At 40.6% G+C, this 57,671-nt stretch carries 40 protein-coding genes (1 of these 40 running past the window's edge); 16 read left to right on the plus strand and 24 right to left on the minus strand.

All coding sequences use genetic code 11. The annotated features are described in order from the left end of the window. Window positions 1–352: 352 nt before the first annotated feature. The 12 genes from J5X91_RS08475 to J5X91_RS08530 form a co-directional block, all read right to left on the minus strand. On the minus strand, window positions 353–1,441 hold the full coding sequence (locus J5X91_RS08475) for a cell division protein FtsZ (protein WP_208834398.1): 1,089 nt from the start codon (window positions 1,439–1,441) through the stop codon (window positions 353–355). Between the two features lie 74 nt (window positions 1,442–1,515). After that, window positions 1,516–2,490, minus strand: coding sequence for a WYL domain-containing protein (locus tag J5X91_RS08480; protein ID WP_244363794.1), 975 nt, complete (start codon window positions 2,488–2,490; stop codon window positions 1,516–1,518). 247 nt (window positions 2,491–2,737) lie between these two features. Next, window positions 2,738–4,807: a DUF262 domain-containing protein gene (locus tag J5X91_RS08485; RefSeq protein WP_244363796.1), complete on the minus strand. Its 2,070-nt coding sequence runs from the start codon at window positions 4,805–4,807 to the stop codon at window positions 2,738–2,740. After that, window positions 4,800–6,350 (minus strand): DUF262 domain-containing protein, encoded by a 1,551-nt coding sequence (locus J5X91_RS08490; RefSeq protein ID WP_208834399.1) that lies wholly within the window; start codon window positions 6,348–6,350, stop codon window positions 4,800–4,802. The genes J5X91_RS08485 and J5X91_RS08490 overlap by 8 nt, the downstream gene beginning before the upstream one ends. 149 nt (window positions 6,351–6,499) lie before the next feature. Beyond that, window positions 6,500–9,805: an HsdR family type I site-specific deoxyribonuclease gene (locus tag J5X91_RS08495; protein WP_208834400.1), complete on the minus strand. Its 3,306-nt coding sequence runs from the start codon at window positions 9,803–9,805 to the stop codon at window positions 6,500–6,502. Between the two features lie 59 nt (window positions 9,806–9,864). Further along, on the minus strand, window positions 9,865–11,604 hold the full coding sequence (locus tag J5X91_RS08500) for an SWIM zinc finger family protein (protein WP_208834401.1): 1,740 nt from the start codon (window positions 11,602–11,604) through the stop codon (window positions 9,865–9,867). 24 nt (window positions 11,605–11,628) lie between these two features. Then, on the minus strand, window positions 11,629–11,787 hold the full coding sequence (locus J5X91_RS08505) for a hypothetical protein (RefSeq protein WP_208834402.1): 159 nt from the start codon (window positions 11,785–11,787) through the stop codon (window positions 11,629–11,631). Window positions 11,788–11,838: 51 nt separating this feature from the next. After that, window positions 11,839–13,413: a restriction endonuclease subunit S gene (locus J5X91_RS08510; RefSeq protein WP_208834403.1), complete on the minus strand. Its 1,575-nt coding sequence runs from the start codon at window positions 13,411–13,413 to the stop codon at window positions 11,839–11,841. Window positions 13,414–13,499: 86 nt separating this feature from the next. Continuing rightward, window positions 13,500–14,555, minus strand: a complete 1,056-nt coding sequence (locus J5X91_RS08515) for a PDDEXK nuclease domain-containing protein (protein ID WP_208834404.1) — start codon at window positions 14,553–14,555, stop codon at window positions 13,500–13,502. Next, the gene (locus J5X91_RS08520; protein ID WP_208834405.1) at window positions 14,545–16,188 is read right to left on the minus strand and encodes a class I SAM-dependent DNA methyltransferase; all 1,644 of its coding nucleotides are present in this window, start codon (window positions 16,186–16,188) and stop codon (window positions 14,545–14,547) included. The genes J5X91_RS08515 and J5X91_RS08520 overlap by 11 nt, the downstream gene beginning before the upstream one ends. Window positions 16,189–16,415: 227 nt before the next feature. Then, entirely contained in the window at window positions 16,416–17,930 is a 1,515-nt protein-coding gene (locus tag J5X91_RS08525; protein ID WP_208834406.1) for a hypothetical protein, read from the minus strand. Between the two features lie 578 nt (window positions 17,931–18,508). Continuing rightward, window positions 18,509–18,718, minus strand: coding sequence for a hypothetical protein (locus tag J5X91_RS08530; protein ID WP_208834407.1), 210 nt, complete (start codon window positions 18,716–18,718; stop codon window positions 18,509–18,511). A gap of 849 nt (window positions 18,719–19,567) precedes the next feature. On the opposite strand from J5X91_RS08530, the gene J5X91_RS08535 reads away from it, so the two are divergent. Together J5X91_RS08535 and J5X91_RS08540 are read left to right on the plus strand one after the other, a co-directional pair. Beyond that, window positions 19,568–19,948, plus strand: coding sequence for an AAA family ATPase (locus J5X91_RS08535; protein WP_208834408.1), 381 nt, complete (start codon window positions 19,568–19,570; stop codon window positions 19,946–19,948). Window positions 19,949–20,049: 101 nt separating this feature from the next. Next, on the plus strand, window positions 20,050–20,934 hold the full coding sequence (locus J5X91_RS08540; protein WP_244363798.1) for a LysR family transcriptional regulator: 885 nt from the start codon (window positions 20,050–20,052) through the stop codon (window positions 20,932–20,934). Window positions 20,935–21,013: 79 nt separating this feature from the next. Here the strand turns inward: J5X91_RS08540 and yegQ are convergent, their stop codons facing one another. After that, on the minus strand, window positions 21,014–22,420 hold the full coding sequence (yegQ, locus tag J5X91_RS08545) for a tRNA 5-hydroxyuridine modification protein YegQ (RefSeq protein WP_089369096.1): 1,407 nt from the start codon (window positions 22,418–22,420) through the stop codon (window positions 21,014–21,016). A gap of 229 nt (window positions 22,421–22,649) precedes the next feature. Between yegQ and ndk the strand changes: the two genes are divergently transcribed. The 9 genes from ndk (at window position 22,650) to der (ending at window position 33,128) form a co-directional block, all read left to right on the plus strand. Next, entirely contained in the window at window positions 22,650–23,081 is a 432-nt protein-coding gene (gene ndk / locus J5X91_RS08550) for a nucleoside-diphosphate kinase (RefSeq protein ID WP_011329780.1), read from the plus strand. A gap of 169 nt (window positions 23,082–23,250) precedes the next feature. Beyond that, window positions 23,251–24,381, plus strand: coding sequence for a bifunctional tRNA (adenosine(37)-C2)-methyltransferase TrmG/ribosomal RNA large subunit methyltransferase RlmN (locus J5X91_RS08555; protein WP_086998182.1), 1,131 nt, complete (start codon window positions 23,251–23,253; stop codon window positions 24,379–24,381). Between the two features lie 146 nt (window positions 24,382–24,527). Next, window positions 24,528–26,270: a type IV pilus biogenesis/stability protein PilW gene (gene pilW, locus J5X91_RS08560; protein WP_208834409.1), complete on the plus strand. Its 1,743-nt coding sequence runs from the start codon at window positions 24,528–24,530 to the stop codon at window positions 26,268–26,270. Further along, window positions 26,267–27,130, plus strand: a complete 864-nt coding sequence (locus J5X91_RS08565) for a RodZ domain-containing protein (protein ID WP_011329777.1) — start codon at window positions 26,267–26,269, stop codon at window positions 27,128–27,130. Before pilW ends, J5X91_RS08565 begins: the two co-directional genes overlap by 4 nt. Before the next feature lie 5 nt (window positions 27,131–27,135). Further along, a complete protein-coding gene (gene ispG, locus J5X91_RS08570) occupies window positions 27,136–28,254 on the plus strand; it encodes a flavodoxin-dependent (E)-4-hydroxy-3-methylbut-2-enyl-diphosphate synthase (RefSeq protein WP_086998188.1) in 1,119 nt (372 codons plus the stop codon). Window positions 28,255–28,433: 179 nt separating this feature from the next. Beyond that, on the plus strand, window positions 28,434–29,714 hold the full coding sequence (gene hisS / locus J5X91_RS08575; protein WP_011329775.1) for a histidine--tRNA ligase: 1,281 nt from the start codon (window positions 28,434–28,436) through the stop codon (window positions 29,712–29,714). 47 nt (window positions 29,715–29,761) lie between these two features. After that, a complete protein-coding gene (locus J5X91_RS08580; protein WP_208834410.1) occupies window positions 29,762–30,382 on the plus strand; it encodes a tetratricopeptide repeat protein in 621 nt (206 codons plus the stop codon). Window positions 30,383–30,392: 10 nt separating this feature from the next. Further along, the gene (gene bamB / locus J5X91_RS08585) at window positions 30,393–31,571 is read left to right on the plus strand and encodes an outer membrane protein assembly factor BamB (RefSeq protein ID WP_011329773.1); all 1,179 of its coding nucleotides are present in this window, start codon (window positions 30,393–30,395) and stop codon (window positions 31,569–31,571) included. A gap of 93 nt (window positions 31,572–31,664) precedes the next feature. Next, window positions 31,665–33,128 carry a ribosome biogenesis GTPase Der gene (der, locus tag J5X91_RS08590; RefSeq protein WP_011329772.1) on the plus strand — a complete coding sequence of 488 codons (1,464 nt, stop codon included), beginning with the start codon at window positions 31,665–31,667 and terminating at the stop codon, window positions 33,126–33,128. A 68-nt stretch (window positions 33,129–33,196) separates the two neighbouring features. Here the strand turns inward: der and J5X91_RS08595 are convergent, their stop codons facing one another. After that, a complete protein-coding gene (locus J5X91_RS08595) occupies window positions 33,197–33,784 on the minus strand; it encodes a DUF4202 domain-containing protein (protein WP_208834438.1) in 588 nt (195 codons plus the stop codon). Between the two features lie 184 nt (window positions 33,785–33,968). On the opposite strand from J5X91_RS08595, the gene J5X91_RS08600 reads away from it, so the two are divergent. Continuing rightward, window positions 33,969–35,696, plus strand: coding sequence for a DUF885 domain-containing protein (locus J5X91_RS08600; RefSeq protein WP_208834411.1), 1,728 nt, complete (start codon window positions 33,969–33,971; stop codon window positions 35,694–35,696). 55 nt (window positions 35,697–35,751) lie between these two features. On the opposite strand, the gene J5X91_RS08605 is transcribed toward J5X91_RS08600, so the two are convergent. From J5X91_RS08605 to J5X91_RS08630, 6 genes are all read right to left on the minus strand, one after another. Next, on the minus strand, window positions 35,752–36,213 hold the full coding sequence (locus J5X91_RS08605; RefSeq protein ID WP_182683760.1) for a thioredoxin family protein: 462 nt from the start codon (window positions 36,211–36,213) through the stop codon (window positions 35,752–35,754). Window positions 36,214–36,336: 123 nt separating this feature from the next. Continuing rightward, window positions 36,337–38,307 carry a hypothetical protein gene (locus J5X91_RS08610; protein WP_208834412.1) on the minus strand — a complete coding sequence of 657 codons (1,971 nt, stop codon included), beginning with the start codon at window positions 38,305–38,307 and terminating at the stop codon, window positions 36,337–36,339. 190 nt (window positions 38,308–38,497) lie between these two features. Continuing rightward, window positions 38,498–40,177 (minus strand): dihydroxy-acid dehydratase, encoded by a 1,680-nt coding sequence (ilvD, locus tag J5X91_RS08615; protein ID WP_086998204.1) that lies wholly within the window; start codon window positions 40,175–40,177, stop codon window positions 38,498–38,500. Between the two features lie 147 nt (window positions 40,178–40,324). Then, entirely contained in the window at window positions 40,325–41,815 is a 1,491-nt protein-coding gene (locus tag J5X91_RS08620; RefSeq protein ID WP_208834413.1) for a glutamate synthase subunit beta, read from the minus strand. A gap of 20 nt (window positions 41,816–41,835) precedes the next feature. After that, window positions 41,836–46,443, minus strand: coding sequence for a glutamate synthase large subunit (gltB, locus tag J5X91_RS08625; protein WP_208834414.1), 4,608 nt, complete (start codon window positions 46,441–46,443; stop codon window positions 41,836–41,838). A gap of 624 nt (window positions 46,444–47,067) precedes the next feature. Then, on the minus strand, window positions 47,068–48,273 hold the full coding sequence (locus J5X91_RS08630; RefSeq protein ID WP_208834415.1) for an anhydro-N-acetylmuramic acid kinase: 1,206 nt from the start codon (window positions 48,271–48,273) through the stop codon (window positions 47,068–47,070). Window positions 48,274–48,754: 481 nt separating this feature from the next. On the opposite strand from J5X91_RS08630, the gene J5X91_RS08635 reads away from it, so the two are divergent. Together J5X91_RS08635 and J5X91_RS08640 are read left to right on the plus strand one after the other, a co-directional pair. Next, entirely contained in the window at window positions 48,755–49,783 is a 1,029-nt protein-coding gene (locus tag J5X91_RS08635) for an NADP-dependent oxidoreductase (RefSeq protein WP_208834416.1), read from the plus strand. Window positions 49,784–49,832: 49 nt separating this feature from the next. Beyond that, window positions 49,833–50,450 (plus strand): glutathione S-transferase, encoded by a 618-nt coding sequence (locus J5X91_RS08640; RefSeq protein ID WP_208834417.1) that lies wholly within the window; start codon window positions 49,833–49,835, stop codon window positions 50,448–50,450. A 97-nt stretch (window positions 50,451–50,547) separates the two neighbouring features. Here the strand turns inward: J5X91_RS08640 and J5X91_RS08645 are convergent, their stop codons facing one another. Together J5X91_RS08645 and J5X91_RS08650 are read right to left on the minus strand one after the other, a co-directional pair. Continuing rightward, the gene (locus J5X91_RS08645) at window positions 50,548–50,856 is read right to left on the minus strand and encodes a YkgJ family cysteine cluster protein (protein ID WP_176359701.1); all 309 of its coding nucleotides are present in this window, start codon (window positions 50,854–50,856) and stop codon (window positions 50,548–50,550) included. A 116-nt stretch (window positions 50,857–50,972) separates the two neighbouring features. Next, entirely contained in the window at window positions 50,973–52,919 is a 1,947-nt protein-coding gene (locus J5X91_RS08650) for a RecQ family ATP-dependent DNA helicase (RefSeq protein ID WP_208834418.1), read from the minus strand. A 273-nt stretch (window positions 52,920–53,192) separates the two neighbouring features. Here J5X91_RS08650 and J5X91_RS08655 point away from each other — a divergent pair, with 273 nt between their 5' ends. Both J5X91_RS08655 and J5X91_RS08660 read left to right on the plus strand, forming a co-directional pair. Then, window positions 53,193–54,497, plus strand: coding sequence for an NAD(P)/FAD-dependent oxidoreductase (locus J5X91_RS08655; RefSeq protein WP_179807749.1), 1,305 nt, complete (start codon window positions 53,193–53,195; stop codon window positions 54,495–54,497). Between the two features lie 161 nt (window positions 54,498–54,658). After that, window positions 54,659–56,158 carry a DUF2235 domain-containing protein gene (locus tag J5X91_RS08660; protein ID WP_208834419.1) on the plus strand — a complete coding sequence of 500 codons (1,500 nt, stop codon included), beginning with the start codon at window positions 54,659–54,661 and terminating at the stop codon, window positions 56,156–56,158. A gap of 142 nt (window positions 56,159–56,300) precedes the next feature. Here the strand turns inward: J5X91_RS08660 and J5X91_RS08665 are convergent, their stop codons facing one another. Together J5X91_RS08665 and nagA are read right to left on the minus strand one after the other, a co-directional pair. After that, window positions 56,301–57,608 carry a sugar MFS transporter gene (locus tag J5X91_RS08665; RefSeq protein ID WP_208834420.1) on the minus strand — a complete coding sequence of 436 codons (1,308 nt, stop codon included), beginning with the start codon at window positions 57,606–57,608 and terminating at the stop codon, window positions 56,301–56,303. 29 nt (window positions 57,609–57,637) lie between these two features. Then, window positions 57,638–57,671, minus strand: partial view of an N-acetylglucosamine-6-phosphate deacetylase gene (gene nagA / locus J5X91_RS08670; protein WP_208834421.1) — the 3' portion only. Its footprint extends 1,094 nt past the window's final position; only the last 34 of its 1,128 coding nucleotides appear in the window; its start codon lies beyond the right edge, outside the window — the gene reads right to left on this strand; the stop codon is at window positions 57,638–57,640.

Consider the following 57,671-nt stretch of genomic DNA (forward strand, 5'->3'; position numbering starts at 1 on the left):
CTACTGGCTAGACAAAAACGTGTACAAATTGAACGATACCATTCAAGCCGATCACTCAATACCATTTTGACCGAAAAATGATCGGCATCGATGGTATTGAGTGATCTCGATGGATGGTATTAGGTGATCGGCTTAGATAGTATTAGGTGATCGCGATGCATGAGAATATGCATGTAAATTACAGCCGCGGATTATGCCTATTTTTCTCTGTTGCTTTGTTGATCTTAATCAATAAAAATCGCCGCAAGGCCTTTACTTGTAAAGGTTATAGCAAAGCTAATAAATTTTTATCTAAATCGTCCTGTGGTAGCGCTTACACATAGCTATATACCGCTGTCTTTGCTTACAAAACCTATAAAGAGCTTTTACTAGGTGGTGCAGATTGATTTCTTATAAAAGCAGGGATATCAAAAATATCAGATGCTTTTGGCTTAGTGGTAACTACTTTAGAGCTTGACTCACTTTTAGTGTCATCAAGTATCATTTTTGAACTCGCGCCCGTAGCAATAACCAGTAGCTCATAATTGGTTGCTAAGCTTTCTATTTTTGACACACCACAAATAACTAACGCGTTTGGGCTAACCTGCTGACGCACGGTATCGGTAATGAGGTTATAACTACCCAGTGAAATTTCATCTTTGCAGTTTACTTGCACAATAACGCCAGTACTTGATGACATATCAACTTGGTTAACCAGCGGGTTGTTAAGTGCCCCATCAAGCGCAGTAGTTAGCTCGCTTTCTTCATCGCATTTACCGACACCTAATACCGCATCGCCCTGGCAATCCATAATTTTAGCAAAGTCATTTAAATCAACGTTTATTAGGCCTTGAAAGCAAAGCATATCGATTAGTGACTTGATCAGTGAGTGAAGTATTTGATTTGAATGTTTAAACGCATCGAATAATCCTATATCGTTACCAAGCACCTCAATCAGTTGATCGTTAGGGAGCGTAATAACCGCATTAGCATGCTCTTTGAGCTCATTTAGACCAGCTTGCGCTATATTATTTCTAAACTGCCCCTCACTACTAAATGGCAATGTAGCAACAAATATAATGGGCTTACCTTGTTCATTAGCAAGTTGAGCAATATACGGGCTGGCGCCAGTCCCAGTACCGCCACCCAACCCTGTTCCACACAGAATTATATCGCAGCCATTAATAAGCGTTAAAAGCTGCTCTTTACTCTCTTCTGCCGCTTGCAGCCCAACTTTAGGGTCTGCTCCAGCACCGTAACCATGAGTGAGCTCTTCACCTATAAGTACCGCTTCATCACTTTGCGTATGCTCAAGTACAACTTTATCGGTATTTACGCTGTACAAGAATGCCTGATCAGACTCGCGTTGTTCAAAAATACTGTTAAGCGTATTACAGCCACACCCACCAATACCAAATACACCGATTGATAAACCATCATTTTGCTGAATTAATTGAAACATAACTACTCCTTAACTTTTAAAGGAGCATAACAAATAGGTGCGTCAACTTTTGACGCACCTAAGTTTGAAATTAATCAAAGATAGTTTGTAGTAGCAGCTTTAAGCTTGCTAACAATTCTTTGCCGCAGCTTTTCAGGTTTAATAACTTCCAGCCAATGTGCACATTTAAATAGCTCATCAGTGAGCTGCTCGGTATTAATAGTTTGGTAGGTAAGTAATACGTTTTTATCGTCAATCTTTTGCTTATCAGTCAGCTCCCCAAGCTCAATAAAGCCTTGATTAACCGCCGAATGAATAGGTACTTTTACAATTAACTCAATCGCTTCTTGCTTCATACCTTTATTAATCGCACTGCGTAACGATTTTAATTGCTCAGTGCTTGGCTCACGTCGTGTCTTTTGCAAAATGTGTACATTACGAATGCGGTAAACCGGCATTTGATAACACTTATCGTGAAGCGTCCCCACCATAAACTGCGCCATTAACACACCGCCTTGCTCAACTATGTTATAAAAACTCAACTCAGCAAACTTTAACCAATGTGCCTCATCGTAAAGTACTCTATAAAGCTCAGCGCTCACTGCACGCTTATACTTAATCGCATGCTCAATTTGCTCAACTAACTGAGTATCAATATTCACTTTTAACGACGGTTTTGGAAAGGTTGCAAGCCAATCAGGTACATGGCCATTCAAACGTTTAAGCGCCTGCTCTGCTTTAATATGCACAGAGCGTTTCACGTCACTCGGGACTGATTGCGGTAGTAACTGCTCTAGCAGCAAATAATGCTCTGCAACTTCAGTACTCATTACTTTTGAGTTGCTACCTCGCCACTGCGCATTGATAGACCAACCATACGGTATACTGCGTGTATCTTTTTCAAGCCCAAAGTAACCTTGATCGTATAAAGATTGCAGGTCGCGTTGAAGCATGCGGGTTGAAAGGTCAAAACCACGTTCAATTAATTGCTGTTGTAATTGTTGTGTCGAGATAGAGCTTGGTGCTATTGGCACAAGCTCTAAAATTGATAAATGGCGGCGTGAATTCATTTTGCATTACCCATTACATAAAGGTGATATAAAACATCATGGCTTTTTATCTTCCACAAAAAATTAAGATGCTGATTCAACCTAACAAATTACACCCATTAAAATTCCACGCAGTTAGCCTAAAATAGCTGCTTAAGAAAGATTTATTACCCAGATCGGGGCTTCTATTTGCTTTGGCAAAGCACTTAACGCTTAACTCTCATGGCAGTGGTCAAATTCACTTGCTCTACAAGCTTTAATCGCATAATTATTCCGTGTAACCATAATGCTCTGCTAACGCTGTTAACATTTCTTTCTGGTGTTGTTTTATTTGCTCCTTTTGCCAATCATTTTGCTCTTTCAACAGTTTAAACATGGCTTTTAACTTTAAAGAGTCATATTGCGGTTTGGCTTCAAAATCAACCCATTTTTTCTTAACCGCCTGGTTGCTGTATGACGAATTTTCACCAGGGCTTAATAAAACTAAATTACCAAATGCATCTAAAAAGTCTCGCTCCAACACATTTTGATGCTCTTCACGCTGTGGATATACGTGCTCGACAGAGTTTTTAGCCGTTATGCGATATTTTTTAAACTGCTCTAGCTGCCTATCCGTCTCTTGTTTCCACAAAACATATTCTAATTTTTGAAACCAATAATGTTCAAAACTAGTACCTCTCGCTTGGGCAAAATAACCAACTTTTGCTTGCCAAGAATCTACTTCTGGTTGCTGTTGTTTAGCTTGTTTGAAACTGGCTATTTTTTGAGTTTCAGACTCACTAGCCATTGATAAATCGTTATCAATTTTTTCAAGCAGCGCTATAGCTTGCGCATCTTCAGTAATATTATCTTTTATCAAGCTAGCAATAAATGGCGTGAGCCAATACTGAGCACTGCGTTCACCGGTAAAGTTTCGTACGCTTTGCAGCATTACTAGTTCGTTTAACTCTTTTTGGGTACGATTAATGTACCACTTGCCACTTGATTCACTTCGTGTCACATAGGTTAAACGTAATTGTTCATCATCACTATCATCACGCTCAACCCATTTAACCACCCAACGGTCAAACTGATAACGCACTTGCCACAACGTTTTTATAAATTCTTTAACTTCTTCTTCATTTGCTTTAGTAAGTGGCTCGAATGTTTCTAGCAACTTGTCTGCATGAACACGAGGAATAACATCATCAGTGCCATCACCTAACTCAACAGCACGGTTAGCTAAGTAAATGCGATAGGCGTGAATAAGTAACAATGGAAAACTAATAATTGGTCGGCAATAAACTGTTTCTTTTTCTAAGTCGTAGGTGCCAGAGTCCTGCTCGTTGTCATTATCCGAGCTTGCACTAGCATCATTTTTTTTATCTGTATCCGCTGCACTTGCATTTAATTGCTCAGCTAGTTGCATAATGGTTAAGCCTACTTTTTGCGCAGTGCTACCAGCGTTTTTCACAAATAACGCTTCATTAAAACAAGCTAAATTTTCTGATTTAATGTCATTCCACGTTGCGTGAGGAAAAACTTTGCGTACATTACGTTCGAAGTAGTTTTCCATGTGTTCGCACGCCAACCACATAGCATCGAATAAAGGCTTATCGGTAGTAACCTGCTTGAGCAGTTTTGATTTTAAAATATCAGCCTGTTCAAGCTGTATACCAGCGGTATTCATGGTGGCGAATAAGCGGTTTAAATCCATTTGCTTAGGTACAATATTATTCACCCATTGCACTTTCTCATAAATGTAATCGCCTAATAAAATGCGATCTTCGTGCTTAAGGGCTTTTACTTGTTGCTCTAATACTTGCAACGCAGCATATATGCGCTTTAAATATGGGTTATCACCAATGGCTTCTAGCCCAGGAAATACATAATCATCTAACCCTGCCAAACTACCTAACAAGTGTTGAACTTGATCACGAATAGTAAATTGCAGTCGCGGCTGTTTGTTAAAAGCGGCTATATCGGCAATGGCTGAATCAACTTTTGCCATTTTAAACGCAAGCGCAATAAGCATTAACGTGGTGGTGCGTTGCTGCCCATCAATTAGCTCATAAAAGCCATTACCATCTTCATCTTGCTCAATTGAGGTAAGCACTGTACCAATAAAATAATTAGCTTCTTTAGCCACTCGTGCATCATTAATATCTTTAAAGAGTTTTAATACAGCCTCATCAGGCCAAACATAAGGGCGTTGATAACTCGGTATACTAAATTGATATTCATTCGTTTGAATGTAATTTAGTGTCAGCACCTGCGTTTCAACGCGATCTTGTGTCATTTGGCATACCTTGTCTTTAGTGTATTCCTTATTAACAGCATTAATAAATGAGTTATCCATGTAGCACTCCATCCATTTTACGCTTGCTTACCCAATTCATAGCCACAATTTCTTGGTTAAGCGTGTCATCGCTTAATGCTAAAATATAATCATCTATCTTTGCGGTATAAGTATCAGCAAGCTCTTGTGCAGCAAGGCTAGTAATAACTTTTATTCCAAAATATTCACATACCTTAAATATAAAGCGTTTTTTAACGCTGTTTTTATCAACCGCTAAATTGGCAGGATCAGTTTTAAAACTAAAACGATCTAAATAATCAAAACACATGTTTGGTGTGTAACTGGCGGTAATCCAGTCAAGAACTGGATTATCGCGAACAAACGCTGATATGGATTTTTCTCTCACTGCTTTTTGGTTGCTTACTCTTGGTGAGTAGATAACTCGAAACAGTTTTTTCGCGGCTATATCCAGTTGCTGTTCACCAAATTGGCTAATGTAAATAAGCAATGCGGTGTCGTATAATCCTTTAACGTAACTACAACCGTCGAGTTGGCAGATCAGGTTTTGATAAAAATGGAAAAAGCGTGCAAGGGGGCTCCATACTTGCACTGTATTATTTGCAGTTACCTGATTATTTTTAATAACACTGGTTAAGTACTTGCTTCTTAATTGCTCAAAATAGCTTAAATAATGAATGGTATTTATACCGCTATTTAACGGCTGTCTTAGCTCATAACCTTGTTGCGCTTGTTTGTCTATTTGGCCACCATCAGTTAAGTAAACTCGTTCAAATCGACTAAAAGCAACATCATCACCTTTACCTGTGCTTTCGCCAAGTTCATTTACTACAGCGCTTCTAACTAAATGTGGTTGACGGTGAGAAGGCACACTTCGGTTATACAATTTTTGCCAGTAGCGGCCTTTAACTAGTAAGGCAACAACTGGGTTTAAATCGCCCAACGCTTCCCACTTAGCGGCAAACTCATTTTGGTTTTGCCGTGAAATAGCCCTTAGATGATGCGCTTTAATTATGTCTGGACCACTTAACCTTACCCCACCGGTATTCTGAGTTTCAAAAAAACGATAAGCATCATCTTCTGAGCGCGTAACAACAAGCGTTAAATTGATTTTATTTGCATCAAATGTAGCTATTTGGCTAGCATTACTGCTTTTCAGGAATTGCTGTAACCAAGCAAGGTTTTTAATGATTTGTTGTTGCGATTCTGGTGAGTCGTAGCTTAGGTTAAGTTCAAATACATCTAGTTCATTTTGCTGATTAGCCAAACTTTTCACATAGGCAATCAATGCTAAAGTGGTTAAGCGTTGCTGACCATCAATAATATTTAACTGTCCATTCTCTTCTGACTGATGCAAAATCACGCTGCCTAAGTAATACCCATAAGCGGTGTCACTTTGTGCTAAATCACTTAAAAACAGCTGATAATCACTAAGCAGTTTTTTTATTTGCACTTCACCCCAACGATAAGGTCGCTGATATTCAGGTATGGCTAACTTACCATGAATTTCAGTTCCATTAGCACTGACAATACTTTTCTTACTGTACAACTGAGCTAAAGTACAACTTGCAACTTCAACCGCCATGTCATCTCCTTGTAGTTAAAAAATTGCCAGATAAAAAATAACCTTATCCAACCTGGCATCATCCTTTCAATTCTAAAACTTATACTCGCAACAAAAACGTTACTAATGTTCAATAATTAGTCAGCAAAATAAACGAATCATCGGCTGTTTCACGTCTCTTTATTCGCTTTCACATTTTGCGCTTGCTCAAATATTTCTTTATAAACTTCATCGCGGCTAATTGGCGGGTACTTAAATTTAGCGAGTATTAAAATCAGCTCTACTTTGAGCGATGATTTAATATCATCGCGGTTATTCCAATCAACAAATTTTACCTTGTCATCTACAATTACTTTTACCGCTTGGGCAAGCTCAATTAGCTTATCTTCCGGGTAGTCAAAGTCGTACTTAACCGCTAACATTTTTAGGGCGTCGTAAAAGCCTTTTTCTTCAATATCAATGCCTAGCTCGTCACCGGCGTTCATTTCGTTGCGTACGCTGTAAATCATATCAACCATGCTTTCTGAAAATTCATCAAGTACGCTACTTACCAGTACGTCATCTTCTTTTCGCTCGTTGTAGCGCTGTACCAGCGATTCAAAGCGTTTAGTAAAGTCGATACCTTGGGTTTGGTTTACTTTTTTAAGCTCGCCTATGGCTTTGGCTAGCATTTGTTGCAGTATTTTTATTTTGGTATTGGGGAGTTTTATTTTTTCTATTTTGGCGATGTAGTCGTCATTAAAAATGTCGATTTCGCCGCCGTCTTCATTGCCGAGTTTAAATACCTCTTCTACACCGTCGCTTTGCAGGGCTTCGCTTATCATTTCACGAACTTTGGCGTTCATTTGCGCAGTATCGGGCGCTTCGCCTTTAGTTAGCTTGTAAATAATCGAGCGAATGGCAAGGTAAAAGTGAATATGGTTACGCTCGTTTTCGTTTATTTTTTCACTACCGCAACATACATCGTAAGCGGCTTTTAAGCGTTTAACTAAATCCATAAAGCGCTTTTGGCGTTTTTCGGTAATTAGCGCAAACTCAGCTGCGTGGTTTAAACAATTAAGCTGTGCAACGGCTTCGCCGGTAAAGTACGCGCTGCTGTCAAATTTATGAAATAGCTCTGCAAGTAACGCTAAGTGGTTTTTTACTTCTATAACCGAGGCGGTAATATCTTCAAAATTGGTTTCATCTGTTTTTGAATACTGCGCTAACGCTTTATTCATTTCAGATTTAATACCAATGTAGTCAACCACTAGGCCTTTATCTTTACCTTCAAACTGGCGATTAACCCGCGAAATAGTTTGTATTAAGCTGTGCTTTTGCAGTGGTTTATCTATGTACATGGTATCTAAAAATGGCACGTCAAAACCGGTTAGCCACATGTCTACCACTATGGCTATTTTAAAGTTTGAGTTTTTGTTTTTAAATTGCTTATCAAGCTCTTTACGCTCGTCTTTACTGCTAAGTAAATTATATAAGCGCTCAACGTCGTCTTTGCCACGCGTCATTACCATTTTTACTTTTTCAGAGGGGGCGGCAATACGGCCTTCGCTAATAGCGCGCTTTCGCTCGGTATCTGATAGTTTTTGCGCGTCATCGGTATCTACTACATCAAACCACTGTGGGCGCAGTTCTTCTAGTTCTTGATACAGCTGATAGGCAATCCCGCGCGAGCTACACACAAACATAGCCTTTCCTGCAACCGTAGAGCCTTCCTCAGTGCGTTTCTCATAATGTTCAACAAAGTCCCTTGCTAACACTTTAATGCGGTCAGGATCGCCTAGAATACTATTCATGTTAGCGGTGGCTTTTTTACTGTCTTCTATTTGCAGCTCGTTACTGCCTGCATCGGCGCATTCTTTGTAATAGGCTTCAATTTCTGCCAGCTTGCTGTTGTTTAAACACACCTTGGCAGCGCGGCCTTCGTACACAATGCGTACGGTTATTTCATCTTTAACCGACTCAGTCATGGTGTACGAGTCAACCACTTCACCAAATACATCTAAAGTCGCGTCTACTGGGGTGCCTGTAAAACCAACATAGGTGGCGTTTGGCAGTGAGTCGTGCAGGTACTTTGCAAAACCGAAGGTCTTTTTCACCCCCTTTTCTGTAATGGTAATTTTTTGATCAAGATTTACTTGGCTACGATGCGCCTCATCAGAAATACAAATAACATTAGTACGGTCGGTTAGTAGCCGAGTGTCTTCGGTAAACTTATGAATAGTCGTTAAAAACACACCGCCACTGTTACGGCCTTCTAGTAACTCACGTAAGTGAGTACGGCTGGTAACTGTTTTTACCGTATCATCGCCAATGTAGGTTTTAGCATTGCCAAATTGCTGCGAAAGCTGATCGTCTAAATCGGTTCGGTCGGTAATTAAAATAATGGTGGGGCTTTTAAGTTCAACGCTTTTCATCAATAGGCGTGTTAAAAATTGCATGGTGTAACTTTTACCGCAACCCGTTGCGCCAAAGTACGTACCGCCTTTACCATCGCCTTGAGGCTTTAAGTGCCGTTTTATATTTTCGAACAGCTTATTAGCCGCATAATATTGAGGGTAACGCGGCACAATTTTTATCTCTTTTTTGCCCGCGTTTTTATTATCAGAATCAGGGAAAAATACAAAATTTCGCATTACATCGCGCAAGCGCGCTTTATCAAACAAGCCCTGCAATAAGGTATGTAACGAGTTAATCCCCTCTTGCGCTGTGAGCTCTTGCCCCGTTACTTTTCCCCATGAGTAAAAAAACTGATACGGCGCAAATAAGTTACCCATTTTGTTGTTTACGCCATCGCTTATAACGCACAAGGTATTAAACACAAATAACTGAGGTATAGCGCGGCGATAGCGAATAGTTAATTGCTCATAGGCTTCAAAAATAGGCGCTTGCTCGCGTATTGCGCTTTTAAATTCAAACACCACCAGTGGCAAGCCGTTTACATATAAAATGCCATCGGGAATACGCAGTTCAATATTGTCGTAACTGGTGGGGCTTTCTATTTCTAGCTGGGTAACAAAACGATAAATATTATCGTCTTGCAGATAAGTAACGCTTGCTTCACTTACTTTATCTAAAACAGCCATAGCACTGCCTGCTATTAGGCTACTTTTAATGCCTTGCTCAACGTTATCGTAATCAAGCAGCTGAACATATAAATCTTTTTGCGCTGCGCTGCCTGCAACCATTCCACGCTCGCGGCTCAATAAAAACCCATCACTTAGCCACTTACAAAAGGTTTTATTGCTCTCGTATAAGTCACTGGCTGGCAGCCTTTCAAGTCGAGCAATTATTGAGTCTACTTCGCCGGTGGTAATATTATTTTTAGCGTAGCGCTTGGTTAAAAAAGCACGGAGGTCGTCTTTAATTAATACATCGCTATGGTTGCGGTTGAGCTCACCACCGAGTAAATGCGGGTAGCCTTGCTCGCCTAATAACTCAACCACCGCTTGTTCTAATTTGGCTTCAGTAAATTTCATCTATTTAGCACCGTCCGCTGGTTTATTCATGTTAGTTATTATTTTTTAAACGTTTATTTTTAGCTACAATGCGGGAAGTATTCTCGCAACAACTTCATCATATTTCGTTTTTGCTTAAACTTCTTAGCCAATGTAGTAATCATTTCATATAATAGCGTGCAGTCGGCATTTTTGTCTTTTAAGCTTTTTTCTATTTTAATTAATAAATTAGTTGCTTCACGATAAGCGTCATTATTAGTTTGTCCAATTATGTTACTAAGTGATTTGTGATACAAGTCAATCGACTCTTGTGGGTATTGCGCCATAATTAAACCAGCCAACGTTATCAATTGACTCGACTTAACCTCATGTTTTGCAGCCCATGAACGTGCTTTTTCAATGTCATTTTGATCAATATAAAAATCCAGTAATTCACTCGGATAATTAGTAAAGCGATAAGCCCCTTGGTTTGATTTAGCCCCTTGTTCTGACAAAGAAAGCAATAGCTGCTCTACCTTTTGCGCAAACTGCGCATCAATTATGCCGGTTTTTTGTTGCAATACGTGTAAATCTTTAAAGCCATTAAAAATCGGGTTATCTACAAATAACTGCCACGCGATTGCCCATGCGGCTTTAAATTCTGACAATTCAAGGCGAAGTTCTATTTCATCGCGTTTACATGCAAGCACTTCATGTGGCTTACTTGCCCGTTGATACGCTTGCTTTAAATAGTACTCGGCATCTAATAAGTCATTACGCGCTTTGCAAAGTGCAGCTATTTTTAAATAATCAGCTGAATCATGGGCTGTTAGTTTAATTAAACGCAGTTGCGCTTGCCAATCATCCTGCCCTTGCGCTTGTTTTATTAATATCGACGTAAGGCGTGTAAGCGCGCTTTTTTGCCTCCAATCACTAAAGTCAACGCCCGCGTGCAGTCGCTTTTCTATTGCAGTTGTACACAGTGCTAAAAACAAGGTATTTACACTGGGTGTTATATCAAAGTCATGCGGTACACTCGGGAATACATCGTATTTGTAGTCTTCAAAGTGTTCAAAAATCCACTGCGCTTTTTGCTCATCAGACCAAGGCAGTTGATTAAAAAGCTCGGTCAGGTTTTGGTTAAGCTGCTCTTCTAAATCAAAGCGAAAGCCGCCGGAGTCATCAATGTCTTCAAGTACGGTGTTCAAACGCACCACGGCTTTAAAATTTAACTGCCATTGCTGATCAACGGGCAGTTTTTCTATCGCAGGAAATATCATTTCAAACAGTGAGTCAGCATCAGCAAAATAGCTACGTACTTCATTCCAGCCCCATACTGATTTTTTAGGCAAAGCTTTAGTGATAAGTTTGCTTAGCTCACCTGTACTCATGGCTTGCTTGTCGTTTGACATCATAAATACCCATTTATCGTATTCATGCTCTGACTCATCTAAAAAACCCATGATTATATCGGCAAGTTCGTTAGCCGGTTTATCTAAAAACCACGCCATTAATGCCCCGCGTTCGTTGCCTTGTGTTGTAGCATCGGCGTTTGCATTGGCTAATTCAGTAGCAGATAAACTATTAACTTTGAGCGCCACAGCAATGGCGTGTTTACATATACCTTGATAGTCGGCTGCGGGGCACGTACAGCTTGCCATACATTGTCCGCTTTCACTATTTTCTAAGGTGACTTTGTATTTATACTGCCCCGCCACGCTCGCCATTGCTTGATCACCCACAATAAGTAACTTACTGACATTATTTGATGCGTACAAACCATAACCCAAATCGTAAGTTTTACTGGCCACGCGTTGCTCTATTTCATTTAAATCAAACATACTCATTCTTATTCACTCATTGTGTTAATTGGCAAAGCATGTGGTTAAAAAAGCGCGTAAGCCTTCTTTTATCAATACATCACTATGGTTGCGAGTGAGCTCACCACCCAATAAATGCGGGTAGCCTTGTTCGGCTAATAACTCAACCACCGCTTGTTCTAATTTGGCTTCAGTCAATTTCATCAAACATCCTTATTCTTGTTATTTTAAATGGTTAAGTGCTTAGCCTATGTATTAATCTACTGTTTCATCGTCGGTGGCTACATCAGGTATTTGTAATTCGCCAGAGATGAGTTTGGGTAATAGCGTGTCACGGAGTTTGGTTAACTGAGAATTATTATTTGCATTTTTTTCCATTTTTAGTAAATAGCTTTCTGCAACTGGGCTAAATATACTTAATATATTTTTACTTGGAATTAATACTAATACTTTACGAAGTTCAGACTGGCGAATCCCTACTACTGTTGTGCCAGTTGCACGACCATCTAAATCAGCTCGTGCAAAATCAGACTGAAACCAGTAATACAAATAGCTACCTGTACACTTTTCTTTATTGGCTCTAATACCATATAAGCGCTGGCTTAAAAGGTAATTACTTCCTTCTGCAAAATAGTAAAGTTCGCCAAGTGGAGCTTCAGAAGTCATTGCAATATCGCCTTGTTTTAAAGGCGTTTTCATCCACTTTTGGAACATACATATATCAACAAAGCGTATTGTATCCTCTCGAACTAAACGCCCTGCCTTTATATTCTTAGCTGATATTGCAGGAACACCACTTGGCGTCCAATCGCCACCTAATTTTTTAGGTGTTTTTCCTCTATGGTCAATTATTGCTGATGATACTTTATCAATGTCATTAACCTTCCAGCCTTTTGGTATCCAGCCTAGTTGTTCGTTGTGTTCGAACTCATTGGGGAAGTGAGCGTGGGTATTGGCGTGTTGGGCTAATATTTTAGGATTGGCGTTAAGGTTTGCTTTAACCGATATTTCAGCGGCTTCTCCTGATACTTGCCCTGCTGCTTGTGTTGCTTCTTTTGTTGGTAGCTGTGCTTGTAGCTCGTGAGCGAGCGCAATGAGTGACGCTTTGCATTCTGTCGCATTTTCTAAACTGTTCAGTGCCGCTAAGCGGCGCTGTGCTTTTTGTTTTAACTCATCAGGCAAGCGGCTTTCAAGGTTGTCTAACTTAAAATCAACGCTGGCAAGTAGATTGTCGAACACCGGATCAAAATCAACAAACCAGCTTTTGAACAACGCCTGCGCCATTTGCTCTAAGGTTTGGTTGGTTTGTTTATTGAGCTCTATTTTCTCACTAAAACTAAAATACGTTTCTCCAGCCCACTTTTGATATTCTAAATCACTTGGAATATCAAAATATAGATTAGAGAAATCACCTTTTTTAAAGTGCGGTATCATTGTACCGACATGCATATTTAAAATACTTTTCTGGGCTTGAGGACTACGAAGTAGAGCAAATAGAAACTTTGAATCAATTACACTTTTATTGGCTCTGATAGCAACCATATCTTGTGCGATACAATAAGGGACTGGGTTTTGTGCCCAAGCTACACGACCAGGAGAGCCTTTACATACAAAAATAATATCTTCTGGCTCAGGATGCCCTCTAAACCAAGTTTTGTAAGTTTCATCAGAGATATAACGAACCCTTTCGTACTCAGCATATAAAGAATTATCCTTAATACAATTAGTTGCGATAAGAGGGATACCGCTACTTTCGACTGGACAAGTTTTACCACGATTATCTACGATATTGTCTAACAAATCTTTAAATGAATAGTTTTTAAACTCCATAACCCAACGCCTCCAAGTTTTTACGAATGGCTTTATCAAGCTCATCGCTTTGCTTCATTTGGCTATCAACAGCACCCACTATTTGTTTATTCATTATCTTGGCCTTTAACTTGCTGACTAAGCAATTGCGCTTGTACGCGTTCGCGCTCTTTTTGTAGTTCTATGCGCAGCTCTTCTTCGCTGGGTAAGTGGGCTAAATATTTTGCGGCAAAGAGTTGTTTTTGATCGCTCAGTACCGAGTATTTAACAACGGCTTCGCTTTTTTCACTGCATAAGACCAAGCCAATAGTAGGGTTATCGTCGCTGCTGGTGTGTAGGTCGTCGTACAAGCGAATGTAGGTATCCATTTGGCCTATATCTTGGTGTTTGAGTTTGCCAATTTTTAAATCAAGTAATAAAAAACACTTGAGTTTAAAATTGTAAAAAACGAGGTCGATATAAAAGTCTTCGTCATCAAAACGGATACGCTTTTGGCGCTCTACAAAAGCAAAGCCTTTACCTAGCTCTAATAAAAACTGTTGTAAGTTATTTATAATGCCTTGCTCTAGGTCGTTTTCTTGATAGCTTTTGTCTTGCAGGTTTAAAAAATCTAAAATGTAGGGATCGCGCAGGTAGTCTTTTGCGGATTCTGCCAATACTTGTGTGTTTTGTTGGGCTTCATGCTCAACGGGTTGTTTTTCTTTGCTAGACAATAAGCGTTCGTAATATAGCGTACCTATTTGACGTTCTAAGGCGCGTACACTCCAGTTTTGTTGACTGGCCTCTTGCATATACCATAAGCGAGCATTTTCATTTTCAATGCGGATAAGCGTTGAATAATGCGACCAACTCAATTTGGCAGACACTGTCTGCCATTTTGAAAAGGCTAAATAAAAACTGCGCATATTGCGTAAGTTTCGACTTGAATATCCCTTACCAAATTGTGCGGTTAATTGTGTTGAGAGCAACGCAAGTTGTGTTTTTCCATATTCAGCTCGTGTCGCTCCTTGCTGTTCTTGCTCAACAATTAACCGTCCAATTTGCCAATAGGCGTTCACCATGGCGTGATTAACGGTTTGTTTAACCTGTTTACGTGCTTGCTCGATAACCTGTTTAATTTCTATTAATATGGCGGGGTTATCTAATGCGTTACTATTTTCCATAACCCAGTGCCTCTAAGTTTTGTCGAATAGCGTTGTCTAGCGCATCGCTTTGGGTCATTTGGCTATAAAGGGTTTGGCTAAGTTCGCTCATTTTAGTTTCGAACGGGATACCGTCGTCGATAATATCGGCCGCGCCTACATAGCGCCCTGGTGTAAGTACGTAGTCGTTCGCTTTTATATCGGCAAGGGTGGCTGATTTACAGTAACCGGCTACATCTTTGTACTCTTGTTCTTGCTCTTTTTGTGCGCTTTCTGGCTTCGCACTTTCAGTGGCAAGCTCTTCGCCGCGCCAAATATGGTAGGTTTGGGTTATTTTAGCTATGTCGTCGTTGGTGAGCTCTTTTAAAGTACGGTTTACCATAGAGCCCATTTCGCGAGCGTCTATAAATAGCGTTTCGCCTTGGCGGTCACGGCGTTTTAATATGCCTTTTTCGTTATTACCTTTTTTATCTTTACTTATAAACCATAAACACACCGGAATTTGCGTGGTGTAAAACAACTGCCCTGGTAGGGCTATCATACAATCGACTAAATCGTTTTCGATTATTTTTTGACGAATATCGCCCTCGCCACTAGTGTTTGAACTCATTGAACCATTTGCCAGCACAAAACCTGCGGTACCATGCTCGCTAAGTTTTGAGATCATATGCATGATCCACGCATAGTTGGCATTACCGGTAGGCGGTGTTGGGTAACCTGCCCAGCGGGCATCGTCGACTAGTTCATTATCGGCGCGCCACTGTTTTTGGTTAAACGGTGGGTTTGCCATAATGTAATCGGCTTTTAGGTCGGGGTGTTGATCTTTAAAAAAAGTGTCGCCGGCTACATCGCCTAAATTGCCCGATATACCGCGCACGGCAAGGTTCATTTTAGCCAGTTTATAAGTGGTGTTAGTGTATTCTTGCCCATAAATAGACACATTTTTTTGATTGCCGTTATGGCTATTAATAAATTTAAGCGATTGCACAAACATACCGCCTGAGCCACAACATGGGTCGTAAATTTTGCCTTGAAATGGTTCGATCATATCGGCTATTAGGGTAACAATTGACTTAGGCGTATAGAACTCGCCTCCGCCTTTACCTTCAGATGCGGCAAATTTACCTAAAAAGTATTCGTACACACGGCCAACTAAATCTTCTTCTGTTTTTTCGTTTTGGTTGGCAATGGTGTCGATATTATTAATGGTATCGATAAGCGCCGAGAGCTTACTGGCATCAAGCCCTAAGCGAGAAAAGTAGTTATCAGGCAATGCGCCGGCGAGTGACTTATTGTTTTTTTCAACCGCGTGTAGTGCAGTATCTATTTTAACGGCAATATCGCCTTGCTTGGCGTTGATTTGAATGTACGACCAGCGTGCATCTTCTGGTAGATAAAACACGTTATCCATAGCGTAAAAGTCGACCATGTCGATGTATTCGTCGCCGTACTCGGCAATAATGGCTTTTTTACGTGCTTCAAACTTATCACTAATAAATTTAAGAAAGATTAAGCTTAAAACAATGTGCTTATATTCGGCTGATTCAACACTGCCGCGCAGTTTATTGGCGGCATCCCAAAGGGATTCTTCAAACCCGACTTGTGTTTTTTTTGCGGCTTTTTTAGTTGCAGGCTTTTTTGATGCAGCGTCCATGTGGTTTCTCTTTGCAAGAATATCAATATAAATTATTGGCTTATCATACCGCAAAGGTCGTGGTTTTTTGAGTGTTAATTAGTAATAAATTGCTATTAAAAAAGAATGATGCGAAACAGGTTTAAAAGATAAGAAAATGAGCTGGTTTTAGGGATTTAGGCTTAGTAAATAAATCATACTCAATACTGCTTGAGTATGATTTATTATGAGCCGTTTTTTGCAGTTACCTATTGAGCATTATCGTCCATTAAGTTTTTAACTATTTTATCTAGCAACTTAGTGGAATTTGATATGTATAAATCATCAGCTTCATCAACTTTTTCTAAGTAGCTACTTGTTAGCTTTACCCAAGTACTAAATGATTTTATTTCACTGGTATTAAGTAATTCGATTAACGCCTCGTGGTGTTTACCTTTCTCCGCCATATAGCCAATACCAATTTTAGAATCGCTCTCATCTAGCAGTCGAATTGCCGACTTTGTTTGATTGACCTTATAAAGAACGTTTGCAACTTGGCGCTTCTCATAGTCAGTCATATGCTTTCGTTCTGGTATCACATAATAGACTAGATTAAATAAGTTTGAGTTTAATTCATTAATATCTTTACCATTTTTTTTGGCTAATGCTACCTGGTAATAAACTTCACTTTTGAATCTATCAGCTTCATGACTGCTTATATTTTTATTCTTACTTCTAATTAACTCAGACTCTGCACTTTGATTAAGTTTGTCCAAATCAATAATATCTAAGATTATGGGGTGCTTATATGCAAGTTCGTTAATGTACTCTAAATTAAAGTGAACTCTGCCTGCTGCATGTTCAGTTTGGTGGTAAAGTGAAAGCTCCGTTTTTATAATATCTATAATAGTTAAGTACGCTTTTTTAAACTTATCATCTACATTAAAGTGCGTGAGGTAACAGTCGAACGCCTCATTGTAGTGGTAAAGCTTATTATTAGTTGTTGTTGCGTCTTCTTTTTCTTCTATTATGGTGTCTAAAGTAGCTGAACATAAATCTGCTTTAAATGTTGGGTTATATTTAGCAAATAATTTAGTGAATCTTTGTGATGCGTATTTTCCGTAAAACTCAGCTTTAAAAAGATCTATTAATTCATTTGGGATAGGTAGCTCATTAATAAGGTACCCTTCAGCTATTGCTAGAGAGAGTTTTTCATTATACGTTTTGTAGTCGCTTTTTTCTTTTAGTAAGCGCACAGCTTCCTGATCTTTAAAGTTGAGCAACTGTAAATGCAAAATATATTCTTTTGCCTCATCAACCCCAGCAACTTGGCTTGCAATACGATTAAAGCTTTTTCGATCATTGCTTTTTGCATACGCGCTTAAAAGCGCTCCAAGTGTTTTTAGAAGTAGCTTTGGCTCGGCTTGATTAATATCGTCAAGCTTTGCTTCTAAAAGAAGATATGGATTAACTTTAACTGACTGGGCAAACTGCAACTCTTTTAGCCTCGCTCTAAATTGCTTTAAGTTGTGCTGGCCTATCAAACCAGAATTAAGCATTTCAAATACAATATTTGTCTCAACATAATCTGTATTTAAGGTATCAATATTAGACTTTATTTTATCACCAAGTACGGTTTGGCTTTTTGAGTCTAAGCTATCGTCGTTAAACTGATTGAGCATCAAAATTGTTTTTGAATAGACTGACTTGGCTTTTTCTTCAGATGAATCTGCGCATGCAGTTAGCACAAACAGAAGTAATAATGAGGTAATAAATTTTTTCATCACTTTATAGTCCTTTATTTATGAGGCAGAGCCATTGCGTTCTGATGATTGGCCTGAATATTTGACCTTTACTAACTTTTTAGTATTGCAAAACGAAGTAGCTAAACCCTACTTTATAACCCTTGGTTTTACCACTATGAGCTCTTCTATTGATTTTATAAATTCGGGTCTCTCAGTAAGGTTTTTCTGAAATTTGCTAAACACCACAAGCACTACATTTACTGCAACAGATTTTAAGATACCATGATATAGGTTTAACGTTAAAAAATGACAGCACAAAAAAAGCGCCCTGATTAACTCGGATCGCTTTGCGTTTAGGACAAATAAACAGGTTTTATACAAATTTAAATAGCACACATTTAAGCATCATTTTCATGCTTGGGTTATTACTCTGGCAATATTTTCATAATTAATAATGCCGATAATCATTTTAGTGCAAAACAAACTCAGAGCTATAAACCACGCAAAATTTTGAGTTGATTGATACTGTAATAGCAATATAGCTGAGCCACTAAATACAATGTTCGAATAAACAACTTCTATTCGATATTGATTAATAGTTTTCAAAATTATGGGCATTAAAAACCATCATCAAACGAGTCAAATGCATCAAAACAATCATCATTGTTTGAATCACTTATCGATTCTTCAATTTCATAAACAGTCATTACTCTATTAGGCTGGCCCACCAAATTACCACCAACATCAACGATATTAGCGCTCGCATTTGTGATAGGTAATCCTGTTGAGGGATTAATTGCGATATCAGTAACGTCATTATTTTTCATACTCTTAAACCTTAATAATCATTAATTACACTTCACAATTTAATGATATCGTGATAAAAAACTTGTTTGACTGCGAAGCTCAGCAACAAACAGTTTGCATAAATAAGTAGTTAGCCCTCCTCTTACTTCATCTAATTTTCATTAAGCTAAATCCCTTATTTTTTTCTAAAAAATTCATTAATAAGTTTATTTTGAAGGCGATTTTTGTCTGAAAGACGCTCTTAAAAACGCATTTTTCGGCACGAAAAACTGCAAAAAAGCGTCTCTGAATGAGATCAATAACTCGCGCAATACATTGGAGGCGAAGCCGAAAATGTATGGAGTCGCGCGAATGTACAGCTGGTCTGTACTAACCGCGATAATGTTTCGCATCAGCGAAATTCGATTAAAATTTGGCACAAATTGATATCGAACCATCTATTTTCGTAGAAAATAAAAGCAAATGAAAAAGGCGAATAGTGAGGAACTCACAGCCTTGTCTGGCGCGGCAGTATGGCGGTTAGTACAGAGCGTAGCGAGGTGCATTCGCGCAGGGGCAAAAACGCTAGCGCGATAGCGCGTTGAGTCAGCTCGTTGCGGAGCAACATCAGAGCTGGCGTGCGTTTTAGGCCCTATGGTTGAGTAGCGCAGCGTCGAGGCCACCGCTGAAAGCGGCTTCTCTTTAATGGTTTCATCCCTCGTTTCATTTAAAGAGCAAACGCACAACATCTTGCAATGAATACCGTAATATTTTTGCCTAATTGAAATAAAAAATAAATTGGATAATTTTACATAAAACGCAATTAGTTCGTTTTTCGACATCCTATTTAGAAATTCCGAAATATCGCAATCCTATAGGAGTTTATAAATATGAATGACCAAAAACATATCCAACAATTTTCACAAAACAGTGAATCAATAAACACACCTAATCCATTACGCAAATTAAGAAAGGCTGAAAGTGTGCTTAATATTGTTCAAGCTGAGATCCCTCAACCATGCATCATTGTACCCGCGATATTAACTGCCGGAGAGGCTACGCTACTTGCTGCCGGAGCTGGCTCTGGAAAAACCTATATATCTCAGTATATCGCTGCGTGTGTTGCTGCTGGCACTACTAGTTTTGGTAATGAGCCGTGCGAAGCTAAAAAAGTTTTGTATATTGATGCTGAATTAGGTTTGCATCAGATACAAGCACGTTTTGGCAATATTTTTAACGCGATAGGCGCTGAGACTGGCGGCCAATTTTAAATCACTACTTTTAACATCTAATGATATTTAACAGCGCCGCTGTTATGATTAAACATAACTTCAACAATAATTAAGTTTTGAAATGATAAGCGGTTTTAATAATGCCTAATTACTCTCTTGATGATTTACGTTATTTTTGCACTATAGTGCAATTAGGTAGCTTTAAAAAAGCATCCGAAAGTCTAAATGTATCATTATCAACCTTAAGCCGCAGAATACGTTTATTGGAGCAAACTCTACAGTTAACCTTACTTAATCGAGACGCTCATCGCGTTACATTAACTCATACAGGGGAGCTATATTACGCTCGCTACTGCAAACTGTTTGAGGAAGTAGACGCCATAGAGCAAGCGTTATCTGATGAGAAGCAGCAACCAAAAGGTAAAATTAGAATTTCTGCGCCAATTTACATGGGCAAGCATTTTTTAAGCGCTATTTTTTGTGATTTTTTACTGCTGTATCCAGAAATACAGTTAGATTTACGTTTTTCAAATGACTTAATTGATATCGAAAAAAAAGGCATTGATATTGCTTTTAGAGTAAGAAACCCTGCTATTGATAATTGGGTTATTAGAGAGTTGAAACTCACCCATAATATAATATGTGGCCGCCCTAACCAAACCACTCATTTAATTACCCACCCTGAGCAATTAGAAGAACAACCCAAAGTTATTTGCTTTGGATTAGCACCGTGGCAATTAAAAAATAAACTGACTAATGAAGTGTATAACGTTGAGCAAAAAAAACACATTAGGCTTGAAGTTGATGAAATTCAAATGATGAAACATGCCGTAGAATCGGGTGTTGGCATTAGTTATATACCTGATTATATTGCATTGCCATTAATAGAGTCAGGAACGCTTGAGCGTATTCTTCCTGATTGGCAAAGTGAAGGGCAGCCTTTTTCTATGCTTTATCGCGACAGAAAACAAATCCCTCATCGTGTGAGGTTACTAATAGACTATACCTTGCAACACTTTAGCTAAAGCGCTGCAAGGTATTTTTTAATAACTCAGCCTCAGTACCATAACGCTATAAAAGTCGCTTAAAGTATTGCTGTAATTACTAAACGGCTTGCTTAAACGGATTACGAGTATCTTGATGCTCATCAAGATTACGCATTAAAATAGCGTACGCTAAATCTAGTGCTTGAGGCAGCGCTATTTTAACAATATGGCCGGAACCTTTAGCATCGCTAATACTTTCACCCTTTTTATTTTCCATCTGCTCAAGTACAAAGCTAATATTACCTAGTGGGGTCATTAACTCTAATGAATGGCCAACACAAAACTTATTTTTTACATCAATATCAACTAAGCCGTTAGCATCTCTACCCAGCACTTCGCCAACAAACTGTTGTTTAGTTGATACCGAATGGCCGTATTCATAATTTTGATAGTCTTGGTGCGCATGGCGCTTTAAAAAGCCTTCGGTGTAGCCTCTGTGGGCTAAATTTTCTAAGGTTTTAAATAAGTTGGTATCAAACGGGCGACCAGCTACTGCGTCATCAATTGCTTTGCGATAAACCTGCGCGGTGCGTGCTACATAATAAAAAGACTTGGTGCGCCCTTCTATTTTTAAGCTATGTATACCCATTTGGGTAAGTTGCTCTACATATTGTACTGCTCGTAAATCTTTTGAGTTCATAATATAAGTACCATGCTCATCTTCATAAGCAGGCATATATTCACCGGGGCGACCTTGCTCCTCTAACATGACTATTTCGCTACTAGGAGCGCCTTCACCAAGCGTAGGTATTATACTTTTAGGATCGAACTTATGTACCATTTCACCCGTTTCGTTTTCAACGCCCGGTTTTACATCGTAATCCCAACGACAAGCATTAGTGCATGTACCTTGATTTGGATCGCGTTTGTTTATGTAACCCGACAATAAACAGCGTCCAGAGTACGCCATACACAAGGCACCATGGACAAATATTTCCAGCTCGGTATTTGGGCAAAGCCTGCGTATTTCGGCAATTTCTTCTAGCGACAGTTCGCGCGATAAAATAACTCGCTCAATCCCCTGTTTTGCCCAAAATTGTACACTCGCGTAATTTACCGCATTCGCTTGTACCGATAGATGAATAGGCATAGTCGGCCATTTTTCTCGCACTAGCATAATTAAACCCGGATCAGACATGATCAGCGCATCGGGCTGCATAGCAATAACCGGCTCAATGTCGCGTAAATACGAGTTAACTTTAGCGTTATGCGGCGCAATATTAGATACCACATAAAATTTTTTATTTAGTGCATGCGCTTCATCTATGCCTATTTTTAATGTTTCAAGATCAAACTCATTATTACGCACTCGTAAGCTATAGCGTGGCTGCCCTGCATATACTGCATCGGCACCATAAGCAAAGGCATAGCGCATGTTTTTTAAGCTGCCCGCGGGCGATAATAGTTCAGGGGTAAACGCAAACGGCGGTGTATTTTTTGAAGAGTTAACAGTAGTTGATGGCATGAGCGCTCCATACATAAAACTGGTTACAAGCCAGTTGCATGAATAATTAACAAATACAATAAGTGTAGAGCGCGGCAGTATAAATGCAGCAAATTATTTGTATTTGATCGAGATCACAAAATAACAATCAAATTGGTTATTAATAATAATTAGTATTTTTACGTTAAAACGCGTATAATTCGCGCCCGTTAATATTCACACTTTCACTTAAAATTATTGGAGCATTAAGATGGCTTTAGAACGTACTTTCTCAATCGTAAAACCTGATGCAGTTGCTAAAAACCACATCGGCGCTATCTACAACCGTTTCGAAACTGCTGGCCTTAAAATCGTTGCAGCTAAAATGGTTCACCTTTCACAAGAGAAAGCTGAAGGCTTCTACGCTGAACACAGCGAACGTCCTTTCTTCGGTGCTTTAGTATCTTTCATGACATCTGGTCCAGTAATGGTTACCGTTCTTGAAGGCGAAAACGCTGTTCTTAAAAATCGTGAAATCATGGGTGCTACTAACCCTGCAGACGCACTAGCAGGCACTTTACGTGCAGACTACGCTGACAGCATCGACGAAAATGCTGTTCACGGCTCTGACGCTGTTGAATCTGCTGCTCGCGAAATCGCGTACTTCTTCGCTGACGAAGAGCTTTGTTCACGTACTCGTTAATTCGAACTCGTTAACATATTGAAAAGGGCTTTCGGGCCCTTTTTTAGTCATTATGTAAGGTATTAATCAGTAAACTTATAATGTTTTACTTAATGATTAAGCTGAGTGAATTGTGTACAATTCGTCCTCGTAAATTTTTATCTCCACCGTCACCGATTGAGGTTGTTTCATGACCGAGCAAAAAAAGATTAACTTATTAGATTTAAACCGAGAAGGGATGCGCGAGCTATTTGCATCGTTCGGTGAAAAGCCGTTTCGTAGTGACCAGGTGATGAAATGGATTTATCATTTTGGCGTAGACAACTTCGACGATATGAGCAACGTAAACAAAAAGCTTAAAGAAAAACTTAAAGCTGAATGCGAAATTGTTGCCCCAGAAATATCAGTGCGTCAACAAGCTAAAGATGGCACGATCAAATACGCATTAGTGCTTGAAGGCGGCCAAGAAGTAGAAGCTGTTTGGATCCCTGAAAAAGAACGCGCTACGTTATGTGTATCATCGCAAGTTGGTTGTGCGCTTGAATGTACTTTTTGCTCTACAGCGCAACAAGGCTTTAACCGTAACTTAAAAGTATCTGAAATTATTGGCCAGGTTTGGCGTGTAGCTAAAGATATTGGCCTTGATGGTCACAGCGAAAAACGCCCGGTAACAAACGTGGTAATGATGGGCATGGGTGAGCCACTCCTTAACGTTAAAAACGTAGTCCCCGCGATGGAACTGATGTTGGACGATTGGGGTTTTGGTTTATCTAAGCGCCGCGTTACATTAAGTACTTCAGGCGTGGTACCGGCTCTGGATTTACTAAAAGAAAAAATTGACGTAGCACTGGCTATTTCATTGCATGCTCCTGATAACGCACTGCGCGATATTTTAGTGCCCGTTAATAAAAAATACCCTATTGAAGAGTTTTTAGCGGCGTGTCGTCGTTATATCGATGGCTCTAAAGCAAATAAAGACGTAACCGTTGAATACGTTATGCTCAATGGTATTAACGACAGCACCGACCAAGCGCACGCATTGGTACAAACGCTTAAAGGCACTCCTTGTAAGGTAAACCTTATTCCGTTTAACCCATTTCCGGGTAACGAATATACGCGTTCGAGTAATAGTCGTATTGACCGTTTTTCTAAGGTTTTACAAGCAGCCGGCATTACTTGTATTGTACGTCGCCCTCGCGGTGATGATATTGATGCAGCGTGTGGTCAATTAGCTGGCGATGTTGTTGATAGAACAAAACGCTTGGCTAAAAAGAAAATGCGTGACGATAACGCGATTACCGTTAATATTCACCAAGCATAACCTCATCTCTAAATAGCAATCAGTCTTAATTAATACTTCATATCAAGACTGATTGCTTTTAAGTCGTTTATTTTTAAATAATTGATGCAACATAGATGCTTTTAGGTAAGATAGGCGCTATGGACAAAAAATAAAGAGACAAGGTAATGCGACCTTTACTAGTTTTAACTATATCTACGCTCGCCTTAGGCGGTTGCGTTACAGAAAATAGTTATAACGGCAGTGATAAACCCGTTGTCGAAAATAAAATTAATAGCGCAGGCGCAGCTCGAACTCGCATTGCCCTTGCTTTACAATATTTAAATACGGGTAATAACTCTCAAGCAAAATATAACCTTGAACGTGCCAGCGAATATGCGCCAAACCTACCCGAAGTCCACTACTCTTTAGCGTATTACTATCAACAAGTTGGTGAAAATAAACTTGCCGATTTAGCCTATCAAAAAGCACTTGCTATTAAACCTGACGATCCTAATACCTTAAATAACTATGGGGTATTTTTATGTGGTATAGATGAATACGACCGTGCTACTGATCAGTTTTTAAAAGCAATCGCAATACCCAGCTATATCCGTGTTGCCCAAAGCTACGAAAACTTAGCGTTGTGCGCTATAGAATTTGACGACTTTGATAACGCCGAAACTTATTTTCAGCAAGCAATAAATCACAGCTCTCAGCGCGCTTCAACGCTGATTAGTTTAGCGGCTTTATATTACGCTAAAAGCGATTTATACAAAGCAAGTGCACTGTTAAAGCGTTACGACGATACCGCACAAATATCTCCGCGTGCTTTATTACTTAGTTATTTAATTAAACAGCGCATGGGTAAAATTGAAGAAGCAGAGAAAATTGCTGCAACTATCCTACAAACTTACCCAAATAGTGATCAGGCTTTTGCGATTAGAGATAGCCAAATAAAACAAACCGAATTTGAAGTCTTGCGCGAAAAATATCGTCAAGCGCAGCTCAATGAATTAAAACAAGATGGTAGCGAAGCGCAATTAAGTTCACAGCCTAAAATAAAAATAATTCGTAAAAAGCGTCCATCACAAAATGACTCAACAAGCTTAATTAGTGCTAATAAAACGCCCGTTGCAACAGTAACAGCCCCAGCTGCAGTAATAGCCGAAGTTAAACCAGCTCAGCCGTCAAGCAAAACTGTCGCGCCAACAAGCCAGGTGAACACTGCGCTAAACGCAAAACTAATAACAAACTCAACAAACCAAAGCAGCAAGCAAGCTATTGTTAGCCCTTTAAGTACGCAGCCTGAGACACCACCAAGCACCTTGCCTGCAGCACAGGTAGCAGTTAATAATAACGTTAAAATAATTTCTTTTGGCGCTCCTCAACCTGCTAATAACAGCGCTAATAAAGCAAATACAACTAACACTACTTTCAGCCAAACGAGTGCTCAACCTAGTAATAATGGTCAGGTGGTTTTTTATAAGGCCACTAAAGATGCAGATGTATTTACTAGCAATAACAGCAACGAACTTGACACCATAGAGCTGAGAAATGCGCCAACAAGTAACGACAATAAGCTACCTATGCTCAATCCTAAGGTTGCGCCACTTACAGTACCGTTTCATATAATAGAGTTTGGTGAAAACCTATTTAGCATTTCGGTACGATACAATGTTAAACTACAAAAGCTCCTACTGTGGAATGGATTAAAAGAGTCAGATCGGGTAATGAATGGCAGTAAAATTTACCTTAACGATCCTAATATTTATTATGAAATTAAAGCTGGTGATACCCTTTTTGAAATAGCTACCCAGCGGCAGGTATTAATTGATGAATTAATGCGATGGAATAAATTAAGTCCTGATATAGCACTAACACCAGGGCACAATCTTTTACTAGTGGATCCAGACTCATACCTATTATGAATGAAGAAATTACTCAGCCCCAAAGCGAACAACCTTCTCTTGGGCAAATATTAAAAACACACAGAGAAAACGCTGACATTAGCCTTGCTACTATGGCAACACATTTAAAACTGACTGTGTTACAAGTACAACGCATGGAAAATGATGAATATCAGTTACTTGGCCCTACAACCTTTGTAAAAGGGTATATAAAAAATTATTGCCGAGAGCTAAAAATTGATCATACACCTATTTTGGCTATGCTACCTGCACCTACAACGCCTGAAAAACCCGTTGATATGCAGAGTTTTTCGCGTCGTACTGAAAAAGAAGCTAACGACAGTCGTTTAATGATTGCCAGCTATATTATTTTAGCCATTGTAATTGGCTCCTCTGCCTTATGGTGGTGGCAAAATTCTATGCCAATTGAAGAACAAACAAGTAATATTAATGTTGAAAACTCGATAATGAGTGAGCAACAAGAACAGGCTGCGCAAAGTAATATTGGCGCATCACAGCAGCAAGTTCAGGAAATAAATAATGTAGCATTACCGCAAAGTGAGCAATTAAGTGCGCTACCTAGCGGTAATAGTACAATTAACACCACTACTACAGCCCCTAATGAAGCAAACAATAGTAGTACTATCGTTATGCTTTTTAATGATGAGAGCTGGGTAGAAATTTATGATGCCGAAGGTGAAAAAATTGCGTTTGGAGTAAAAAAAGCAGGCTATGAAATGACCTTAACAGGCATAGCTCCTTTTTCGGTTGTGCTGGGTAAGCATGATGCAGTTAATATTACTCTAAACGGTGAAACTGTTGATCTATCAGCTTTTCCAAAAAATCGTTTAGCTAAATTTAAATTACCACTAGCAGAGTAGCCGCTATGTTTTCAGAATCCCCAATTAAACGCAGAAAATCAACCCGTATTAATGTTGGTAATGTACCTATAGGTGATGGCGCACCCATTGCCGTGCAGTCAATGACTAACACCGACACTATGGATGTGGATGCAACCGTAGCACAGATTCAGGCAATACAAGATGCCGGCGCCGATATTGTGCGCGTATCTGTACCAACTATGGACGCCGCCGAAGCATTCAAAAGCATTAAAGAGCAGGTAACTATACCGTTAGTAGCCGATATTCACTTTGATTACCGAATTGCCTTAAAAGTGGCAAAATATGGCGTAGATTGTCTGCGTATTAACCCAGGTAATATTGGCAGCGAAGAGCGAATTAGGGCTGTGGTAGATGCGGCTCGCGAGCACAACATTCCTATTCGTATTGGTGTAAATGGCGGCTCATTAGAGCGCGATTTACAAGAAAAATACGGCGAGCCTTCGCCCGAGGCATTATTAGAGTCGGCAATGCGCCATGTAAATATATTGCGCCGTTTAGACTTTGATCAATTTAAAATATCAGTAAAAGCGTCTGACGTGTTTTTAGCTGTAGGTGCTTATCGCTTGCTAGCAAAAGAAATAGACCAACCTCTGCATTTAGGTATCACCGAAGCCGGTGGCATGCGCTCAGGCTCAGTTAAATCTGCAGTCGGTTTAGGCATGTTACTTGCCGAAGGAATTGGCGATACGCTACGTGTTTCGTTGGCAGCCGATCCGGTGCAAGAAATTAAAGTTGGTTTTGATATTTTAAAATCACTGCGTATTCGTTCTCGCGGTATTAACTTTATTGCTTGCCCTAGCTGCTCTCGCCAAGAGTTTGATGTAGTTAGCACCATGAACCAATTAGAAGAGCGCTTAGAGGATATTATTGAACCGGTTTCGGTCTCAGTGATTGGCTGTGTAGTAAACGGCCCTGGCGAAGCATTGGTAAGTGATATTGGTTTAGCCGGCGCTAGTCGTCGCTCAGGATTATATATTAATGGCGAACGCCAAAAAGCCCGCATAGATAACAATAATATTGTTGAACAACTTGAAGGCTACGTGCGCGATTTTATTGCAAAAAAACAAAACCAAACACCTATCGATATTAAAATCGTTGAGTAACACCTTTAATTAGTTAGTTTGGCCTTTATTTAAATTGTGCTATCGCTGGGTAACTTAGCAATAGCGCGCCTCTAAGCTCGCATTTACGTGTAAATTAGGGTTATAATATCGGGTCAATTTTTTTAGTTTTATGTTGTCGCAGTCAAGCATTGTACAACAACAGTTTTTAGGATTTAGCAGTGGCAAAACAAATTCAAGCAGTTCGCGGTATGAACGATTGCCTACCAGGCGATACTCAAGTTTGGCAAAAAGTAGAAAATATTTTACGCGAAACCGTTGCGTCGTTCGGTTATCAAGAAATTCGTTTTCCAATTGTAGAATCAACCGACCTATTTAAACGCTCTATTGGTGAAGTAACCGATATAGTAGAAAAAGAAATGTACACCTTTGCCGATCGTAATGGCGACTTACTTACGCTTCGCCCAGAAGGCACCGCTGTGTGTGTACGCGCAGGAAACGAAAATGGCTTACTGTATAACCAAGAGCAACGCCTTTGGTATATGGGCCCAATGTTTCGCCATGAACGTCCGCAAAAAGGCCGCTATCGCCAGTTTCACCAATTTGGTTTAGAAACCTTTGGTATTGCGAGTGCCGACATAGATGCAGAAGTTATTTTACTTACAGCGCAATTATGGGAATCGTTTGGGATTAGCGAACATGTACGTTTAGAGCTTAACTCGTTAGGTTCAAACGAAGCACGTGCCAATTACCGTGATGCACTGGTTGCCTATCTTGAGCAACACCTTGATGTACTAGACGAAGATTCAAAACGTCGCATGTATTCAAACCCGCTACGTGTACTTGATAGCAAAAACCCTGACGTGCAAGCAATTTTAATTAATGCACCTAAGCTATCTGAGCATTTAGACACTGAATCAAAAGAACATTTTGCAAATTTATGTGAACGTTTAGACGCAGCCGGCGTCAAATACACGATTAACGAAAAACTGGTACGTGGTTTAGATTATTACAACCGCACTGTGTTTGAATGGATCACCGACAGCTTAGGCGCGCAAGGTACTGTGTGTGCCGGTGGCCGTTACGATGGCTTAGTTGAGCAACTTGGTGGAAAAGCGACTCCTGCAGTAGGTTTTGCAATGGGCCTTGAGCGCTTAGTGCTACTGCTACAAGCACTTGAGTGTGTAGGTGATATTCGTCGTAATGCTGATGTATATTTAGCATCAATGGGCGACAAAGCCAGTATTCAAGCACCTATTATTGCAGCGACGCTTCGACGCGATGTGCCAAACTTACGCGTTATGGTGCATGCTGGCGGCGGCAACTTTAAAAAACAATTAAAACGTGCTGATAAAAGCGATGCACTCGTTGCCGTTATTATCGGTGAAGATGAATTAGAACAAGGCGTTGTGACCATTAAGTATTTACGCGAGCGTAAAGAACAAGTCACATTAGAATTAGAACAAGCTAAAGCGCTATTAGCAGAGCTTATTAATAGCTAATATTTTAATAAAAGCATATTAATGCCAAAGCTATCACAGAGGTAAAAATGGATATTTATTCAACAGAAGAACAACAAGCCGAAGCCATAAAGCGCTTTTTCCGTGAAAACGGCCTTTCTCTTGCACTAGGTGTAATTGTAGGTTTAGGTGGTTTATATGGCTGGAAAGCGTATAACCAAAACCAAATTACCACAGCTGAGCAAGCATCAGACGCTTACACAACATTGGTTTCAGGCGAAAGTGTATTAGCGTCAGCTGATACGTTTATTAGCGAAAATAAAGATACCAACTACGCAACGTTAGCTGCATTTGTAGCGGCTAAAGATGCTGTAGAAGCAAATGACCTAGACGCCGCAAGCGAAAAGCTAAGCTGGATAGTGTCTAACGTAAAAAACGATGAATTAAAAGCCATTGCTATTACACGCCTAGCTCGCGTTCAAATTGCCCAGCAGCAGTATGATGAAGCGCTAACGTCGTTAAATGCATCATTACCTGACGCATTTTCTGCCAATGTTGCAGAGCTTAAGGGGGATATTTACACTAAGCAAGGCGACAAAAAACAAGCTCGCGCAGCATATCAAGCAGCGGTTGATGCCGGTGGACTAACCAGTAATCCACTATTACAAATTAAGTTAGATGACCTAGCAGTAACAAGCCCAGCGGCATAAGGTTTTAGCTATGAAAAAAATAACAATCGCAACGCTTGCACTTTGCATGGCAACTTTAATGGGTTGCTCGTCAAGTGATGACGAAGAAGAACTGGTTCTGCCTGAAATAGCCAACCAGTTCGAAACTAATATTGTATGGCAAGAATCAATTGGTAATGGTGTAGAGCATTATTTTTCACGCTTATCACCTGCTGTATATAAAGATACCGTATACGTTGCTAACCGCGAAGGCCAAGTAAAAGCACTTAAGCTAGAAAATGGCGATACGCTATGGAAAAGCGATGTGCGCCAAGATGTATCGTTTTGGCCATGGGCCGATAACGATAGTGCAAAATTATCGGGCGGAATATTACAAGCTTATGGTAAAATATATTTAGGTTCGGAGCATGGCTATGTTATTGCTCTAGATCGTGAAACTGGTGAAGAAGTTTGGCGTAAAAACGTACCCGGTGAAGCACTTTCAAAACCAGCTGCCGGTGACGGTTTGGTATTTGTAAATTTAGCTTCGGGTAAGTTATTAGCCCTTCATCCTGATACGGGTGAAGAACGCTGGCGCTTTGAGCAAGAAGTACCTGCGCTAACCTTACGTGGACAAAGCGCGCCTACTGTTGCAAATGGTGGTGTATTAGTTGGCCTGGAAACCGGCAAATTAAGCGTATTAATTTCAGACAGTGGTTACTCTGCATGGAGTGCCGAAATTGCAGTTGCTAAAGGTGCTTCAGAGTTTGAGCGTCTAGTTGATGTAGACACACAACCACTTATTAGCGGCCCATACGCTTATGCTATTGCTTATAATGGTAACCTAGCGGCAGTTGATATTCGTTCTGGTAATATTGTATGGAAACGTGAATACAGCAGTTACCGCGATATTGCCATGGATGCACAAAGTATTTATGTAGTAGATAGCAACGGTGTTATTTACGCATTGGATAAAGATTCAGGTATTGAACGTTGGAGCCAACCCGCTCTACGTGGTTGGTATTTAACAGGCCCTGCAGTTGCAGGTGAATATTTAGCGTTAGGTGATCAAGAAGGTAACCTACATTGGCTAAATAAAGTCACTGGCGAGCTAGTATCTCGTGAAGACTTTGACAGTTCAGGCTTTTTTGTTGAGCCTGTTGTTGCCAACGATAAACTGATTTTATATACCCGAGATGGGGAAGTTAGTGCGGTACAAATACCAAACTAACTTATGATTATTAGTATAACCCACTAATAGTTAATTATTTTTTGTAAGGCTTCGCAACGCGAAGCCTTTTGTTGTTTTTTAAAGAGGTAGTTTATGCTTCCCGTGATCGCTCTAGTGGGGCGACCCAATGTGGGCAAATCCACATTATTTAACCGTTTAACACGTACTCGTGACGCGCTCGTAGCCGATTTTCCAGGTTTAACTCGTGATAGAAAATATGGCCAAGCAAATTACGATGGCTATGAATTTATCGTGGTAGACACGGGCGGTATTGATGGTTCTGAAGAAGGCATTGAAATCGAAATGGCTGATCAGTCTCTGCTCGCCATTGAAGAAGCCGATATAGTACTGTTTTTAGTTGATGCCCGTGTAGGTATGACAGTAGCTGACCAAGCCATTGCTAATCACTTGCGCAAGCAAGAGAAAAAATGCTTTGTGGTTGCTAACAAAACCGACGGTATTGACGCCGATTCAAACTGCGCTGAGTTCTATCAATTATCGCTGGGCGAAATTCATCATATTGCTGCATCACATGGCCGTGGTATTACGTTATTACTTGAGCAAACGCTACAGCCTTTAATTGCTGAATTAGCGGCGCTTGATGAAGACGTAAGTAACGATGATGAAGAGCTTATCGATTTATACCAAGAAGACAGTGAAGATGACTCTCATCAAGCATTTGCAGACAAACCTGTAAAGCTAGCCATTATTGGTCGTCCTAACGTAGGCAAGTCAACACTTACCAACCGTATACTCGGTGAAGAACGTGTAATTGTTTACGATATGCCAGGCACAACCCGCGATTCTATTTATATTCCGATGACCCGTAACGACAAAGAATATATTTTAATCGACACAGCTGGTGTGCGTAAGCGTAAAAAAGTAAGCGACGTGGTTGAAAAGTTCTCCGTGATTAAAACCCTACAAGCAATTGAAGACTGTAACGTAGTGTTATTAGTCGTTGATGCTCGTGCGGGTATTTCTGATCAAGATTTAAGCTTATTAGGTTTTGCACTTAACTCTGGCCGTTCACTGGTTATTGCGGTGAACAAATGGGATGGCTTAGACGATTATGTTAAAGATCGTATTAAATCAGAACTAGATCGTCGCTTAGGCTTTATCGACTTTGCCCGCCTGCACTTTATATCGGCATTACACGGTACTGGCGTAGGTCATTTATTTGAGTCGGTAGACGAAGCGTACGAATCAGCTACTAAGCGTATAAGCACCGCAATGTTACGTCGTATTATGGACATGGCACAAGCAGATCATCAGCCGCCACTTGTTCGTGGTCGCCGTGTTAAGCTTAAATATGCGCATGCCGGTGGTTATAACCCACCACGTATCGTTATTCATGGTAACCAAGTTCATGATTTACCTGATAGCTATAAACGCTACCTAATGAACTACTACCGTAAAGCACTGAAAATTATGGGCACACCTATCAAAATCGAATTTAGAGAAGGTGATAACCCATTTGCCGGACGTGTTAATAAAATAACACTATCGCAAAAACGTAAAATTCGTGCGTTTAGTAAAGAAAACCGTAACAAATAGGTACTAGGTACTAAAATATTAAATGGCGTACATTAAATGTACGCCATTTTTTTGTTTAAAATAAAGTATTACGCAACCGCTTTATGAATAAGCCCAACTAACGGTTCGGGTAATGTTACATTACCAGCGAGCACAAAATCGCGTGCCTCTACTGACATTTTTTGCCACGTGCGACGAATAATGCCAAGCCATTTTTGTTCATCATAATCTGGTTTGGTACTGGTAAAGGCCAACATATAATGTTCAATAAACACCAAACTTGCAATATCCTCCACTAACTGACTGTCTGGGTTGCGTTTAATATCTTGCTTAGCTACCGCGGCATAAACCCGTTGTTGCTGTGCTTCGTTAAAGCCAACTTGTTGCATCAACTCAATTACTCTTGAAGCATGAAATATATAAAGTGCACTACGCCACTGATGATACCCCTGCTTATTCATAGCAAAGTTACTACGCGGCGACTGCCAGCGCTCAATATGCTGGCCGCGTACTGCTATTTGCATAAGCTCATCGGCATTAGGGTTAAAACGCGCTAACATTTCGCTCATACGAGTTGCGTATAAACTTTCTTTTGGCAGGCTCTGAGCATTATATATTTCAGTATTAGGGTCTTGGCTATTTGCTTGATCAATTAAGGTTATTACTTGGTCAAGCATTGTTTTATTAGGTGCGCTATTTAGCATGGTACTTATATTCAACTTGAGTTTACTTTACACCATTCTAAGCCGCTCAAAACGAATAAGCGAGTACTGAACGTTAACCGCACTAACTAAGTGTTATCTATAAACAGCACGTGTTAACCTTGAACGATAAAAATTAACTCGCTAAAACGAGATAAACATGTTCGAAAAAAGTTTTTTAGCTATTTGCTTAACCCTAGTTTCGCTGCCAAGTATGGCTGATAACAATGCCGATTTAAAAAATATAATTGATAAACATTGGCAACACGCCCAAGCCGAAAAAATATTTTTTCGTACCGATCCCGACGGCTGGAAACCCAATGGCAAGTTAGCTAATTGGACCGAGCACGCTATTGCTCAGCGTCAACAGTACAATGATGCCGTGCTCGACAATCTAAAAAACATTGATCCTAGCAAGCTCAGCGACGCGCAGTTAATGAATTACCGATTATTTAAATATGAACGAGAAACCGAGCAACAAAGCTATCTATTTCAGGATAAGTATTTTCCAGTAAACTTTTTAAGCGGCTGGCATACCTACTTTGCTGAAGCACCGGCCAATATGGCATTTTTAACTGCTAATGATTATGATCACTTTTTAGTCAGCCTTGCCGACTACCCTCGTTTTAATCAAGAAAACATTAACTTGATGAAAGCAGGGATTAAAAATGGTTATACGCACGACTGTAAAACCTTTGAAAATTACAGCAGTAGCATTAGCGCTCATATCGTTAAAAAACCTGAGAACAGCGCCTTATACGAGCCCTTTACCCGTATTCCGAGTACGTTTAGTGCAGAGCAAAAAGCCACATATCAAAACAAAGCAAAAGCTTTAATTAGCTCAAAAGTAGTACCCGCTTATCAGCATTTTTACGACTTTTTTGAAAACGATTACATGCCTAATTGCAGAGCCGAGCCTGGTATTTCAAGTGTTAAAGATGGCCTTGATTACTACAAATATACGGTAAATTATTACACCACCACCAATGCCACGCCAAAACAAATACACGAACTTGGCTTAAAGGAAGTCGCACGTATAAAAACGCAAATGCAAAACATCATTGATAAAGTGGGCTTTGATGGCACTTACGCTGAGTTTTTAGAGTTTTTAGCGAACGACAAGCAATTTTACGCAACAGACGCGCAAGACTTGCTCGAAAAAACCGCTTTCATTACCAAAAAAATGTATGGCAAGTTACCTACCTATTTTGGCCATTTACCGCGCAACACCTTTACCATTAAAGGCTCAGCAAGTCGCGGCGCGTTTTATATGCCACCGCCTGATAACCGCTCACCAGGTACTTATTTTTTAGCTTCAATACCTAAACTACAACCTTTATATAACCTAGAGGCACTGAGTTTACACGAAGCAATTCCTGGGCATCATTTACAAAATGCCGTTGCCATGGAGTTAAATGTACCCCAGTTTAGACGCACACTTAGCCACTCTGCATTTGGCGAAGGTTGGGGCTTGTACAGCGAACGTTTAGGCAAAGAAGCCGGATTTTATCAAGACCCTTACAGCGACTTTGGCCGTTTGGGCTACGAAATGTGGCGCGCAGTGCGTTTAGTGGTTGATACCGGTATTCATGCCTTTGGCTGGAGCCGCCAAAAGGCTATTGACTACTTGGCAGATCACACAGCCTTGCCGCAAAGTGCGGTTGAGGATCAAATAGATCGTTATATTTCTTGGCCAGGCCAAGCACTGTCTTACAAAATGGGCGAGCTAAAAATACGTGAACTGCGCGCAAAAGCCGAAAAAGAGCTAGGTACTAAGTTTGATATACGCCAGTTTCACGACACTGTTATCGGCCAAGGTTCACTGCCAATGGCGGTGTTAGAAGCGGTAATAAATGAATGGATTGCACAGCAAAAGTCCGTTATTTGATGTCGGTGGCGCTGAACATTACTCAGCGCCTTTAACCTGCAAGCTCACTCGATTATTAAGGTAGGTTTTTTGTAAGATCTTGCGCAAGTGTGCCCGCTGGTTTTTCAACCATACGTGTTAGTTCTTTGCCATTTTGGCTAACTATAATAGTAGGTGTGTATTGTAAATTATGAGCCTGTGCTACGCCGCTAGCATCTTGCTTGTTGTACCCTACGGCTACAAATTTAATACTCTCTAATTGTACTTTCGACTGTTCAAGCAGTTTAATTAAACGCGGAACTTCGCGCGCGCTATCATGGCACCAAGTACCAAATAATACGGTTAACTCCTTCCCCTTTAATTTTTGTATTAGCGTAATATCTTGTTTGGTAGGGGTAAAGTTTTTATATTGCTGAGCAAAGTTATCATATTCTGCAAGTAAATCTGTCGCGCTAATACCCCCAGTATAAGGCGCTGTAGCCCCAAAAGTGGACAGTGGCAAACACAGAAAAAAGAATAAAACTAATTTTTTAAACATTAAGGCGCCTTTTTGTATTAATACTGTGAGTGTTTTATTTACTCGATTTAAGAGTATAAGTTAAGTTGATATATGGCTATTTTACAACCAAAGAAAGTCAATAGCATTACTATAATCAAGCCATTATTTATTGTTATCCATAAAAAAGTTTACTTGCGATAACTGCGTTAAATACTCTCGTCTTGCATCTTTATCTTGCGCTAATTTGTCTAAATCACCAATTAATGTAACTAACTTATTATGTGAATAATGGTTGGTATTTTTAAAATCATCTTGCTCACCAATCTCGTTTATACGCTCTTTTTTATCCATTTTGTGGCTATTTTCGTTGCTTTCAAGCCAAATGTCGTTAATAAGACGAATGTTACTTTCGTTAGTGGTTTTTTCAGTAAGTGCCATTTTTAGCTCATACTGCGATTTATCTTGGTTGTATTGATAGGTTTTTTTATCAATATCTATTTGCTGGTATTGGTCAAGCCCAACTAACTCGTTATTTTTAACGGCGGTATTAATATTGTAACTTTCTTCGCTGTCGTAATAATCGGGCCGGGTATTTTGATAGTCAAAATGGCTACTTACGTTTTTACTTTGCGTAACCCCTTTTAGCTCACCTGACTTTTGTTGCTCGGTGGCTTGGCTTAGCGCAACATTACTTTTAGGCTGATAGTCGCCTCTGTCCATGGCAAACTCAAATTTTGCATCAAAATCAGCTAACTTAGAAATACCCGCCCCTAAAGAATTTTGCGTACTGTTGCCAAGCCCTTGATAGCGAGGATCGTTCGTGATCATGTTATCGACTAAATCTGCCACCATGGCGCGACCATCACTAAACTGCTGCGTTGCTAGTGACTCTAACTTGCTATAACGCTGCGCTGCTGAGGACATGCTCGCAAATGCGCCTTTAAATAAAGCAAAGCCTTGCTGCATATTTGCATCGCCTTTTTTACCAAATGCAGACGCTTTCTCGTCGCTACTATTGTGGCGGCTATCTTCAAGGTTTTTATCTAATGAGGCAAGATACTGCTGCATTTGCTGGTTATCTTTAGCGCCTACCGTTGCCATATCTAAAGTAAAGTCGATTTTATTAGCGCCGCGATCCGATTTAAATACCAGCGCTTGCTGCTGCATACTTTCATCTATGCTATAGCTCAAATCAAGATTATTTTCAGTAGATAAAACGCTCTCACCTTCGGTCGTTGAAAAAGACACATCAAAACCAGATAACTGCTGATGATTAAAATCAGCTAAAAAGTCTAAGTTCATATCGCCTTGGTTTACCGGCACATAACGGCTGTTAGCATATTGACTGACTTTAAAAAACTCATCAGCCATTTCGCCAACACCCGCCATAACCTGCGTTAAAGCCGCATGTTCAGCCTCTGACAAATCCCCTTCTACTTCATAGCTAAGGCTAAAATTATCAGCCGTTTTACCAGCACTTTCATCATAACCTTGCGATGAGTTAAAGGTAATATTAATAATATCGCCTTCTTTGGTTTTTACTGATAATTGAAAGCGGTAGTTATCGTCATCCTCATGCTTGCTGCGATTAATACTCTCCATATAAGGGTTAAGCGCACGCTCAACACGCTGCTGACTAGAGGCTAAAAATGATGTTTGTTGATGCCCTAATTGCCCCAGGTTAAATAAAATATCACTGGTGTTGGCGTAAGCACCCTGAATATCTGTTACCGATTTATTTAAGCGTTGTATGAGCTTATCGCTATGCTCATTTTTAAGTAGCCCTTCTTGCTGACTCGTTATTACAGTACGTATAGCTAACTCTTCAGCGCTGTAGTGGTAGCTCGATATATTTGCTTTTTTTGCAGGAGTGATCAGCACCGAAAGTTGTTGTTGCAGTAATTGGGCAACTTTTTCGTCGCTAAACTGACTGAGAAAATCGGACGTTATTTTGGGTGATAGCTCTGGTGTTAACTTTGTTGCTAACTCTGTTGCTAACTCTGGTATTAATTTTGGCGCTATTTCGAGTGGGCTATGTTGCAGTTTGCTGCTAAGGGTATGGTTTGCATTATCAACTGGCAGTACTTGCTTTGTCGCTAAACTAGAGTGGTTATTTAACCCATTGTTAATCATGATCATCCTTAATCGCAAACTGCTATTAAGTATATATCGGTCGGCCAACTAAAAACTTGAGCGATTTATAACCTTGTTACTTAAATTACAAATAAAGTAACAAGGTTATCTAGGGCGTGTTGATCTTTGCGGATTAAAACTCGCTCTATTTAGGGGAGTTTAATCGCTAATTTTAGCGATTAATTGTGCCTTAACTTGGCTTATCGGTCACGGCTCCGGTAGAAGCTGAGCTTACTGTTCTGGCATATTTTGCTAGTAATCCACGGGTGTATTTTGGCGCAGGTTGTTGCCAACGTTGTTTCCTACTGGCCATTTCTTCATCAGTAATATTAAGAGTCATTTCACGGCTTTGCGCGTCAATAGTAATGCTGTCACCATTTTCTACTAGTGCAATGGCGCCGCCTTCGTAAGCTTCTGGTGTAACGTGCCCCACAACAAAACCCCTACTACCACCTGAAAAACGACCATCGGTAATAAGCGCCACATCGTTACCTAAACCTTTACCCATAATAGCTGAAGTGGGGCTTAGCATTTCACGCATACCTGGGCCACCTTTAGGACCTTCATAGCGAATTACTACAACGTCTCCGGCTACTACTTGCCCATCTATAATAGCGGCAAAACCTTGCTCTTCTGAGTCATATACTTTTGCGTTGCCGGTAAAGCGTAAACCCTCTTTACCCGTAATTTTTGACACTGCCCCTTCTGGCGCTAAGTTGCCAGCTAATATAACTAAATGACTGTCTTTTTTAATTGGCTGATCAAAAGGTAAAATAATATTTTGCCCTGCTGGGTAATCTGCTACATCGGCTAAATTTTCGGCCATGGTTTTGCCTGTCACTGTCATACAGTCACCGTGCAGCATACCGGCATCTAATAAACGCTTCATCAGTGGCTGAATGCCACCAATTTCAATCAACTCCGACATTAAATATTGACCGCTTGGGCGCAAGTCGGCAATTACTGGTGTTTTATCGCCAATACGCACAAAGTCATCCAATGTTACTTCAACGCCTACCGCATCAGCCATAGCAATTAAATGCAGCACCGCATTGGTTGAGCCGCCTAAGGTAATGATCAGCGTAATTGCATTTTCAAACGCTTTTTTGGTCATAATATCGGAAGGTTTAATGTCATGCTCTAGCAAATAAACAATCGCTTTACCCGCATCAATACAGTCTTGTTTTTTGTTTTGTGAAATAGCATTTTGCGCAGAACTATTTGGCATACTCATGCCTAAAGCTTCAATTGCTGAGGCTAACGTATTTGCCGTGTACATACCACCACACGAACCGGCCCCTGGTATGGCTGTTTTTTCAATATGTTCTAATTGCGTAATTGGAATATCGCCTGCCGCGTAGCTGCCCACCGCTTCAAATACCGAGACTATATCGGTATGATTTTCACCGGGTAAAATTGTACCGCCGTACACAAATATAGAGGGGCGGTTTAAACGTGCTAAACCCATTAAACAACCCGGCATATTTTTATCACAACCGCCAATAGCAATAATACCGTCGTGGCCCATACCCGCCGATACCGCTTCTATTGAGTCGCAAATTACTTCGCGTGATACTAAAGAATATTTCATCCCTTCGGTGCCCATAGAAATACCATCGGATACGGTAATGGTATTATAAATAACGCTTTTCGCACCGGCGCTATCTACGCCTTTACCCACTTCTTCGGCAAGTGTATTAATGTGCATATTGCACGGCGTAACCATAGACCATGTAGAGGCAATACCAACTTGAGACTTTTTAAAATCGTCATCATTAAAACCTACCGCTCGTAACATAGAACGACTAGGAGCCTGAGCGCTACCATCTACAATTTTTTGTGAATATTTACGTGGTTTTTCAGAAGTCATTTCTTACCTTACCTACTTTTTACAAGGTTTATTAATAGAACAAATTATAAAAACAAGCCCCACCTTGCATAATTAATGCGGTAGGGCTTGCTATAATAGATGGTTTTAACTTTTAAAGCAGTTAAAGTTTACAGACTTGTAATCGCTTTAAGGCAAATAGCTTTTACCCATTAAATAGCTGTCAACCTCACGCGCGCAGCGTCGACCTTCATCTATTGCCCACACAATTAAGCTTTGTCCGCGACGACTATCGCCTGCGGCAAATACGCCAGGCTTGCTTGTAGCAAACTTATCGTACTGTGCTGCAATATTAGAGCGAGCATCTTGCTCTAAACCAAATTGTGCAACAAGGCCACCTTCTGGCCCCATAAAGCCCATAGCAATCAGTACTATATCGGCAGGAATTATCTTTTCACTGCCCGCTACTTCTTGTGGCACCATTTGCCCTTTATCGTTAAGTTGCCAAGTAATATCTACAGTGTGCACAGCTTTAACATTACCTTGCCCGTCACTTTCAATTTTTTTAGTCATCACTAAATATTGACGTGGATCTTGGCCTTGTACTGCAATAGCTTCTTTTTGGCCGTAATCAACCAACAAACGTTTCGGCCATTGTGGCCAAGGATTGCTGCTCTCGTCGCGTTGCTCGGGTGGACGAGGCATAATTTCTAGCTGAATAGCACTTTTACACTGATGGCGAAGCGCAGTACCAATACAATCGGTGCCGGTATCACCGCCACCTATAACCACTACACTTTTGCCTTTCGCATTAATGAACGCTCCGTCTTGATGTTCGCTATCGAGCAAGCTTTTGGTATTGGCTGTTAAAAAGTCCATCGCAAAATGCACACCGTTAAGCTCGCGCCCTGCAACGGGTAAGTCGCGCGGTACTGTGGCACCAATACATAACACGACTGAGTCAAAGTCAGTTTCTAACTGCGCCACACTAATGTCTTTGCCTACTTCAGTATTAGTAACAAAAACAATGCCTTCTTGGGCTAAAATATCAACCCGACGTTGCACTAATTCTTTTTGTAGCTTCATGTTTGGAATACCATACATTAGCAAGCCACCAATGCGGTCGGCGCGCTCATATAGAGTAACCATATGGCCAGCTTTATTTAACTGTGCTGCAGCGGCAAGGCCCGCTGGGCCCGAACCAATTACGGCTACATTTTTACCAGTGCGAGATGCAGGTGGCTCAGCAACCACCCAACCTTGCTTAAAGGCATGATCAATAATTTCTTTTTCATGTAACTTAATAGCCACCGGATCGGCGTTAATACCCAGTACACACGCGCCCTCACAAGGGGCTGGGCATACACGCCCAGTAAACTCAGGAAAGTTATTGGTTTTATGCAATAGCTCTACTGCATCTTGCCAGCGGCCGCGATAAATTAAGTCATTCCACTCCGGTATTACATTATTTACCGGACACCCAGCTACTGCCGGTGCAAATTCTGATTTTGCCGACTGACAAAACGGCACGCCACAATCCATACAACGCGAAGCTTGCTGCTCTACATCTGCTTGTGGTATTTCTTCATATACTTCCAGCCAGTCAATTAAACGTTCACCTGCGTTACGCTCAGTTGGCAAGGCACGACCTACGTTGATAAACCCTGTTGGATTTCCCATAATATATTCTCCTTGGCAGCTTAAGCTTTAGCGCTAGCTATGTTGTTTAAATGAATGTCGAATGCTTCTACGGCAATGTCATACTCTGAGGTGAATTTTCCGCTACTGCGTACATCATTCATATAACCTTGCATGCGTTTGTAATCAACCGGCATTACTTTAACAAAGCGCTTAACATTGCTGTTCCAATCTTTTAATAAATCACTGGCAACATCTGAACCTGTAGCATCAAAATGTTGGCTAATTAAGACTTTTAATTCGTGGCTTTCAGCGTCGGTATCTACACTTTCAAGTGCGACCATTTCCATATTGCATTTAGCCGCAAAGTCATTATTTACATCAAGTACGTAAGCAACACCGCCCGACATACCTGCAGCAAAGTTTCGACCAGTTGCGCCCAAAATAACCACTTTACCGCCGGTCATGTATTCACAACCGTGATCCCCCACACCTTCAACAACGGCTGTTGCGCCCGAGTTACGTACACAAAAACGCTCCCCCGCTATACCGCGTATAAAGGCGCTACCCGAAGTTGCTCCAAAAAAGGCCACATTACCAATGAGGATATTTTCACTTGCAGCAAACTTAGCTTGTTTACTAGGGTACACCACTAAATTTGCGCCAGAGAGCCCTTTACCAAAGTAGTCGTTGGCATCGCCTTCAAGCTCAAAACGTAAACCCCTGGTTGAAAAACAACCAAAGCTTTGCCCCGCTGAGCCGTTAAACTTAACCTTAATAGTATCTTGCGGTAAGCCATCTGCATGGTACTTTTTAGAGATTTCGTTAGAGATCATCGCCCCTATGGTTCTGTCGGTGTTAATCACATCGTATTCAAGCGCCATACTTTGCCCAGAATCTAGTGCCGCTTGAGCATCTTTGATCATTTTGCGATCGATAATGTCGTCGATTAAATGCTTTTGCTTTATTGATTGATACAGAGTTTCGTTTTCAGCGCATTCTGCTTTGTGTAATAGTGGAGTTAAGTCAACGCCTTGGTATTTCCAATGGTCAACATCTTTGCGCTGCGTAAGGCACTGAGTTTGGCCCACCATTTCTTCAATACTTCTAAAGCCAAGCTCAGCCATAATTTCGCGTAAACCTTCTGCCATCATGGTAAAAAAGTTAACTAAAATATCGGCACGACCAGTAAACTTGTCGCGCAGGCCTTTATCTTGTGTGGCAATACCAACTGGGCAGGTATTTAAATGACACTTACGCATCATAATACATCCCTCAACCACCAATGCTGTGGTAGCCATGCCGTACTCTTCTGCACCAAGCAGCGTTGCAATGGCTAAGTCGCGTGGCGTTTTAAGTTGCCCATCGGTTTGTACCGTAATACGGCTACGCAGTTTATTACGCACCAAAGTTTGATGCGTTTCAGCCAAACCCAGTTCCCACGGTAAGCCCGTATGTTTAATTGAGCTCAGTGGTGACGCACCGGTGCCGCCATCGTGGCCCGCAATCAGTACCACATCGGCATAGGCTTTTGCCACACCCGATGCAACCGTACCTACACCCGCTTCTGATACTAATTTAACGTTAATGCGCGCGTCGCGGTTGGCGTTTTTAAGATCGAAAATAAGTTGCGATAAATCTTCAATAGAATAAATATCATGGTGTGGCGGCGGCGAAATTAAGCCCACCCCTGGCGTAGAGCCACGAGTTTTACCTATCCATGCATCTACTTTATCGCCGGGTAATTGCCCACCTTCGCCCGGTTTAGCGCCCTGCGCCATTTTTATTTGTAGCTCATCGGCATTCGCTAAATAATGGCTAGTAACACCAAAACGACCCGAAGCCACTTGTTTAATTCGCGAATTCATCGAATCGCCATTTTCAAGCGCAGTATAACGAATTGGGTCTTCGCCGCCCTCACCGCTGTTACTTTTACCGCCAATGCGGTTCATAGCTATAGCTAAAGTAGTGTGTGCTTCCCACGAAATTGAGCCAAACGACATGGCACCCGAGGCAAAGCGTTTGAAAATGTTGGCAACCGGTTCCACTTCGCTCAAGGCAATAGCAGGACGATCGCTATTCAATTGTAATAAACCCCGTAAGGTAAAGGCTTCTTTACTTTGATCGTCCACCGTTTTTGCATACTGCTTAAACTGCTCAACATTATTACTGGCTGTTGAATGCTGCAGTAAGCGAATTACCGTGGGATTAAATAAGTGCCGTTCACCATCATGACGCCACGAGTATTCTCCGCCCGTAGGCAGTAGTTTATCTATAGCAATGCGGTTGGCCTCAGGGAAACCCTCACGGTGGCGTAATAGCGCCTCTTGGGCAATTTGATCTAGGCTTAAGCCTTCAATACGGCTAACCGTACCGGTAAAGTACTGATCAATAACCTCCGAATTAATACCCAAGGCTTCAAAAACTTGCGCACCTAAATACGACTGTAGCGTTGAAATGCCCATTTTAGAGAAGGTTTTCAACAAGCCGCTGCCTACCGCTTTGGTGTATTTTTGGGTAATTTGTTCATTCGTTAAGTTAGTATCAAGTACGCCTTCATCACGTAAACCATACATGCTCTCTAGGGCTAAATACGGGTTAACTGCCGCAGCGCCATAACCAATAACAGTAGCAAAATGATGCGTTTCGCGTATATCACCCGACTCCAAAATTATATCGGCAGATGAGCGTAGTTTTTCACGAATTAAATAGTGATGCACCGCAGCTGTTGCCAATACAGAAGGTATAGCAACATGGTCGCTGTCTACGCCTCGGTCACTTAAAATAAGTATTTCATAATCATCTTCAACGGCATTTTTGGCATATAAACAAATACGATCCAGTGCTCTTTTTAGTGCACCTGGCCCACCACTGGCTTTAAAAGTAATGTCGATCGTTTTAGCTTGAAGATGGTTATTATCTATATACTGTAGTTTGCGTAATTGCTCATTAGTTAATACAGGCTGTTCAATTTCAACCTTATGGCAATGCCCAGGTGTTTCATCGAGCAAGTTAAGTGAGCGGCCAATATAACCGCGCAACGACATAACCAACTCTTCACGAATAGGGTCGATGGGTGGGTTGGTTACTTGCGCAAATAACTGCTTAAAATAATGTGATAATTGTTGCGGGCGATGCGACAGCACTGCAAGCGGCGTGTCGGTACCCATAGCGCCTAGTGGCTCTTTAGCCGTACCAACTATACCCGCCAGTACTAGGTTAAGATCTTCGCTGGTGTAACCAAATGCTTTTTGTATTTTTCGCAGCTCTGCCAATGGCGGCTGGGCAAAAGACGCGCTAGGAACGGGTAAATTGTCTAATTCAATTTTGTTTTCAGCTAACCAACGAGCATACGGCTGAGCCGAGCTAACGTGTTGTTTTACTTCGTCATCACTAATAATGCGACCTTGCTCTAAGTCAGCAATAAATATTTTACCCGGTTGCAAACGCCCTTTTTCAACAACCGTTGATTGATCAACGCACAATGCACCGGTTTCAGAGCCCATCACTAGCGTGCCATCTTCGGTTAACAAGTAACGCGAAGGGCGCAAACCATTACGGTCAAGTGTTGCACCAATAACGTTACCATCGGTAAACGATAACGATGCCGGGCCATCCCATGGCTCCATAATACAGGCATAATACTCGTAAAATGCACGTTTAGTGGCATCCATATCGGTTTGAGTTTGCCATGCTTCTGGCACCATCATCATCATTACTTGCGCCAATGAGCGTCCGCTGAGCACTAATAGCTCAATAGCCATATCAAGGTTAGCCGAATCTGAGTTATCGTTATTACACACTGGGTTTAACATGTTCAATTCAGCATCGCTAAAATTAACCGAGCTAAACAATGCCTCACGAGCATTCATCCAGTTAATATTACCGCGTACCGTATTAATTTCACCATTGTGGGCTATATAACGAAACGGCTGCGCACGGCGCCAAGCAGGAAAAGTATTGGTTGAAAAGCGAGAATGAAACATCGCCATTCCCGAAATAGTACGCTCGTCTTGCAGATCAAGGTAATACTGGCGCACTTGCTCGGTGGTAAACTGGCCTTTATAAACAATTTTGGTAGATGACATTGAGGTAACATAAAATTCATCACGTTCGGTGAAATCCAAACCATTAATTTTATGCGAGGTGTATTTACGCAGTACAAACAACTTACGTTCAAACTCTTGTGCGCTTAGCCCTTGCGGCTTAGCAATAAACACTTGCTCAATATTTGGCTCGCTTTCAAATGAAGCCGCGCCTAACATAGAGTTATCGCCCGGAACATCCCGATACCCTATTAAGGTTAAACCCAGTTCTGCAATATTTTGATTTAGTATTTTTTTACACGCGTCGCTAAGTGCTTTATCGCGTGGGAAAAAAATCATCCCCACACCATAGTTTAAGGCGCTTGGCAGTGTCCACCCTAGCTTTGCGGTTTCTTGACGGAAAAACTCATGAGGAATTTGAATAAGAATACCAGCACCATCACCACTTTTAACGTCAAACCCTGTTCCACCACGATGTTCCATGCAGCTGAGCATGGTGAGTGCATTTTCGATAATATCGTGTGACTTTTTACCCTTAAGGTTAGCGACAAAGCCAATGCCGCAACTGTCATGTTCAAATTCAGCGCGATAAAGACCTTGGGATTTTTTGCTCATATCATTCATTACTTATTCCTATTTCATCAGCCTATTGCTATCAGCTAAATTGTGCTTACTAATTAAGTCATATATTTTTATATACTCGAGGTATGCGCTTATCTCATTCAAAAAATCGTTAAAATGCCTAAAACAGCCACTGTAAAATCTTTTTGAATTTGTATAGCGCAGTATTTATTAGTGAAAACTTTAATCAAAGGGGGATAAAAACTAGCCGTAAAATAACGCTGAGTCAACTAAGAAATGAATATACATTCAGATTATATGAATATATATAGTCAAAAATAGTTATTAACAGCCTATTTACACTGCATTTAATAACTATGCCTTATGTTTTAAAAAAGCGCATAGTTGATTTGGATGGGTTTGGTCTTTTTAGTTATAAAAGTGCACCACTAAGGCCTGAGGGGCGAAACTAAGGGAGGATTGGTGCATCTTTAAAAAGTAAATAAGCAATAACATTTTTATAATAATTAAAGCGCAGCTGCAATTAATTACTACAAAACAATATTCACGCTAATGGCAGCGCAAAAAAATAAGCTTACCCTAAAACAGTCAGTCGCAGTTATGCAAAGGCCAAACAGTGAGTTTGGCTAGGTCTCACCTAAAAACTTAAGCTTAGAATATGTGGTTTCAATCTGCAAAACTCACTTTACCCATAGTAACGCCGGCAATTCCTTGGGCTTTATTATTAAGGTGTAGCTGCTCACCGGCTAGGCATTCGTTAGCTAAAATAGCAAAAAGCACCGCTTCTTTCGCGTCGGGATCAACTCCTAATGCGTGAGTGTTTTTAAAACCTTTAATAGCCGGACAAAGCGTTACCAAATGTTGCATTAAGAGTAAGTTGTGAATGCCGCCGCCACTTGCATACACCACACTATTGGGCGCTATTTTTACGCACGTATTTAACGCATTAGCAATAACCTCTGCGGTAAAGCGGCTTAAGGTGGCCATTACGTCTTGATGGCTTAACTTTTGGGTATTTGAAGCCTGTTGCGCAGCCTCTAAATAAGCCAGATTAAACACTTCAGGGCCAGTGGTTTTTGGCATTTTTAGGGTTAAAAAATGATTGTCGCAAAGCGCTGTTAGTAACGCAGTATTAATAACGCCCGCTTTCGCTATCGCAGCGTTTTCATCGTAATGCATGTTATTAAAATAACGCTGCACATAGGCGTCCATAATGGTATTGCATGGGCCAATGTCAGAGCTAAATACTGCACTGCTATCGCCATTTTGGGGTAAAAAAGTGAGGTTAGCTATACCGCCCATATTAAGTAAAATACGGTTTTCGTCAGAGCTTGAAAAAAACAAATAATCACCATACACGGCAAGTGGTGCGCCCTCGCCGCCTGCTGCTATATGCTTTTGCCTAAAATCGCCAATGGTAGTAATACCTGTAGTAACAGCTATTTGGTCGCTATCGCCAATTTGTAAAGTGCCATTGTTAAAGTCGTTATACTGATGCTGGCTTTTAGGACAATGGTAAATAGTTTGTCCGTGGCTGGCTATTACATCTATGTTGGCTGGGTTTATTTGCCAGCTTTTTAAACACTGATTAACCATGTCACCATGTAATTTACCAACCCAAGGGTGCAATAACGTAAGGTATTCTAAGTTGCATTCACGCTTGGCGAATACCTGCTTTATTTTTGTTTTATAATCATCGCTATAATCAACCGTAGTAAACTTTAAAACCTCAATTTGGGTATGCACACCCGCGGCAGTTATTTTACATAAGGCAACATCAAGCCCATCTAACGAGGTACCACTCATTAGGCCTATAATTAATCGGCTTGGCTTTAACGCACTGTTATAAAGCTTACTAATGTGTGGGTGCATAATAATTTCGCATCTATTGTTGTTAAGTTAATAGCATTCATTTTAGAGTAGTTTAAATAAAAGTTATAGCGCTATAGAAATCAGTTAATCCACTTATAAACTCACCTTAGAGTAAATACTCACACCTTGGGGTTGATTTTTTAACCGTGTGCCCAAAACTCCTGTATTAAGATATACATACTTAACCTGAGCTCTGGTTAAGAGATTTACTAACGTATTGAATCATCGTTATATTTGATTTTATTTTCTCTAGCCAGAGGTTTTCAGTGAAAACAAGGCGAATTTACGCGTCAATAGCTGGCCTATTGCAAGTAAATTCAACGCAGTTAGCGCTGAAAATAGCTGCTTGAGATAAGTTTATTATCCGGAGCTCAGGTTTCTTACTACTTATCTGCGTATTATTGTTTAGTTTCAACTTTGCTTTAAACACAAACTAAAACATTCAGATCAAAGTAGTTCACTCATCTATTGGAGATTTTATATGTCAACAACCAGTCGACAACTCACGTTAGCATCACGCCCACACGGTGCTCCTACCGATGAAAACTTTGCATTAAAAACACTAGAGCTGCCGCCATTAAAAAATGGTGAAGTATTACTGCGTACCATTTACTTATCCCTGGACCCTTACATGCGTGGCCGCATGAGCGACGCTAAATCGTATGCCGACCCAGTAAATGTTGGCGACGTGATGGTTGGGGCAACTGTATGCCAAGTTCAAGAGTCTAAAAACGACTCCTTTAGCGAAGGCGAATGGGTATTGGCTTACACTGGTTGGCAAGACTACGCTATTAGCAACGGCGAAGGGTTAATGCAATTAGGCAAAGAGCCTACTAATCCTTCGTATGCACTAGGTATTATGGGAATGCCGGGCTTTACCGCTTATATGGGATTACTTGATATTGGTGCACCTAAAGCAGGTGAAACCGTGGTCGTTGCTGCAGCAACAGGCCCTGTGGGCGCTACCGTTGGCCAAATTGCAAAAATTAAAGGCTGTAGAGTCGTCGGTGTTGCCGGTGGCAGTGAAAAATGTAAGTACGCAGTAGAAGTATTAGGTTTTGATGCCTGTATTGATCACAAAGCAGATAATTTTGCACAGCAACTTGAACAAGCCTGTGATAATGGTATTGATGTTTATTATGAAAATGTGGGCGGCAAGGTATTCGACGCCGTATTACCCCTTCTCAATACATCAGCACGCGTACCTGTGTGTGGTTTAGTGTCGCAGTATAACGCAACCAGCTTACCAGAAGGCCCTGATCGTTTGGGTATGCTAATGGGGCAAATACTCTCTAAGCGTATTAAGATGCAAGGCTTTATTATTTTTGACGATTACGGCCATCGTTATGATGAGTTTGCAACCGCTATGCAGCAATGGCTACAAGATGGAAAAATTCAATACCGCGAACATATGGTAGAAGGCATCGAAAATACCATTACTGCCTTTAACGATATGCTCAGCGGGAAAAACTTCGGTAAAACTGTAGTTAAAATTAACAGCCCACTTTAAATTTAATGCGTTGTTATCTGTACAAAATGGCAACGCAACAAGGATTACTATGATCAAGCTACATCATTTAAATAAATCACGCTCAAAACGTATCATCTGGTTACTAGAAGAATTAGCAGTAGATTATGAAATTGTTGCTTACCAGCGTAATAAAGACACTTTTTTAGCCCCAGATGAACTTAAACATATTCATCAGCTTGGTAAGTCGCCAGTGATAGAAGATGATGGGATTATTGTTGCCGAATCGGGCGCCATTACCGATTACCTCATTACTAAATACGGTAACGGAAAATTTGCGCCTAAGGCAGGCACTCGCGATTATGTTGATTATCAGCAATGGCTACACTTTGCCGAAAGCTCAGCTATTTTACCGCTGCTGCTTAAAATGTTTGTATTAAAAGATGGCGCTAAAACCCAGTTTTTAGAAGGTTACGCCGACGCCGAAACAGCTAAAGTAATAAGCTACTTTAACGATCGCCTAGAAGGCAAGCGTTACTTAGTAGGCGACACCCTAACCGGCGCCGATTTTATGATGTCGTTTATTGTCGAAATCGTTAAAAACTCAGGTCAACTAGCACACTTTAAAAACCTAGTTAAGTACGATGAGCAATTACAAAGCCATGAGAAGTTTCATACCGCACAAGAGCTTGAAGCTAAATACGATTAATAATTGTCTGGTATTAGCTTTACAGTTATACCAATTGCATTAAGTTAGTACACATTTTAAAAGGGCCTTGGGCCCTTTTTACGTTTACTGTAATAGTTTAAATTCCGCCTAGTTCGCGCTCGGTAATACACTCATCCGACGCCATTTCAAATTCGCGACATACTAATGGGCGGTTTTCGTAAATAGAACACATGAGTGTGTTGCGATCGAGCGCTTGGCACCAGCCATCATCGGCACGTTTCATTACTTCGCTGCCCCATTTATCATATTCAATATAATGAAATGGCACGCCGGTATCTGTCACTATGCGTACTTCTAATTGGCAGCAACAGGCTTGGCAATTAGCACACGTAACAGGCTCTGGGGTGGTGGTGAGGTTTTTAACCGGAATAACAATTTGAGGCATAGTGGCTTAATAAAATAAAGTAAGCCACTAGGATACACCAACTAAGCTCAAATCGGCAGAGTAAATCTATCTCTAGGGGCTATTTTAAAGGCTAACTAGGTTAAATTTAGCTAATATTATGCTAGCTGACGCGCCAGTAATTTCGCTTTAATATCACTGTAGCGCATCGCTTCACACAGCGCAAAACCACTCAATTGGCGCACTTTATTGCGTGCAAATAAAGGCACGCTCATGCCCGCTAAAAAGCGACATTGGGTTTCTATACCTACGTTATTAATGCCTTTACTGGCTAGGTGCTGTAAAAACTCATCTACTTTTTGATAAATTACACTCTCATCAACAACATCTGCTTGCACTGAATATTCAAGCTTAACACTGTGGCCTCTGCATACTGAGCAATGGCCGCATTGCTGAGGCGCATTTTGATCGTCAAAATAACGGGCAAGGTTGTAGCTTAAACAGCTTTGCAATTCAAAAAAGCGTACTAATGCAGCTATACGCTTTATTTCAGCTTGTTCTTTATCGGTAAAGTAATCATGCAGTTGCTGCGCAAGTTCAGGGTTATTTATCACCTCGCCATGTACTTTATACACTTGGGTAATACGTTTGGTTTCTAGGGTAATAAGCTGTTTTTCGGCTAAGTAGTCAAGCGCCGCAACCACTCGTTTTCGATCGACTTGCGCGGCTTGTGTCAGGCTATCAAAATTAAGCGTGCCCCATACTTTTTTAAAATCGGTATGGCTAAATATTTGCGTTAAAAATGCTTGGCGCTGCTCATCAAACTGGCCTAGCAACTCGTTTTTATCAACCAAAAACTTATATTTAAAATCGGCGTAGTAAGCGTATTGCGGCGTAATTGCACCTTGCATTTCTAGCTGTACTAACAAAGTTTTAAGCGCAAGTTGCCTAATATTACTGTCGCTTGAAAGGCTATATTCTTGCATTTCCCATTGCTGCTGCGAGCTGTGGTGCTGGCGAATATCGTTAATTACATGCTCAATACCGCTTAGCTCTGGGGTGTCGCCATACACAAAGTTCTCTACAGTATTTAACCCATCAAGGTTGGCTAAGGTAAAACACTGTGACGGGTTACCATCGCGCCCTGCTCGGCCTATTTCTTGGCTGTAGTTTTCAATCGATTTAGGTAAGTCGTAATGAATAACAAAGCGAATATCGGCTTTATCTACGCCCATTCCAAAAGCAATCGTAGCCACTACTACATTAATTCTACCACCCATAAAGTCATCTTGAATTTGCCATCTAAGTGTATCTTCAAGCCCAGCATGATACGCCACCGCTTGCAGCCCTTGATTGCTTAGCATATTAGCCACTTGTTCGGCACTTTGCTGCAAGGTAACATACACAATACCTGGGCCATTTTGTGCGCTAATAATGTTAGCAAGCTCGGTATTTTTATCCGCCGTTTTTACACTCAGCACACTTAAGTCTAAATTAGCGCGGTAAAAACCGGTTTGTACAATGCATTCTGGGGCAATGGCAAAGCGCTCGGCCATATCGCGCTTTACTTTTTTAGTCGCGGTGGCGGTTAATAATAATACCAGCGGAATATTAAGCTCTTCACGGTAGCGTGGTAGTTTTAAGTAGTCGGGTCTAAAGTTGTGTCCCCACTCAGAAATACAGTGCGCTTCGTCAACAACCAACATAGACACTGCTATTTGGTTAATAAACTCTCTAAAACGCTCATTTTTAAAGCGCTCAACCGACACCATTAAGACTTTAATTTTACCGCTGCGAACATCGTTCATTACGGTACTGCTTTGCATTTGATCTTGGCTCGAATCAAGGCTGGCAGCATAAATACCTTTGCTGTTTAAAAAGCTAATTTGATCTTTCATCAATGCCAATAAGGGCGATACCACTAAGGTTAAATGCGGTAAATGCAACGCGGTTAATTGATAACACAAAGACTTACCCGAGCCGGTTGGGAATATTGCCAACGACGATTGCCCATTTAACAACTGCTCTATGGTTTGCTGCTGCCCGCCTCTAAACTGATTAAAGCCAAAGTGTTGCTCAAGTGATTGAATTAATGAAGGGGTCATAAAATATCCTGTTTAAATATTTCCCTCAAAAGGAAAAATATTCCTACACGGTAAAACCTAAGTAAGTATAAAAATACACACTATTTAGCTTTAAAAGTGTGAGTATAACTTATTCATTATTTTTTGCTGACACATCCTTTATTTAGGCGCAGAATATAGCCATATAAATAACGAGTTTAGCCTTTGCCAAAATAACTTGATTCATACCCAAGTAACCTCAAAAAAATAATTCTACATAGATTATTTGGGTATATTATTTTTAAAGGCAGCGTTATGAATATTACCACACCTAAAGTCGTCGTTATTGGCGGTGGGGCTGGCGGATTAGAGCTTGCAACCCAACTAGGACATAAACTAGGAAAGAAAAAACACGCAGACATACTACTCATAGATAAAAACCGCACCCACATATGGAAGCCGTTACTGCACGAAGTAGCGACCGGCTCTATTGACCCAGATTTAGACGGCGTAGTGTACAGCGCTCATGCCGCTAAACATCATTATCGCTTTCAGCTTGGTACATTTTGTAATATTGACCAAAGCAATAAAACCATTACCCTCGCACCACTTTATGACGAATTAGGCCACACTATTTTACCCGAGCGCAACGTGCGCTACGACCACCTTGTTATTGCCATAGGCAGCGTAAGTAACGACTTTAATACTCCTGGGATAAAAGAGCATTGCTACTTTTTAGATTCGAATCTGCAAGCAGAGCGCTTTCAGCATTCGTTACTCGACAGCTTTACCCGCCTGCACCAAGACGACAATCAACAACAATCATTAAACATTGCCATTGTGGGCGGCGGCGCAACCGGTGTAGAACTCTCGGCTGAGTTGTATCATGTTTCTGAGTTATTAAAGCTATACGGCTTAACTAATATGTCGTCCAAACGTTTACATATTCATTTAATTGAAGCCGGGCCACGCATTTTACCCGCACTTCCCGAGCGCATTGCCGTTAGTGCCAAGCGCGAGCTGCTAAAATTAGGGGTTAATGTACGCGAACAAACGCAAGTAAAAGAGGCCACCGAGCACGGCTTCATTACCAAAGACGATGAGCACATTAATGCCGATATTATGCTTTGGGCTGCAGGAGTAAAAGCTCCTGATTTTATTAAAGACCTAGGTATTTTTGAGCTCACTCGCAGCAATCAAATTCAAGTTAACCAATTTTTACAAAGCACGGTTGATGACAGCATTTTTGTATTGGGCGATTGCTGCGCCTTTACCCAAGCCGACGGCAAACAAGTGCCACCGCGGGCGCAATCGGCGCATCAAATGGCGCAATGTGTTGAAAAAAATCTTATAGCCACATTAAAACAGCAACCATTGAGTGGCTTTAAGTACAGCGATCACGGCTCTTTAGTTAATCTGTCTCGCTACAGTACAGTTGGTAATTTAATGGGTAATCTCACCAGTAATAGCTTTTTTATTGAAGGTAAAATTGCCCGCTTTATGTATATTTCGCTCTATCGCATGCATCAACGCGCCATTCACGGCAGTGCAAAAACCTTTGCCTTGTGGATCAGCGAAAAAATACTGCGCGTGGTACGCCCTAAAATGAAGTTACATTAAAGTTTTGCAGAGTTTAAACACCACAGCGGTGAATTTATTACCGCTGTCATTAATATTTAACACTTTTACGTTATATATCCAAACCATCTCAAAATGCAAAGTTCAGCATTTCAAAGGCTTGCTTTGGGTATAAAGTAAAAAAGCTTAGGAGGTAATATGCAATGACGGCTAAAACACTCATTTTTAACTTTGATGGCACCGGTGCTGAGCCTAGAGACGCCGAGCAGTTTAGTGCTGATCATTTTAAAGAAGACAGCAGTATTTCTAATATTCTTAAACTACACTTACTCGCTGGCGGACAACTTAATAACTCTCCTAATACTAAATTAACCAATCAACTTAGTTTTTATTATCAAGGTATTGGTACTAAAGGCAGCCGCTTAAAACGTTTTTTAAATCAAACACTCGCACCACGTAACGACGATGTAGCTAGCATTTTAAAACAAGCCCTAAGTGATTTTAAAAGCCATTATAAGCTAGGCGACATTGTCTTATTAACTGGTTTTAGCCGAGGCGCTGCACTCGCTAGGCGCTTAGCAAAATTATTAGAACCATTAATAAGTGAGCAAGTATACCTGTGTGTATTTGACACTATTGCCTCTATTGGTTTATCAAAAATAACCAAAGCGACCCGTGGCGCAGAGCATGTAATTTTTGAAAACCACACCATAGCAAGTAATGTTACTCAAGCCTTACATTTTGTAGCCCTGGATGAAAAGCGTCGCGCGTTTGAACCCACACTAATGAACCAACAAAGCAACATTACCGAATTGTGGTTTGCTGGTGCGCATTCTGATATTGGTGGCGGTTACTATCGCGATGGTTTAGCCGATATTTGCTTACGCTATGCAATAGAGTGGTTAATCTCGCAGCCGTTAAATATCACCTTTTTAACCAGTCACGATATTGACTATATAGCCTTACTACCTAACAATAAAGTAATCGCGCAAGACGATATAACAATTACACCCGACCCGTTGGCATTAAGCCATCAGCAAAATTATTTTTGGTTTAACCCATTTTTTAAACTAGTAGATAGAGAATGCTATGTACTGATAGATAACGAACCAAGTCCCCTTGAGCCATTAGTGCACCACAGCGTGGCCGAACGCATTAACAAACTCACCAGTTACCGCCCAGAGTCACTTAAAAACCTGCCTTATAAAATAATCTATAACGATAATACCCAACTTAGTTTTACCGGGTTAAGTGCACATATTATGCTTGCTAACCAAAATATGAGCGTACTGGCAGTAAAGCAAAGCCAAGATGTGGTGGTATTTGCCAGCGAAGCCTACAACGCCACTGGTTTAATGCTAGAGCAAGGCGCAACGTATCGCTTTACCCCTTACCCTGATCAGTATTGGTTTGACGACAGTATAAAATGTACTGCGCTTGGCTGGCACCGCGATGACGTGCAACTTGGCGTAAAAGAAATCTCTATGGCATTGCTCGAGCCATTTAGACGACTGCCAAATGCACAGTGGTTTTCGTTAATTGGCGCTATTAATAAAAGTGACAAGAACTTATTTGCAATAGCCGACGGCGCAGATGTTAAAATAGTGCAATCAGGCGAATTTACTCCATTTGCCAACGACTTAAGCCGATTTTATGGCGCTAACGCCGGTAAAATTAAAGTAAAAGTAACGAGGTTAAAATAAAACAGCGCTCAGGTAAAAATTAAGCAAACCTTGTATTTAGGCTTGCTTAACTGCAATTTTATATCGCGCTTTTTAGATTATATATGCTAAAAGCTATAATGCCTGTTTAGGCGCTAAAATTTATAAATTGGTAGTTTAAGCGTTAAGCGGGCACTACTTTCTTTTTCATTTTATGGCCTTTAACGGCATAAAATAAAATAAATAAATAGCATGGTAGCATTACCGAGTAGCCTGTTTGTAATGAGCTAATACCACTGAGTAAACCCCACAGTAACGGGCCAAACGCGCCGCCGGCGATACCCATAATTAACAGTGCAGATCCGGTGCTGGTTAACTTACCCATACCTGATAGAGCAAGCGGAAAAACCGCAGGCCATACAATCGCATTAGCTAACCCTAAAAATGCAATAAGTAATAAAATATCTGGCAGTTGTGCACCGCCTAATGGCACTAACAGCGCATTAGCCACTACAAACGATTGCGTATCAATAAATAAAATACTAAATGTTATTACCAAACCTAGCAGTGCCGAGACGGTTAAAGCTGCTTGCTGAGAAATAAATCTCGGAATAAGCATTATTCCTAAAATATAGCCTAATACCATGCACATCATTGTGTAGGAGGTCATTACACTATAGTTTTCAACTCCTAACGATAACGCAAAAGTACCTATGGTATCGCCTGCAATAACTTCAACGGCCACATACAAAAATATAGCAATAACACCAAATACTAAATTTGGATGAGATAAGGTTTCGCGTATTTCACCTTGGCAACTGTCCGAGTTATTATCTTCATTGATAAGCTCTGGCAAAGGTGATTTTTTTACTGCAAAAGCCAGTATACCAATAAAAACGGCCATGCCTAGGTAAGGTAAAATTAAGCCATTAGCCATATTATCTACTTGCTGCTGAGTTAATACCGTGCCGACAGTTCCTTTAAAGTTACTCAATATAAGTGCAGTAAATACCATGGGCGCTATAACGCCGGCACCTTTGTTTAATATTCCCATAATGCTAATACGTACAGCGGCCGACTCTTCAGCACCAAGGCGAACAACATATGGATTTACTGCTGTTTGTAATAAAGTTTGCCCTGCGCCCATTACTAGCTGCGCTAATAAAAACAAAGGAAAAAACTGTGACATAGCCGCAGGAATAAACAACAACCCAGCAACCATCATTAGTCCCATTCCTAATGCCATACCATTTTTATAACCTACTTTTTTAATTAGCATAGCTGAGGGTATTGCAGTAAAAGTAACTGCAATGTAGAACGAAAATAAAATTAACGCTCCTTGAAACGGAGTTAGCTGCAATATTTGGCTTAAATAAGGCATTAATGAGCCATTTAACCAAGTTGCAAAGCCCAGTATAAAAAATAATACCGCAACAATAGCCATTGGGAGCACGCTACTTTTTTTCGATGTATCCATAACATTTGTTGTCATGTTATTTTCCTTTATATTTATTATATTTTTTAAAAAAGCTGAGCACCGCCAATCCAAGTGCTA

The sequence above is a fragment of the Pseudoalteromonas sp. K222D genome, from assembly GCF_017653575.1.
GTDB classification, from domain to species: domain Bacteria; phylum Pseudomonadota; class Gammaproteobacteria; order Enterobacterales; family Alteromonadaceae; genus Pseudoalteromonas; species Pseudoalteromonas nigrifaciens.

Excerpts from the sequence above, each read along its gene's own strand:
- J5X91_RS08480 (WP_244363794.1), bottom strand. The coding sequence starts at position 2,490 with ATGAATTCACGCCGCCATTTATCAATTTTAGAGCTTGTGCCAATAGCA.
- pilW (WP_208834409.1), top strand. The coding sequence starts at position 24,528 with ATGCGACCTTTACTAGTTTTAACTATATCTACGCTCGCCTTAGGCGGT.
- J5X91_RS08555 (WP_086998182.1), top strand. The coding sequence starts at position 23,251 with ATGACCGAGCAAAAAAAGATTAACTTATTAGATTTAAACCGAGAAGGG.
- bamB (WP_011329773.1), top strand. The coding sequence starts at position 30,393 with ATGAAAAAAATAACAATCGCAACGCTTGCACTTTGCATGGCAACTTTA.
- J5X91_RS08505 (WP_208834402.1), bottom strand. The coding sequence starts at position 11,787 with ATGAAATTGACTGAAGCCAAATTAGAACAAGCGGTGGTTGAGTTATTA.
- ispG (WP_086998188.1), top strand. The coding sequence starts at position 27,136 with ATGTTTTCAGAATCCCCAATTAAACGCAGAAAATCAACCCGTATTAAT.
- J5X91_RS08525 (WP_208834406.1), bottom strand. The coding sequence starts at position 17,930 with ATGAAAAAATTTATTACCTCATTATTACTTCTGTTTGTGCTAACTGCA.
- J5X91_RS08650 (WP_208834418.1), bottom strand. The coding sequence starts at position 52,919 with ATGACCCCTTCATTAATTCAATCACTTGAGCAACACTTTGGCTTTAAT.
- J5X91_RS08515 (WP_208834404.1), bottom strand. The coding sequence starts at position 14,555 with ATGGAAAATAGTAACGCATTAGATAACCCCGCCATATTAATAGAAATT.
- yegQ (WP_089369096.1), bottom strand. The coding sequence starts at position 22,420 with ATGCCATCAACTACTGTTAACTCTTCAAAAAATACACCGCCGTTTGCG.
- J5X91_RS08565 (WP_011329777.1), top strand. The coding sequence starts at position 26,267 with ATGAATGAAGAAATTACTCAGCCCCAAAGCGAACAACCTTCTCTTGGG.
- J5X91_RS08580 (WP_208834410.1), top strand. The coding sequence starts at position 29,762 with ATGGATATTTATTCAACAGAAGAACAACAAGCCGAAGCCATAAAGCGC.
- ilvD (WP_086998204.1), bottom strand. The coding sequence starts at position 40,177 with ATGACTTCTGAAAAACCACGTAAATATTCACAAAAAATTGTAGATGGT.
- J5X91_RS08660 (WP_208834419.1), top strand. The coding sequence starts at position 54,659 with ATGACGGCTAAAACACTCATTTTTAACTTTGATGGCACCGGTGCTGAG.
- J5X91_RS08595 (WP_208834438.1), bottom strand. The coding sequence starts at position 33,784 with ATGCTTGACCAAGTAATAACCTTAATTGATCAAGCAAATAGCCAAGAC.
- J5X91_RS08520 (WP_208834405.1), bottom strand. The coding sequence starts at position 16,188 with ATGGACGCTGCATCAAAAAAGCCTGCAACTAAAAAAGCCGCAAAAAAA.
- J5X91_RS08510 (WP_208834403.1), bottom strand. The coding sequence starts at position 13,413 with ATGGAGTTTAAAAACTATTCATTTAAAGATTTGTTAGACAATATCGTA.
- J5X91_RS08485 (WP_244363796.1), bottom strand. The coding sequence starts at position 4,807 with ATGGATAACTCATTTATTAATGCTGTTAATAAGGAATACACTAAAGAC.
- J5X91_RS08630 (WP_208834415.1), bottom strand. The coding sequence starts at position 48,273 with ATGCACCCACACATTAGTAAGCTTTATAACAGTGCGTTAAAGCCAAGC.
- ndk (WP_011329780.1), top strand. The coding sequence starts at position 22,650 with ATGGCTTTAGAACGTACTTTCTCAATCGTAAAACCTGATGCAGTTGCT.
- J5X91_RS08535 (WP_208834408.1), top strand. The coding sequence starts at position 19,568 with ATGAATGACCAAAAACATATCCAACAATTTTCACAAAACAGTGAATCA.
- J5X91_RS08610 (WP_208834412.1), bottom strand. The coding sequence starts at position 38,307 with ATGATTAACAATGGGTTAAATAACCACTCTAGTTTAGCGACAAAGCAA.
- J5X91_RS08655 (WP_179807749.1), top strand. The coding sequence starts at position 53,193 with ATGAATATTACCACACCTAAAGTCGTCGTTATTGGCGGTGGGGCTGGC.
- J5X91_RS08490 (WP_208834399.1), bottom strand. The coding sequence starts at position 6,350 with ATGGCGGTTGAAGTTGCAAGTTGTACTTTAGCTCAGTTGTACAGTAAG.
- J5X91_RS08540 (WP_244363798.1), top strand. The coding sequence starts at position 20,050 with ATGCCTAATTACTCTCTTGATGATTTACGTTATTTTTGCACTATAGTG.
- J5X91_RS08665 (WP_208834420.1), bottom strand. The coding sequence starts at position 57,608 with ATGACAACAAATGTTATGGATACATCGAAAAAAAGTAGCGTGCTCCCA.
- der (WP_011329772.1), top strand. The coding sequence starts at position 31,665 with ATGCTTCCCGTGATCGCTCTAGTGGGGCGACCCAATGTGGGCAAATCC.
- J5X91_RS08530 (WP_208834407.1), bottom strand. The coding sequence starts at position 18,718 with ATGAAAAATAATGACGTTACTGATATCGCAATTAATCCCTCAACAGGA.
- J5X91_RS08640 (WP_208834417.1), top strand. The coding sequence starts at position 49,833 with ATGATCAAGCTACATCATTTAAATAAATCACGCTCAAAACGTATCATC.
- J5X91_RS08495 (WP_208834400.1), bottom strand. The coding sequence starts at position 9,805 with ATGAAATTTACTGAAGCCAAATTAGAACAAGCGGTGGTTGAGTTATTA.
- J5X91_RS08475 (WP_208834398.1), bottom strand. The coding sequence starts at position 1,441 with ATGTTTCAATTAATTCAGCAAAATGATGGTTTATCAATCGGTGTATTT.
- J5X91_RS08605 (WP_182683760.1), bottom strand. The coding sequence starts at position 36,213 with ATGTTTAAAAAATTAGTTTTATTCTTTTTTCTGTGTTTGCCACTGTCC.
- J5X91_RS08645 (WP_176359701.1), bottom strand. The coding sequence starts at position 50,856 with ATGCCTCAAATTGTTATTCCGGTTAAAAACCTCACCACCACCCCAGAG.
- J5X91_RS08500 (WP_208834401.1), bottom strand. The coding sequence starts at position 11,604 with ATGTTTGATTTAAATGAAATAGAGCAACGCGTGGCCAGTAAAACTTAC.
- gltB (WP_208834414.1), bottom strand. The coding sequence starts at position 46,443 with ATGAATGATATGAGCAAAAAATCCCAAGGTCTTTATCGCGCTGAATTT.
- J5X91_RS08635 (WP_208834416.1), top strand. The coding sequence starts at position 48,755 with ATGTCAACAACCAGTCGACAACTCACGTTAGCATCACGCCCACACGGT.
- J5X91_RS08600 (WP_208834411.1), top strand. The coding sequence starts at position 33,969 with ATGTTCGAAAAAAGTTTTTTAGCTATTTGCTTAACCCTAGTTTCGCTG.
- J5X91_RS08620 (WP_208834413.1), bottom strand. The coding sequence starts at position 41,815 with ATGGGAAATCCAACAGGGTTTATCAACGTAGGTCGTGCCTTGCCAACT.